This window comes from Aquitalea sp. FG25, from assembly GCF_057809375.1.
In genome coordinates this window covers 115,344-172,052 of record NZ_JBMDJV010000001.1, presented here as the reverse complement: position 1 = coordinate 172,052, position 56,709 = coordinate 115,344, and the positions used below count along the sequence as shown (strand labels likewise).

The 56,709-nt window shown below is 59.2% G+C and carries 59 protein-coding genes (2 of these 59 running past the window's edge); 20 read left to right on the top strand and 39 right to left on the bottom strand.

The window, feature by feature from the left end; all coding sequences use genetic code 11:
* The 8 genes from ACODR9_RS00795 to ACODR9_RS00760 form a co-directional block, all read left to right on the top strand.
* Positions 1–543, top strand: partial view of a response regulator transcription factor gene (locus ACODR9_RS00795; RefSeq protein WP_488807099.1) — the 3' portion only. It extends 63 nt beyond the left edge of the window; the window shows 543 of its 606 coding nt (coding positions 64–606); its start codon lies beyond the left edge, outside the window; its stop codon occupies positions 541–543.
* Positions 543–2,300, top strand: a complete 1,758-nt coding sequence (locus tag ACODR9_RS00790) for an ATP-binding response regulator (RefSeq protein WP_488807098.1) — start codon at positions 543–545, stop codon at positions 2,298–2,300. Before ACODR9_RS00795 ends, ACODR9_RS00790 begins: the two co-directional genes overlap by 1 nt.
* A gap of 157 nt (positions 2,301–2,457) precedes the next feature.
* Complete coding sequence (locus tag ACODR9_RS00785; RefSeq protein ID WP_488807097.1) at positions 2,458–3,564, top strand: ABC transporter ATP-binding protein; 1,107 nt, start codon at positions 2,458–2,460, stop codon at positions 3,562–3,564.
* Between the two features lie 70 nt (positions 3,565–3,634).
* Positions 3,635–4,660, top strand: a complete 1,026-nt coding sequence (locus tag ACODR9_RS00780; protein WP_488807096.1) for an ABC transporter substrate-binding protein — start codon at positions 3,635–3,637, stop codon at positions 4,658–4,660.
* Positions 4,661–4,774: 114 nt separating this feature from the next.
* The gene (locus tag ACODR9_RS00775; RefSeq protein WP_488807095.1) at positions 4,775–6,043 is read left to right on the top strand and encodes an ABC transporter permease; all 1,269 of its coding nucleotides are present in this window, start codon (positions 4,775–4,777) and stop codon (positions 6,041–6,043) included.
* Between the two features lie 26 nt (positions 6,044–6,069).
* The gene (locus tag ACODR9_RS00770) at positions 6,070–6,888 is read left to right on the top strand and encodes an ABC transporter permease (RefSeq protein ID WP_488807094.1); all 819 of its coding nucleotides are present in this window, start codon (positions 6,070–6,072) and stop codon (positions 6,886–6,888) included.
* 192 nt (positions 6,889–7,080) lie between these two features.
* On the top strand, positions 7,081–8,631 hold the full coding sequence (locus ACODR9_RS00765; RefSeq protein ID WP_488807093.1) for a FecR family protein: 1,551 nt from the start codon (positions 7,081–7,083) through the stop codon (positions 8,629–8,631).
* Between the two features lie 4 nt (positions 8,632–8,635).
* On the top strand, positions 8,636–10,276 hold the full coding sequence (locus ACODR9_RS00760) for a CHASE2 domain-containing protein (RefSeq protein WP_488807092.1): 1,641 nt from the start codon (positions 8,636–8,638) through the stop codon (positions 10,274–10,276).
* A gap of 80 nt (positions 10,277–10,356) precedes the next feature.
* On the opposite strand, the gene ACODR9_RS00755 is transcribed toward ACODR9_RS00760, so the two are convergent.
* From ACODR9_RS00755 to ACODR9_RS00635, 25 genes are all read right to left on the bottom strand, one after another.
* On the bottom strand, positions 10,357–10,701 hold the full coding sequence (locus ACODR9_RS00755) for a 2Fe-2S iron-sulfur cluster-binding protein (RefSeq protein ID WP_488807091.1): 345 nt from the start codon (positions 10,699–10,701) through the stop codon (positions 10,357–10,359).
* A 2-nt stretch (positions 10,702–10,703) separates the two neighbouring features.
* On the bottom strand, positions 10,704–11,897 hold the full coding sequence (locus ACODR9_RS00750) for a molybdopterin molybdotransferase MoeA (RefSeq protein WP_488807090.1): 1,194 nt from the start codon (positions 11,895–11,897) through the stop codon (positions 10,704–10,706).
* Positions 11,884–12,429 carry a molybdopterin-guanine dinucleotide biosynthesis protein B gene (gene mobB, locus ACODR9_RS00745; RefSeq protein ID WP_488807089.1) on the bottom strand — a complete coding sequence of 182 codons (546 nt, stop codon included), beginning with the start codon at positions 12,427–12,429 and terminating at the stop codon, positions 11,884–11,886. The genes ACODR9_RS00750 and mobB overlap by 14 nt, the downstream gene beginning before the upstream one ends.
* Positions 12,430–12,511: 82 nt before the next feature.
* A complete protein-coding gene (locus ACODR9_RS00740; protein WP_488807088.1) occupies positions 12,512–12,730 on the bottom strand; it encodes a hypothetical protein in 219 nt (72 codons plus the stop codon).
* Positions 12,731–12,893: 163 nt separating this feature from the next.
* The gene (locus ACODR9_RS00735) at positions 12,894–14,021 is read right to left on the bottom strand and encodes a succinylglutamate desuccinylase/aspartoacylase family protein (RefSeq protein ID WP_488807087.1); all 1,128 of its coding nucleotides are present in this window, start codon (positions 14,019–14,021) and stop codon (positions 12,894–12,896) included.
* 34 nt (positions 14,022–14,055) lie between these two features.
* Positions 14,056–14,823 (bottom strand): ABC transporter ATP-binding protein, encoded by a 768-nt coding sequence (locus ACODR9_RS00730; protein ID WP_488807086.1) that lies wholly within the window; start codon positions 14,821–14,823, stop codon positions 14,056–14,058.
* Positions 14,824–14,845: 22 nt separating this feature from the next.
* Complete coding sequence (locus ACODR9_RS00725; RefSeq protein WP_488807085.1) at positions 14,846–15,559, bottom strand: ABC transporter permease; 714 nt, start codon at positions 15,557–15,559, stop codon at positions 14,846–14,848.
* The gene (locus tag ACODR9_RS00720; RefSeq protein ID WP_488807084.1) at positions 15,556–16,245 is read right to left on the bottom strand and encodes an ABC transporter permease; all 690 of its coding nucleotides are present in this window, start codon (positions 16,243–16,245) and stop codon (positions 15,556–15,558) included. Before ACODR9_RS00720 ends, ACODR9_RS00725 begins: the two co-directional genes overlap by 4 nt.
* Before the next feature lie 512 nt (positions 16,246–16,757).
* On the bottom strand, positions 16,758–17,258 hold the full coding sequence (locus ACODR9_RS00715) for a DNA-deoxyinosine glycosylase (protein ID WP_488807083.1): 501 nt from the start codon (positions 17,256–17,258) through the stop codon (positions 16,758–16,760).
* 10 nt (positions 17,259–17,268) lie between these two features.
* The gene (gene rnhB / locus ACODR9_RS00710) at positions 17,269–17,862 is read right to left on the bottom strand and encodes a ribonuclease HII (protein ID WP_488807082.1); all 594 of its coding nucleotides are present in this window, start codon (positions 17,860–17,862) and stop codon (positions 17,269–17,271) included.
* Positions 17,859–19,043 (bottom strand): lipid-A-disaccharide synthase, encoded by a 1,185-nt coding sequence (gene lpxB, locus ACODR9_RS00705; protein ID WP_488807081.1) that lies wholly within the window; start codon positions 19,041–19,043, stop codon positions 17,859–17,861. Before lpxB ends, rnhB begins: the two co-directional genes overlap by 4 nt.
* Positions 19,044–19,045: 2 nt before the next feature.
* On the bottom strand, positions 19,046–19,822 hold the full coding sequence (lpxA, locus tag ACODR9_RS00700; protein ID WP_488807080.1) for an acyl-ACP--UDP-N-acetylglucosamine O-acyltransferase: 777 nt from the start codon (positions 19,820–19,822) through the stop codon (positions 19,046–19,048).
* A gap of 2 nt (positions 19,823–19,824) precedes the next feature.
* Complete coding sequence (fabZ, locus tag ACODR9_RS00695) at positions 19,825–20,277, bottom strand: 3-hydroxyacyl-ACP dehydratase FabZ (protein WP_488807079.1); 453 nt, start codon at positions 20,275–20,277, stop codon at positions 19,825–19,827.
* Positions 20,270–21,319, bottom strand: a complete 1,050-nt coding sequence (lpxD, locus tag ACODR9_RS00690) for a UDP-3-O-(3-hydroxymyristoyl)glucosamine N-acyltransferase (RefSeq protein WP_488807078.1) — start codon at positions 21,317–21,319, stop codon at positions 20,270–20,272. Before lpxD ends, fabZ begins: the two co-directional genes overlap by 8 nt.
* 53 nt (positions 21,320–21,372) lie before the next feature.
* The gene (locus tag ACODR9_RS00685; RefSeq protein WP_159877139.1) at positions 21,373–21,861 is read right to left on the bottom strand and encodes an OmpH/Skp family outer membrane protein; all 489 of its coding nucleotides are present in this window, start codon (positions 21,859–21,861) and stop codon (positions 21,373–21,375) included.
* 18 nt (positions 21,862–21,879) lie between these two features.
* Entirely contained in the window at positions 21,880–24,180 is a 2,301-nt protein-coding gene (bamA, locus tag ACODR9_RS00680; RefSeq protein ID WP_488807077.1) for an outer membrane protein assembly factor BamA, read from the bottom strand.
* A gap of 9 nt (positions 24,181–24,189) precedes the next feature.
* Complete coding sequence (rseP, locus tag ACODR9_RS00675) at positions 24,190–25,536, bottom strand: RIP metalloprotease RseP (RefSeq protein ID WP_488807076.1); 1,347 nt, start codon at positions 25,534–25,536, stop codon at positions 24,190–24,192.
* Positions 25,530–26,711, bottom strand: coding sequence for a 1-deoxy-D-xylulose-5-phosphate reductoisomerase (ispC, locus tag ACODR9_RS00670; protein WP_488807075.1), 1,182 nt, complete (start codon positions 26,709–26,711; stop codon positions 25,530–25,532). The genes rseP and ispC overlap by 7 nt, the downstream gene beginning before the upstream one ends.
* A 9-nt stretch (positions 26,712–26,720) precedes the next feature.
* Positions 26,721–27,527 carry a phosphatidate cytidylyltransferase gene (locus ACODR9_RS00665; protein WP_488807074.1) on the bottom strand — a complete coding sequence of 269 codons (807 nt, stop codon included), beginning with the start codon at positions 27,525–27,527 and terminating at the stop codon, positions 26,721–26,723.
* Between the two features lie 6 nt (positions 27,528–27,533).
* Positions 27,534–28,283, bottom strand: a complete 750-nt coding sequence (uppS, locus tag ACODR9_RS00660) for an undecaprenyl pyrophosphate synthase (RefSeq protein ID WP_488807073.1) — start codon at positions 28,281–28,283, stop codon at positions 27,534–27,536.
* A gap of 11 nt (positions 28,284–28,294) precedes the next feature.
* Positions 28,295–28,852 carry a ribosome recycling factor gene (gene frr / locus ACODR9_RS00655; RefSeq protein WP_488807072.1) on the bottom strand — a complete coding sequence of 186 codons (558 nt, stop codon included), beginning with the start codon at positions 28,850–28,852 and terminating at the stop codon, positions 28,295–28,297.
* An 81-nt stretch (positions 28,853–28,933) separates the two neighbouring features.
* Positions 28,934–29,653, bottom strand: a complete 720-nt coding sequence (gene pyrH / locus ACODR9_RS00650) for a UMP kinase (protein ID WP_488807071.1) — start codon at positions 29,651–29,653, stop codon at positions 28,934–28,936.
* Between the two features lie 91 nt (positions 29,654–29,744).
* The gene (gene tsf, locus ACODR9_RS00645; protein WP_488807070.1) at positions 29,745–30,611 is read right to left on the bottom strand and encodes a translation elongation factor Ts; all 867 of its coding nucleotides are present in this window, start codon (positions 30,609–30,611) and stop codon (positions 29,745–29,747) included.
* Between the two features lie 75 nt (positions 30,612–30,686).
* Positions 30,687–31,415, bottom strand: a complete 729-nt coding sequence (rpsB, locus tag ACODR9_RS00640) for a 30S ribosomal protein S2 (protein ID WP_488807069.1) — start codon at positions 31,413–31,415, stop codon at positions 30,687–30,689.
* Positions 31,416–31,561: 146 nt separating this feature from the next.
* The gene (locus ACODR9_RS00635) at positions 31,562–31,843 is read right to left on the bottom strand and encodes a hypothetical protein (protein ID WP_488807068.1); all 282 of its coding nucleotides are present in this window, start codon (positions 31,841–31,843) and stop codon (positions 31,562–31,564) included.
* On the opposite strand from ACODR9_RS00635, the gene ACODR9_RS00630 reads away from it, so the two are divergent.
* The 5 genes from ACODR9_RS00630 to nudC all read left to right on the top strand — a co-directional run bounded on the left by ACODR9_RS00630 (position 31,842) and on the right by nudC (position 37,876).
* Entirely contained in the window at positions 31,842–32,876 is a 1,035-nt protein-coding gene (locus tag ACODR9_RS00630; protein WP_488807067.1) for an NAD(P)H-dependent flavin oxidoreductase, read from the top strand. The two genes, ACODR9_RS00635 and ACODR9_RS00630, sit on opposite strands and share 2 nt — an antisense overlap.
* Before the next feature lie 204 nt (positions 32,877–33,080).
* Positions 33,081–34,382 (top strand): MFS transporter, encoded by a 1,302-nt coding sequence (locus tag ACODR9_RS00625; RefSeq protein ID WP_488807066.1) that lies wholly within the window; start codon positions 33,081–33,083, stop codon positions 34,380–34,382.
* Positions 34,383–34,622: 240 nt separating this feature from the next.
* The gene (locus tag ACODR9_RS00620) at positions 34,623–35,819 is read left to right on the top strand and encodes a cation:proton antiporter (protein WP_488807065.1); all 1,197 of its coding nucleotides are present in this window, start codon (positions 34,623–34,625) and stop codon (positions 35,817–35,819) included.
* Position 35,820: 1 nt separating this feature from the next.
* Positions 35,821–36,942 carry a YbdK family carboxylate-amine ligase gene (locus ACODR9_RS00615; RefSeq protein ID WP_488807064.1) on the top strand — a complete coding sequence of 374 codons (1,122 nt, stop codon included), beginning with the start codon at positions 35,821–35,823 and terminating at the stop codon, positions 36,940–36,942.
* Positions 36,943–37,087: 145 nt separating this feature from the next.
* Positions 37,088–37,876 (top strand): NAD(+) diphosphatase, encoded by a 789-nt coding sequence (nudC, locus tag ACODR9_RS00610; protein WP_488807063.1) that lies wholly within the window; start codon positions 37,088–37,090, stop codon positions 37,874–37,876.
* Positions 37,877–37,936: 60 nt separating this feature from the next.
* Here the strand turns inward: nudC and ACODR9_RS00605 are convergent, their stop codons facing one another.
* From ACODR9_RS00605 to orn, 3 genes are all read right to left on the bottom strand, one after another.
* On the bottom strand, positions 37,937–38,440 hold the full coding sequence (locus ACODR9_RS00605) for a CinA family protein (protein WP_488807062.1): 504 nt from the start codon (positions 38,438–38,440) through the stop codon (positions 37,937–37,939).
* Positions 38,433–40,085 carry a glucose-6-phosphate isomerase gene (gene pgi / locus ACODR9_RS00600; RefSeq protein ID WP_488807061.1) on the bottom strand — a complete coding sequence of 551 codons (1,653 nt, stop codon included), beginning with the start codon at positions 40,083–40,085 and terminating at the stop codon, positions 38,433–38,435. The genes ACODR9_RS00605 and pgi overlap by 8 nt, the downstream gene beginning before the upstream one ends.
* Positions 40,086–40,227: 142 nt before the next feature.
* Complete coding sequence (orn, locus tag ACODR9_RS00595) at positions 40,228–40,773, bottom strand: oligoribonuclease (RefSeq protein WP_488807060.1); 546 nt, start codon at positions 40,771–40,773, stop codon at positions 40,228–40,230.
* A gap of 72 nt (positions 40,774–40,845) precedes the next feature.
* Between orn and ACODR9_RS00590 the strand changes: the two genes are divergently transcribed.
* The 5 genes from ACODR9_RS00590 to ACODR9_RS00570 all read left to right on the top strand — a co-directional run bounded on the left by ACODR9_RS00590 (position 40,846) and on the right by ACODR9_RS00570 (position 44,758).
* On the top strand, positions 40,846–42,093 hold the full coding sequence (locus ACODR9_RS00590; RefSeq protein ID WP_488807059.1) for a M48 family metallopeptidase: 1,248 nt from the start codon (positions 40,846–40,848) through the stop codon (positions 42,091–42,093).
* Entirely contained in the window at positions 42,090–42,416 is a 327-nt protein-coding gene (locus tag ACODR9_RS00585) for a 4a-hydroxytetrahydrobiopterin dehydratase (protein WP_488807058.1), read from the top strand. Before ACODR9_RS00590 ends, ACODR9_RS00585 begins: the two co-directional genes overlap by 4 nt.
* Positions 42,413–43,297 (top strand): ribosome small subunit-dependent GTPase A, encoded by an 885-nt coding sequence (rsgA, locus tag ACODR9_RS00580; protein ID WP_488807057.1) that lies wholly within the window; start codon positions 42,413–42,415, stop codon positions 43,295–43,297. The genes ACODR9_RS00585 and rsgA overlap by 4 nt, the downstream gene beginning before the upstream one ends.
* Positions 43,298–43,417: 120 nt before the next feature.
* On the top strand, positions 43,418–44,158 hold the full coding sequence (gene phbB, locus ACODR9_RS00575; protein WP_488807056.1) for an acetoacetyl-CoA reductase: 741 nt from the start codon (positions 43,418–43,420) through the stop codon (positions 44,156–44,158).
* 117 nt (positions 44,159–44,275) lie between these two features.
* On the top strand, positions 44,276–44,758 hold the full coding sequence (locus ACODR9_RS00570) for a GAF domain-containing protein (RefSeq protein WP_488807055.1): 483 nt from the start codon (positions 44,276–44,278) through the stop codon (positions 44,756–44,758).
* 62 nt (positions 44,759–44,820) lie between these two features.
* On the opposite strand, the gene ACODR9_RS00565 is transcribed toward ACODR9_RS00570, so the two are convergent.
* From ACODR9_RS00565 to ACODR9_RS00555, 3 genes are all read right to left on the bottom strand, one after another.
* Complete coding sequence (locus tag ACODR9_RS00565) at positions 44,821–45,885, bottom strand: DNA-binding protein (protein ID WP_488807054.1); 1,065 nt, start codon at positions 45,883–45,885, stop codon at positions 44,821–44,823.
* A gap of 288 nt (positions 45,886–46,173) precedes the next feature.
* Positions 46,174–47,310, bottom strand: a complete 1,137-nt coding sequence (locus ACODR9_RS00560) for a response regulator (protein ID WP_488807053.1) — start codon at positions 47,308–47,310, stop codon at positions 46,174–46,176.
* 96 nt (positions 47,311–47,406) lie between these two features.
* Positions 47,407–48,363, bottom strand: coding sequence for a 2-hydroxyacid dehydrogenase (locus ACODR9_RS00555; protein ID WP_488807052.1), 957 nt, complete (start codon positions 48,361–48,363; stop codon positions 47,407–47,409).
* Between the two features lie 113 nt (positions 48,364–48,476).
* Between ACODR9_RS00555 and ACODR9_RS00550 the strand changes: the two genes are divergently transcribed.
* Entirely contained in the window at positions 48,477–49,637 is a 1,161-nt protein-coding gene (locus ACODR9_RS00550) for a tyrosine-type recombinase/integrase (RefSeq protein WP_488807051.1), read from the top strand.
* A gap of 61 nt (positions 49,638–49,698) precedes the next feature.
* Positions 49,699–50,964: an Hsp70 family protein gene (locus tag ACODR9_RS00545; protein WP_488807050.1), complete on the top strand. Its 1,266-nt coding sequence runs from the start codon at positions 49,699–49,701 to the stop codon at positions 50,962–50,964.
* A gap of 59 nt (positions 50,965–51,023) precedes the next feature.
* Here ACODR9_RS00545 and ACODR9_RS00540 read toward each other — a convergent pair whose 3' ends face one another.
* The 8 genes from ACODR9_RS00540 to ACODR9_RS00505 all read right to left on the bottom strand — a co-directional run.
* Positions 51,024–51,371 carry a hypothetical protein gene (locus ACODR9_RS00540; protein ID WP_159877190.1) on the bottom strand — a complete coding sequence of 116 codons (348 nt, stop codon included), beginning with the start codon at positions 51,369–51,371 and terminating at the stop codon, positions 51,024–51,026.
* Between the two features lie 119 nt (positions 51,372–51,490).
* Positions 51,491–52,378 (bottom strand): KPN_02809 family neutral zinc metallopeptidase, encoded by an 888-nt coding sequence (gene ypfJ, locus ACODR9_RS00535; RefSeq protein ID WP_488807049.1) that lies wholly within the window; start codon positions 52,376–52,378, stop codon positions 51,491–51,493.
* Positions 52,379–52,414: 36 nt separating this feature from the next.
* Positions 52,415–52,930 (bottom strand): phosphatidylglycerophosphatase A family protein, encoded by a 516-nt coding sequence (locus ACODR9_RS00530; protein ID WP_488807048.1) that lies wholly within the window; start codon positions 52,928–52,930, stop codon positions 52,415–52,417.
* A complete protein-coding gene (gene thiL / locus ACODR9_RS00525) occupies positions 52,914–53,870 on the bottom strand; it encodes a thiamine-phosphate kinase (protein WP_488807047.1) in 957 nt (318 codons plus the stop codon). Before thiL ends, ACODR9_RS00530 begins: the two co-directional genes overlap by 17 nt.
* Before the next feature lie 262 nt (positions 53,871–54,132).
* On the bottom strand, positions 54,133–54,579 hold the full coding sequence (gene nusB / locus ACODR9_RS00520) for a transcription antitermination factor NusB (protein ID WP_488807046.1): 447 nt from the start codon (positions 54,577–54,579) through the stop codon (positions 54,133–54,135).
* 47 nt (positions 54,580–54,626) lie between these two features.
* On the bottom strand, positions 54,627–55,094 hold the full coding sequence (ribH, locus tag ACODR9_RS00515; RefSeq protein ID WP_045844974.1) for a 6,7-dimethyl-8-ribityllumazine synthase: 468 nt from the start codon (positions 55,092–55,094) through the stop codon (positions 54,627–54,629).
* An 89-nt stretch (positions 55,095–55,183) separates the two neighbouring features.
* Entirely contained in the window at positions 55,184–56,290 is a 1,107-nt protein-coding gene (ribBA, locus tag ACODR9_RS00510; protein WP_488807045.1) for a bifunctional 3,4-dihydroxy-2-butanone-4-phosphate synthase/GTP cyclohydrolase II, read from the bottom strand.
* Positions 56,291–56,461: 171 nt separating this feature from the next.
* Positions 56,462–56,709, bottom strand: partial view of a riboflavin synthase subunit alpha gene (locus ACODR9_RS00505; protein WP_488807044.1) — the 3' portion only. The gene runs 373 nt beyond the window's last position; only the last 248 of its 621 coding nucleotides appear in the window; the start codon falls outside the window, past its right edge — the gene reads right to left on this strand; it ends in the stop codon at positions 56,462–56,464.

Genomic DNA, 56,709 nt, shown 5'->3' with positions numbered 1-56,709 from the left:
GTGCTGGAAAACAACGTCAAGGTTGGCGACATTCTTGAAGCCGGTACCGTGATGGATGCCATCCACCAGTTCGGCAGTACGCCGGTTGACATCATCCTGCTGGATATCCAGCTACCCGGACTGAACGGGCTGGATGGCGTCAATGTACTACAACGCTATTTCCAGTCGGCCCGCATCATCATCCTGTCGGCTAGCCCGGAGCAGGCCGCCACCACACCGGGCATTGCCGGCGTGCTGACCAAATCGGCCAGTGTCGAACAGATCGACCAGGCGCTGGAGCGCTGCCTGCGCGGTGAAGCACTGGCCGACGCCGCCCCGGCCAAGGCCGCTGGCCGTGGCTCGCAACTAACCCCGCGCCAGCTGGAAGTACTGAGCGAGCTGTGCCTGGGCCGCTCCAACAAGGCCATTGCCAACAGCCTGGGCCTGTCGGAAAACACCGTGCGCGTACATGTGGCGGCCATCCTGGAACAGTTTGGCGTGTACAGCCGCACCGAGGCAGTACTGGAAGCACAACGCCGTGGCCTGGTACAGGTAATGCGCTGATGCGCTGGCTGCCCTGCTTCGACCCGCCACACCTGCTGGCCGCGCAGATGGAGCTGATCGACCACAGCTTCGGCATTGCCATGCTGGGTTGTTTTCTGGCGTCCTTGCTGATGGCATTGGGGGTGTACGTTAGCACCGGCAATATCGACACCATGGGCTGGTCTGCCCTGATGGGGGTCGGCTGCGCTGCCGGTCATTTTGGCCGTTTCCGTATCCGCAACCGCTTATCCGAGGCCCGTGCCCCCTACTACGCACGCTGCATGACGCTGCTGCTGATCTTTCTTGGCAGCATGTGGGGCATTGCCGGCAGCCTGTATATGGACCTCAGCTTTCCCCCCACGGCCATCAGCCTGCTGTCGATGATTGCCGGCATGAGCGCGGCAGCACTGGCTATTTTCTCGCCCTGCCTGCCGATGGCAGTCGGCTTTTTCATCCCCGCCATCCTGCCGGTATGGGGGGTGTTTCTGGCCACCGGCAATATTGCTTATCTGCCCATGTTTCTCGGCGTGCCGCTGTTTTTGGTGGTGCTGCTGGTGTTTGCACTCAATTACGCCCGCGTGGCCAGGCGTTCGATTGCGTTGCGCTTTGAAAATAGCGAGCTGGTAAACCAGCTACGCGAACAGACCGGCCGTGCGGCCCAGGCGCTGCACGAGGCGGAAGAAGCCAACCGCGCCAAACTGGTGTTTCTGGCCTCGGCCAGTCACGATTTGCGCCAGCCCATGCATGCGCTGGGCTTGTTTCTGGCCACACTGAAAACCACGTCGCTGGATCAGCGCCAGCAAGCGCTGCTGGAACATATCGAGGCATCGGCCTCTGCCGCCTGCGAAATGCTGGACACCCTGCTGGACTTCTCCAAGCTGGAGGCCGGTGTGATTGAGGCCAGGCCGCGTCAGGTGGCACTGCAAAGCATTCTGTACAAGCTGGAATGTGAATTCGCCCCGCTGGCCAATGGCAAAAATCTGGTGTTCCGGGTTAGGGAAAGCGCCGTGCATGTGCATACCGACCCCAGCCTGCTGGAGCTGATCCTGCGCAACCTCATCAGCAACGCCATCACCTACACCAGCAGCGGCGGCATCCTGATTGGCTGTCGTCAGCGTGGTGAGCATTTGCTGATCGAGGTATGGGATAGCGGCATCGGCATTCCCCAGTCGCAACAGCAGGAAGTGTTCCGCGAATTTCACCAACTGGGCAATCCGGAGCGCGACCGGCGCAAAGGCCTGGGGCTGGGCCTGGCTATCGTGCGCGGCCTGGCCCACACCTTGGGCCTGAAGGTGGAGCTACAATCCCGCCCTGGCCGTGGTTCGGTATTCCGCCTGCACATGCCCTTGGCCAGCGGCAGTGCAGCCATGGCAGAAACCCTCAGCAGCCCGGCCCGTCAGCTCCCCTTGCAAGCCTTGCCAATACTGGTGATCGACGACGACTATGCCGTGCGTTCGGCCATGGAGGCGCTGCTGGGCTGCTGGGGCTGCCATATCCATGCTGTGGAAAGCGGCCAGCAGGCACTGGATTGCCTGGACAGCTTCCAGCCGCAGGTGGTGATTGCCGATTACCGCCTGCGTGGCAACCAAACCGGCCAGCAGGTGCTCAAGCAAATCTACCAACAGCTGGGCCGCCGCATCCCGTCCATCATCATGACCGGCGACACCGCCCCCAACCGTCTGCGCGAGGCGCAGTCCAGCGGAGCGGTATTACTGCACAAGCCGGTAGACGCTGCCGCACTCTACGGCAGCATCCAACAGCTACTGGCCGCTGGCTGATACTGCAATGCAGCAGTCCTCATGCTGACGTCTTGTAGGAATCGCCCTACACGACATCAGCAAATTTCCTGACAGCAAAATCCGCCGCTGGCCGATATCCCTGCTGTCATCGGGTTTTTACAATTCAGTCATCACCATTTAAACAACAGGAGTGGTCATGGCTGAAACGAGTGCAAGCGACATCCTGGTCCGCTTCAAGAACGTACAAAAGAGCTACGACGGCGAGACCCTGATCGTCAAGGACCTCAATCTGGATATCCGCAAGGGTGAATTCCTCACCCTGCTGGGACCGTCCGGCTCCGGCAAGACCACCAGCCTGATGATGCTGGCCGGCTTCGAGACCCCCACTGCCGGTGAAATCATGCTGGGTGAGCGCTCGCTCAACCGCGTGCCGCCGCACAAGCGCGACATTGGCATGGTGTTCCAGAACTACGCACTGTTCCCGCACATGACCGTGTCCGAAAACCTGGCCTTCCCGCTGAAAGTACGCGGCATGGACAAGACCGACGTCACCGAACGGGTGAAGCGCGCGCTGTCCATGGTGCAGCTGGACAAGTTTGCCAACCGCTATCCGGGCCAGATGTCCGGTGGCCAGCAACAGCGTGTTGCCCTGGCGCGAGCCCTGGTGTTTGAGCCGCAACTGGTGCTGATGGACGAACCGCTGGGCGCACTGGACAAGCAACTGCGCGAACACATGCAGATGGAAATCAAGCATCTGCACGAACGCCTGGGCGTGACCGTGGTGTACGTCACCCACGACCAGAGCGAAGCGCTGACCATGTCCGACCGCGTAGCTGTATTCCATCAGGGTGAAATCCAGCAGATCGACAGCCCGCAAAACCTGTACGAACACCCGCGCAACACCTTTGTGGCCAACTTCATCGGCGAAAACAACCGCCTGCACGGCAAGCTGATCAGCCGCGACGGCGAACGCTGTACCGTGGGCCTGGAAAACGGCGAGCGCGTGGAAGCCATGGCCATTCACGATGCAGCCCCCGGCGCACCGGTTTCGCTGTCCATCCGCCCGGAACGCATCAATCTGAACGTGCAGCAGGAGCAAAACCGCTTCTCTGGCCGCGTACGCGAATTCATCTATCTGGGAGACCACGTGCGCATCCGTCTGGAAGCGTGTGGCAACTCCAGTTTTATCGTCAAACAGCCTATTGCCACCCTGGACCCCAAGCTGTCCGTGGGCGACGTGATTTCCCTGGGCTGGAATGTAGAACACGTAAGAGCGCTCGATCCTGTCGCAATGGCCGAGTGAGTGCGTGCGAGTGAGTAGCGTGTAGCTGTAGTCCCAAAACAATATGGAGAACTATCAAATGAAGAAATGCATGAAAGCTCTTTCGCTGGCTGTGGTAGCCGCATGTTGCGCTCAGGCTGCCCAAGCCGCTGACCTGACCGTGATTTCCTTTGGTGGCGCCAACAAGGCCGCCCAGGAAAAGGCCTACTACGCACCGTTCACCAAGGCCACCGGCATCAAGGTGGTAGGCGGCGAATACAACGGCGAAATGGCCAAGGTTAAAGCCATGGTCGACACCAAGAGCGTGTCCTGGGATGTCCTGGAAGTGGAATCCCCGGAACTGGCGCGCGGTTGCGATGAAGGCATGTTCGAAAAGCTGGATTACAGCAAGATCGGCAACAAGGCTGATTTCGTACAAGGTGCAGCCCAGTCTTGCGGCGTAGGCATCTTCGTATGGTCTACCGTACTGGCCTACAACGCCGACAAGCTGAAGGTTGGCCCGAGCGGCTGGAAAGATTTCTGGGACGTGAAGAAGTTCCCGGGCAAGCGCGGCATGCGCAAGGGTGCCAAGTACACCCTGGAAGTGGCCCTGATGGCTGACGGCGTGGCCCCGAAAGACGTGTACAAGGTACTGGCCACCCCGGCTGGTGTTGATCGCGCCTTCAAGAAGCTGGACCAGCTGAAGCCGAACATCCAGTGGTGGGAAGCCGGCGCACAACCGCCGCAATACCTGGTATCCGGCGACGTGGTGATGAGCTCGGCCTACAACGGTCGTATCGCCAACACCCAGAAGGAAGGCAAAAACCTGAAGATCGTCTGGGCCGGTGGCATGTATGACTTCGACTCCTGGGCTATCCCGAAGGGCTCGCCGAACAAGGATGCTGCGCTGAAGTTCATCGCTTTCGCCAGCAAGCCGGAAAACCAGAAAGTGTACTCGCAGAATATCGCCTACGGCCCGACCAACAAGAAAGCCGTACCGCTGCTGGACAAGAAACTGGTTGCCGACCTGCCGACCGCTCCGCAAAACATCAAGAGCGGCGTAGCCGTGGATGTGGCCTTCTGGGCTGACTTCGGCGAATCGCTGGAACAACGCTTCAACGCCTGGGCTGCCAAATAAGCAGCTGTAATTAAGCATGACTGCTGCCGGTGATGTCTGCTGGCAGCAGGCCCGCCCCCTCGGGGGTTCATCCCCAGGGGGTTTTGTCCCCTTACCTGATCCGGAGCCGGAAGAATGACCGCTTCCTCTGCACCCACCACCGCTGTAGCAGCCCCCCAGCCGGAGGCAGGCCGTTCTCTGAAGCAGAAACTGGCCCGCGCCGAGCGCATGAACAAGCTGAAATCGCAATTGCTGATTCTGCCGCTGGTGCTGTTTATCCTGCTGGTATTTGTTTTGCCCATTACCAGCCTGCTGTTCAAAAGCGTCAACAACCCGGAAGTGGTTGACGCCATGCCGCACACGGTCAAGGCCATCTCCAGCTGGAGCGGCCGTGCCCTGCCGCCAGAAACGGTGTATGCCGCTGCGGCACAAGACATCCAGCAAGCTCACGACGACCAGAAACTGGGCGATCTGGGCAAGCGCCTGAACATGGAAGTAGCCGGCTATCGCAGCCTGCTCAACAAAACCGCCCGCGCCCTGCCGATGGACCCGGCCCCCAAATCCTACAAGGACGCGCTGACCAATCTGGACGAGCGCTGGGGTGACCCGGCTTACTGGCAGGCCATCCGCCGCAACACCAGCAGCCAGACGCCGTTCTACCTGCTGGCCGCCATGGACCACCGCGTGGATGACCTGGGCGAAATCAGCCGCTCCTCGCCGGACCAGGCCATTTACCTGGACATCTTCACCCGCACCTTCTGGATGAGCCTGGTGGTAACCGCCATTGCGCTGGCCCTGGCCTACCCGCTGGCCTACCTGCTGGTGAACCTGCCCACCCGCAGCAGCAACCTGCTGATGATTCTGGTGCTGCTGCCGTTCTGGACCTCCGTCCTGGTGCGCGTGGCAGCCTGGATCGTACTGCTGCAATCGGGCGGCCTGATCAACTCCACCATGCAATGGCTGGGCCTGATTGATCAACCGCTGCAACTGGTGTTCAACCGCACCGGCGTGTACATCTCCATGGTGCACATCCTGCTGCCTTTCATGATCCTGCCCATCTACAGCGTGATGAAAGGCATTTCGCCAAGCTATATGAAGGCTGCCATCTCGCTGGGCTGCCACCCGTTTGCCAGCTTCTGGCGCGTGTACTTCCCGCAGACCGTGGCCGGTATCAGTGCCGGTGCGCTGCTGGTGTTCATCCTGTCCATCGGCTACTACATCACCCCGGCCCTGCTGGGTAGCCCGAACGACCAGATGGTGAGCTACTTTGTGGCCTTCTACACCAACACCTCGATCAACTGGGGCATGGCAACCGCACTGGGCGGCCTGCTGCTGGCAGCCACCATGGTCCTGTACATCGTTTACAACTGGCTGGTAGGCGCCAAGAGCCTGCGCCTGGGCTAACCCTCACCCTTCACGGAGACATAACCATGCTGAACCCGACCATGTCGCCCATCGAAAAGGTGTGGCACTACGTTCTGCGCATTACCAGCGGCCTGACCCTGCTGTTCCTGATCCTGCCGGTGCTGGTGATCATTCCGCTGTCCTTCAACGAGGGCTCTTTCCTGGTGTACCCGCTGACCGGCTTCTCCTTCCGCTGGTATCAGGATCTGTTCAGCGCACCGGAGTGGATCCGCTCCTTGCAAAACAGCATGATCGTGGCCCCGGCAGCCACCGTGCTGGCCATGGTACTCGGCACCCTGGCCTCCATCGGCCTCACCCGTGGCGAGTTCCGTGGCAAGGGCATCATCATGTTCCTGCTGATTTCGCCGATGGTGGTGCCGGTGGTGATTGTCGGTGTGGCCAGCTACTTGTTCTTTGCCCCGCTGGGCATGGATAACAGCTACACCACGCTGATTCTGGAACATGCTGCGCTGGGCGTACCGTTTGTCATCATCACGGTTACCGCCACCCTGCAAGGCTATAACCACAATCTGACCCGCGCGGCAGCCAATCTGGGTGCCTCGCCCATCACCGCCTTCTTCCGCATCACCCTGCCGCTGATTGCGCCGGGCGTGATTTCGGGTGCGCTGTTTGCCTTTGCCACCTCGTTTGACGAGGTGGTGGTGACCCTGTTCCTGGCCGGCCCGGAACAAGCCACCCTGCCGCGCCAGATGTTCAGTGGTATTCGTGAAAACCTGAGCCCCACCATTGCGGCGGCGGCCACCCTGCTGATCGGCTTCTCCATCCTGCTGCTGTTGACGCTGGAATGGTTGCGCGGTCGCAGCGAGCGCATGCGCACCAGCTGACAACCAGGCATTTCTTCATCTGCTCCGTCCTTTGCAGACATTGGCAGGCCAACCCTTACCGGTTGGCCTGATTTTTCTTGCAGGCACAAAATAATGCCGTCTGACTAACCGCGCACTGTTGCATTCTCATGGCAGGGGCTTACCATGCAGATAATCTGCGTTAGTTGCGACCATTTTTTTGCAAGACTGTCTATGAGAATTATCCCAATTGCAGGTGTAATTTTACTTTGTAGCCATGCCCATGCTGCTTCCGGCATTGACAGTGCCAGCTGGGAATACCTGGTCAAACCAGGTGATTCACTGTGGACCTTTGCCGACCAGCATCTGACATCCCCTGCCTATGTGCCGCGCCTGCAAAGGCTAAACCATATCGCCGACCCCTACCGCCTGCCGCCCGGCAGCCGCATCAAAGTGCCCTACCTTTGGGTCAAGCAGCAGCCTTCTGCAGCCAAGATCGAGGAATTTTCCGGCGAAGTCAGCGCGCATGATGGCAGTGGCAAGCCCCTGCCCATCAGCAAGGACATGCGCTACCCCAAGGGGGTGCAATTCCAGACCGGCAACGATGCCATGCTCAAGCTGCGCTTTGCCGACGGCTCCACCCTGCTACTGAATGCCAACACCAGGGCACAGCTGCAAAACGAGATTTACTACCCCAGCACCGGCTCGGCCAGAACCGAAATCAGGCTGGACAAGGGCAATGCCGGCAGCGCGGTGATTCCCAATATCCTGATGCCGGGCCGCTACCAGATCCGCACGCCATCGGCAGTCACTACCGTGCGCGGCACCGAATTCCGCGTCAGCGCGGAAACCGCAGACAGCACCACGACCGAGGTATTGCGCGGCAAGGTCCAGGTCAATGGCAACAAACAAGGGCAGGTTGATGTGCCAGCCGGCTTTGGCAGCCTGACTTCCAGCAGCGCCAAGCCCACCCCGCCAGAGGCACTACCTGCCGCCCCCGACCTGAGCACCCTGCCCTCGGCCAGCCGCTTTAATCCGCCGCTGCTGCAATGGCAGGCCGACCAGCAGGCCGTGGCCTACCGGGTAACACTGCGCGGCCCGGGCGCGCATGGACAACAGCGCGTCGAACGCACGGTAGCCGGCCCGCAGCTGTATGCTGCTCTGCCAGGAAACGGCGAATACCAGCTATCGGCGCGCGCCCGCAATGCCCATGGCCTGGAAGGCTATGACAGCAGCCGCGCCTTTACCCTGCAAGCCTTCCCGCCGCCGCCGCTACTGCAGGCCAGTGATGGCGTGCAGGACATCCGCAGCAACACCTTCTCCCTGACTCTGGACGCCAGCCCGGCCCGGCCAGTGCAATGGCAGCTGGCACGTAGCGCTGACTTTGCCAGCATCATCCAGCAACGCACGCTGACTGAAACCGACAGCACAATCACGCTGCCGGACAAGGGCCTGTGGTACTGGCGCGTGGCACGCCTGGACGCCAACGGACAAGCCGGCCCCTTCAGCGAGACCCAAGCCATCAACGTACTCGGACTGTTTGCCACACTCCGGCATGCGGAACCAGCGCTGTTGGCACGACGCTATCCGGTCAACGCCGCCAGCTATACGCTGACCTTATCCGATCAGGCCGATATGAAAACCGTCCGTTACCGCAACAGCAGACCCCAACCGGCATGGCCGCTGGCGCAACTGCCACATGGCAAGTATTTTGCCCGGCTGGAAGTCAGCGGTGACCATGGCTACCAGGCGGTGGAAACCGTCGAAGAAATCCATCTCCGGTAAAGCCATGCCTGTAGACACATCCAGATCCGCATCAGGCAAATCCAGGCTACTGCAGCTGCTGCCGCTGCTTGCCGGCCTCATCGGCGTACTGCTGGTACTGGCTGCGCCCCTGCAACGGCTGGATTACTGGTTTTACGATGCAGCACTCAGCTGGCATACGCTGGGCAAGTCGGCCGACGACCCCATTCTCATCGAGGTGGACAATCGCAGCCTGGTGGAAATGGGCAGCTGGCCCTGGCCACGTGAACTCCATGCCCGACTGCTGAATCAGCTGCAATCCGCCCGAGCTGTCGGGCTGGATATTGCCCTGGCCGAAAGCACGCTGGCCAGCGACAAGCCAGATCAGGCACTGGCAGCGGCCATGCGGCGTAACGGCAAAGTCGTCAGCCCGGTGTTTCCGGAAAGCAATGCCAAGGGGCTGACGGAAACCCGGCCACTGCCATTATTCGAAGCGGCATCCAACCGGCTGGGGCATACCGATTTCGAACGCGATACCGATGGAATCATCCGCCGCACCTATCTGCAGGCAGGGCTGGGCAGCCCTGACCATCCGGGCTTTGCACGTGCGGTACTGGATGTGGCACAGGGCAAACCGGCCCCGCCAGCAACACCTGCCTTTCATGGCCGCGATGAGCCCTGGGTTCGCGCCGACGAAGTCATGGTGCCATTTGCTGGCGGCAGCCTGCCCTTTGAGCGCATGTCTTACATCGACGCCCTATCCGGCATTAGCAAGGATTACTTCCGCAACCGCATCGTGCTGATCGGCGTGACGGCTTCCGGCCTTGGCGACATGCACGGCACGCCGGTATCAGACAATGCAGCCGGCATGCCCGGTGTCGTCATCAATGCCTATCTGCTGCGCGGCCTGCAAGATGGCACGCTGATTCATCCACTCAGCCTGCCAGCCGAGGCCTTGCTCACCCTGCTGCTGATCGTGCTGCTGGACTACAGCCTTGCCCCACGCGGCCAGCAGCGTAATGCACTGCTGATCTATGCCGCAGCAGCCTTGCTTGTCGGGATAGGCAGCCTGTTACTGCTTGGCCTCGGCCATTTCTGGTTTGCACCCGTCAGCAGCATGCTGCTGGTGCTGCTATGCGGTTGCGTCCGCTTCATCTCGCGCCAGGCCAGCCTGCAAACACTGGCAACCACAGATGGGTTAACCCAGCTGGCCAACCGTCGGCATTTTGACGAGGTTTTCATTCCAGCGATCGAGCGCCAGCGCAATAGCCGGCAGCCGCTGGCTTTCGTGCTGCTGGATATTGATCACTTCAAGCTTTACAACGATCAGTACGGCCACTATGCCGGCGATGTCATCCTCAAACGGGTGGCCCATGTACTGCAAGACACTTTCAAGCGTAAAGGCGTACTGCCAGCCCGTGTGGGTGGGGAGGAGTTTGGCGTGCTGATGCCTGGCACCAGCATGCAGGACGCAGTGGATGCGGCAGAAACCTTCCGCCAGCGGCTGGAAGACCTGGACTTGCCACACGACGGCAGCCCGCTGCACAAGGTCACCTGCAGCATCGGCGTGGCCGCCCGTATTCCACAGCCGGATGACACCGCCCAGCGCATTTACGAAGAAGCCGATGGTGCGCTATATATTGCCAAGCGCTCCGGACGCAATGTGGTCAGCCCGGCCTCCAACTGACCGGCTCTGCCGCCAGCAAAAAGCCACAACCTAAAGTTGTGGCTTTTACATTGCCGCCGTTGATCATTGGCAGAGGCAGCTCAGTCCTGCGGACACACCACCAGCCAATCCTGCTCGCCCACCGGCACATGGCAGGCCAGCCGCCAGCAGGTGGAAATATCCGGCCAGCTTTCCGCCCCCGCCAGGCTGGCGTCAATCAAACCGGCACGCATCAGCACATTGCGCTCCTTGCGACCGAGCATCACCACCTGGGCGGGGCCAGCATGACGGATACGCACCTTGCAGGTGCCGCAAGTTCCCTGCCCGCAACGCCAATGCAAGGGGACATCTGCCAGTCTGGCCACATCCAGCAGCACGTCACCGGCGCTGGCCTCCACCTCGGCCAGCACTTGCTCATTGCCATCGACAAAACGCAGTAGCGGCATGCTTATACGGCGATGGGCAACAAAGCCAGCATGTCGCCTGGCTGTACCTGCTGACCAGGCGCCAGCCGCACCAGTCCATCCGCCCAGGCGCAGGAGGTAAGCACACCGGAGCCCTGATTGGGATAGCGCTGCAACTGCCACTGACCATCCTGTAGCACCAGCTTCACCCGCAGAAACTCTTCGCGGCGCGCGTCCGGGCGCTCCCAGGCAAACCCGGCAGGGTATTGCGCCATCGGCTGCGTTTCATCTTGCTGCAAACCAGCGCAGCGCTGCAGATAAGGTTTGACCAGTACCTGATAAGTGACAAAGCCGGAAACCGGGTTGCCCGGCAAACCGATGAAACCAGCCTGCCCCACCTTGCCGCTGGCGAGCGGCTTGCCCGGCTTGATGGCGATTTTCCACAAATCCAGGCTGCCTTCAGCCTCCACCGCCGCCTTGACATGGTCTTCTTCACCTACCGATACCCCGCCGCAGGTCATGATGACATCAGCCAGCGCGGCGGCATCTTGCAGGATTTCACGGGTGCGGCTGAGCGAGTCTGGCACGATGCCCAGATCAGTCACGTCGCAACCCAGGCGCATCAGTTCCGGTACCAGCCAGTAGCGGTTGGAGTTGTAGATATGGCCTGGCACCAGCGGCTGGCCGGGCTCGGTCAGTTCGTCACCGGTAAAGAACACGGCCACGCGCAAGGGTCGGTAAACCGTCAGCGCTGGCACGCCGATAGAGGCCGCCAAACCCAGATCAGCGGCAGTCAGCATTTTTCCGGCAGCCAGCACGGTAGCGCCCTGGCAGATATCCTCGCCAGCCCGGCGGATGTTCTGCCCCACTTTTACCGGCTGGGTAAACACCACCTGGCCATCCGCCTGTACCTCGGCCATCTCCTGCATTACTACAGCATCGGCACCGGCAGGAATGGGCGCGCCGGTAAAGATGCGCGCCACGCTACCACCTTGCAGCGGCTGCGGCTGACAGCCCGCCGGAATGCGCTGCGATACCGGCAAGGGGCCATTCCCATCCGCGCTATGCAGTGCATAGCCGTCCATGGCGCTATTGTCCTGCGGCGGCACATCGACGCTAGCCAACACCGGCTCGGCCAGAATGCGCCCCAGCGCTTGCAACAGGGGAAGGCTTTCAGTGGTGCGGACGGTCTGGGCGCGCTGCAATAGCCAGTCGCGTGCTTGATCAACGGTGAGCATCTTGTTGGGTTTCCAGTAGGGCAATAATGAAACGGGCGACACCGGCGGCATCATCGCGCCGGAAGCGGGGCAAGTCGGTAGCGATATCGGCATCGGTCACCACGGCCAGTACCAACGGATCATGCTGACACAAGGGCGCATGGCCCAAGGCCGGATCATAAACCTCCAGCCGGGAAACGGGCTCATGCTTGAAGCCTTCTGCCAGCACCAGGTCACAGGGCCGCAAGGCCGCCACATGGTTTGCCAAGGGCGCATCATTGCCTTGCGGCATGGTTTCCACCAACAGGCGGCGGCGCGCCCCGGCCAGCAGCACCTGACGCGCACCGGCCTCGCGGTGCCGCCAGCTGTCCTTGCCAGGCTGATCCCAATCGACATCGTGATGGGTATGCTTGATGACGGCCACATCGACACCCGCCGCACACAATAAGGGAATGACCTTTTCCAGCAAGGTAGTCTTGCCACTGCCGGAATAGCCTGCAACGCCCAGGACATACATGATGACAACATCCAATAAAAAGGGGTTGGCCGGCATGATAACATGCAGGCCAACCCCGTTCTTCCATCTGACGAACTAGTCCTGCCAAGCGTATCGCACGCTGCTGCTGCCTGGCGGTTCAAGCAACTGCCTGGGCCATTGGCACGGGCTGATCTTCCACCTGTTCAAATCGTTTCCAGTCCACAATCATCACCTGACTCAGGCCGCAATCCATCGCCAGCTGGGCTTCAATTTCTTCCAGCACCTGATGACAATGAATGCTGCCATTGATGGCAACCTCGGCACGGCGCATGACAGTGTCGTCAGGCGTAACAAACCAAATGCAATACCGACTCATGCTCTCCCTCCTTTCCAGCGGGACGCTCAACACTAACAATATCAGTGCAAGCCACATGAAACTGCAAGTTTTCAGGCCTGCCAACCCAGCTCTGCCATGCCTTGGGACGGAAAACGCGACAGATCAGGCTCCCGTGCTTGCCATCTTTCCGCTGGAAGTCTAATCAGGCCCCCAGCAGGTTTTTCTTGCCCAGGGCTGCCGTACCGGCAATCTTGGCGACGGTGCTGCCACGCGTCACATAGGGATGGCGGGCAAACACATAGAACACGCCAGCGGTTCCGGCCCGCAAGGTGGTAACCGTACCCGCAATCGGATCAATCACATCGGCGATGGCATCTCCAGCCTGAACCACGCTGCCCAGCTCGGCCAGCATCACGATAACGCCGGCATGCGGTGCAATCAGTGTCTGCGAGCCTTGCAGCGGGGTTGCCGGATGCGGCAGCGGCGGCACGGCCACCGGCGGCGCGCAAATCACGCCACATGCAGTCAGATAATTGAGGATGGCCTGGCTGTCCTGTCCGGCCAGCGTGTAATTGACATCGCCCTCGCCCCGCAGCTCCACGGTAACCGCCACACTATCGAATGGCACCGGAAATTGCGGCAAAGCGGCACGGATCTTGGCCCAGGGCAGGAAAATGGCCTCGTCGAACGGCATCACCCCATATTCATCTGCCAGTAGCGAGACTCCACATTGCAGATGCGCTGCCAGCGGCTCAACCAGCGGCCAGTGTTCGCTATGTGCGTAAAGATGAAGCGGACCGGCAAAATCACAATGCAGATCCAGTACCAGGTCTGCATCGATAGCCAGCAAATGCAAGGTCTGGCGCAGGCTTTGCAGTTCGCTGTTGACGGCCTGGCCGGCAATGGCGCTGCGCAAGGCCTGTCGGATGATGCTGCGATTGGCATCCACATCCGCCGTCAGTTGCTGCGCCAGTTGTGGAATGATTTGCGCCGAAGGCTCGCTGTAGAGCCGGTTGAAGTTTTCACCGGTTTCCAGATCAAACCGGCCTTGCGGCTGATAGTGTAGCTGCTGGGCCAGGCCAATGGGGTTGGCCACCGGCACCAGCACGATTTCCGCCCGCAGCAGGCCACGGGCTTCCAGATCGGCAAACTGCTGGCGCAGCAGGTGGGCCACCAGCATGCCGGGAATTTCGCCCGCATGCAGGCTGGCCTGGATATACACTTTGCGCGGCCACCCACCGCCAGCCGCCGCCGGGCCAAAATGAAAACTGGTGATGCTGCGCTGGGTGCCCAGGCTGGGCGACAATAGCGGGTGGATTTCCGTACGCATGAATGACTCCTGATGATGTGAGGTGCGGGCAGTCTTACTTCAGGCTGCCAGACAAAAACTGCTGCAGGCGCTCGCTTTTGGGTTGGCTAAGCACGATGGCCGGGTCGCCCTCTTCCTCGATACGGCCCTGATGCAGAAAGATGACGTGGTTGGACACATTGCGGGCAAAGCCCATTTCGTGCGTCACCACCACCATGGTACGGCCCTCTTCGGCCAGTGCCTGCATCACCCGCAGCACCTCGCCCACCAGCTCTGGGTCCAGTGCCGAGGTGGGTTCGTCAAACAGCATTACTTCCGGTTCCATCGCCAGCGCCCGGGCAATGGCCACCCGCTGCTGCTGGCCACCGGACAGATGCGCCGGGTATTTGTTTTCCTGCTGTTCGGTCAGGCCTACCTTGGTCAGGTATTTGCGCGCCCGTTGCAAAGCCTCCTCGCGGGACAGCCCCAGCACATGCATGGGTGCTTCCATGATGTTTTCCAGCACCGTCATGTGCGACCACAGATTGAAATGCTGAAACACCATAGATAGTTCGGTGCGCATTTTCTGCAATTGTTTCGGATCACGCGGACGCTGGCTACCTTTTTTGTCCAGTTCGGTTTGCAGTACTGCGCCATTCAGGCTGATTTCCCCGGCGCAGGGCTGTTCCAGAAAGTTGATGCAGCGCAGGAAGGTGCTTTTGCCCGAGCCGGACGAGCCGATGATGCTGATTACATCACCCGCCTTGGCCTTGAGCGACACGCCCTTCAGCACTTCGTGCTGGCCATATTTTTTGTGCAGATCATTCACAGTCAGTTTGTACATGACACTCTCCAGATTCCGGAAATCAGTGGCCCATCGGGCGTAAAAAGGCCAACCAGCGGTTTTCACACTGACGGAACAGCCATACCAGTCCAAAGGCAATGCAGGCATACAGCACGGCTGCAATCCCGAAGGCCTCGAACGATGCGTAAGTGGCCGCATTCACATCGCGCGCCACCTTGAGGATGTCCGGCACGGTGGCGGTAAAGGCCACCGTGGTGGCGTGCAGCATCAGGATGACTTCATTGCTGTAATACGGCAGTGCCCGGCGCAACATGGCGGGAATGATGATGCGGGTGTACTTGACCCAGGGCGACATGCCCAGTGCGCTGGCTGCCTCGATCTCGCCATAGGGTATGGCCCGGATGGCGCCGGCAAAGATTTCCGTCGTGTAGGCACAGGTATTGAGGGCAAATGCCAGGATGGTGCAGTTAATACCTTCGCGGAAGAAGTGCTCCAGCAACTCCACCGAGCGCACCACATGCAGGCTGTAGATGCCGGAATAAAAGATCAGCAGCTGGATATACAAGGGCGTGCCACGGAATACATAGGTATAGAACCAGACCGGCCCTCGAATCCAGCGTCGCGACGATACCCGTGCCACCGCCAGCGGAATCGACAGGCAGAAGCCGCACAGCACCGAGGCAATCAGCAGCCACAAGGTCATGGCCACGCCGGATAGATGGTAGCCGTCATTCCATAGCCAGGCCTGCCAGTAATTCTGGATGATATCGATCATAGAACCGCCTTGCGCACGCCGGCCGAGTAATGGTTTTCCAGCCAGAGCAGCACCAGATTGGACACCGTGGTGATCAGCAGATACATCAGCGCGCCCACCACCGCAAACAAAAACATCTGCATGGTGGCCTTGCCGGCATCCTGGGTGGCCTTGACGATATCCGCCAGCCCGATGATGGATACCAGTGCCGTGGCCTTGACCAGCACCTGCCAGTTATTGGCAATACCGGGCAGGGCAAAGCGCATCATTTGTGGAAACAGCACGCGGCGAAAGCTCTGCCACGGCGTCATGCCATAGGCGATGGCGGCTTCAATCTGCCCGGCCGGAACCGACAGAAAGGCACCACGGAAGGTTTCGGTAAAGTAGGCACCGTAAATGAAAGCCAGGGTCACCACGCCGGCCAGAAAGGGGTCAATGTCGATCTGCTCCATGCCCAGCGCCTCGGTACATTGATTCAGGCCCAGCTGCAGGCTGTAGAACAGCAGCAGCATCAACACCAGGTCGGGAACACTGCGGATCAGCGTGGTATAGGCCGTGGCCCAGCCGCGCAGCAATCTGGCCTTGGACAGCCGGCTGCTGGCACCGGCCAGACCAATCAGCATGGACAACAGCAAAGATAGCAGTGACAACTTTAAGGTCACCCAACTGCCCGCCAGGATAAGCGGGCCAAATCCGGATAGGAACATGGCTACCCCCTGCTGAGCGGATGAACGGCGCGCAATAGGCAGACACCAGCCACACGGGAAGACGGTGGCCAGCAGCAAGGGCGATGGTACGCCCGAGGAAAGGAATACAGCTTCATGACAGTTCTCCTTGGTAGGGCAAACCGGCATGGCGGCGGCCGAGTGAGGCCGCTACCCACCATATCGGCAGCAGAGATGGCCACCTGTACCGGCGACTCATCTGTCACGATGCTAATCAAGCCTTATTGTATATACAATAAGTTTTCATGTGCGGGTGCAGCACACCAAACTGACAGCCTGGCTTCACCACCGCAAAACAATAGCCAGCCATCTCAAAAACAGAAAAATATTAACTTGTTGTATTTATTTGGATAAATTACAAAAAAGAACGCTGCAATCAATAAAGAGGAATAGGAATGACAAAACTCACCCCTAAAAAACCACCATGATTTGTATATACATTTAAGCAAACAGCACCCAAAACAAGGCAGCAAAAATCCCACAAAGTGACACCATCAGCGCAACAGCTCTGCCAGCTGCATCCACTGCGCCAGCTTGCTGGCATACGCCATGGTGTAGGCAGGACTGGAGGATGGCAGGTCAAGCAACTGCAGTCGCCCAGCCAGACCAAGCAGTTGACGGCGACCGATGACAGCAGCCGTAGCACCATTGAAGGCGATAACCTGCAGGCCGGGAAAACCGGCGCACAAGGCGCTCAGGTCATTGGCGCTAGCCGCACGGATGGCGGTATCCAGGCTGCCTTTGCGACGTGCCTCCGCCACAACATCCCACAGGCCAACGCCTTGTGATTGCATGGCAGACAAGCGCTGCGCATAGGGCAAGGCGGCGAGATCCTGTCCGGTCACCGCGCCCAGCAAACGCCAGAACTGATTGCGAGGATGGGCGTAATACTGCGCCGCCTGCAAGGAAGCATCACCGGGCAAGGAGCCCAGAATCAGCAGGCGGGTGTGTGCATCAACAACCGGGGGAAAGCAGGATTTGGCACTATCAGGCATGGTGGGCTGCCTAAAACAGCTGCCCTTGCTGGCGAGCAATCCAGGCCTTGACCGGCCCGAAGGATTTGCGGTGCTCGGCCAAGGCACCATGCTGCTCCAGCGCGGCCAGATGCTCGGCGGTGGGATAGCCCTTGTGGCGGGCAAAGCCATACTGTGGATGCAGTGCATCCAGCGCAATCAGCTCGGCATCACGTGCGGTTTTGGCCAGAATCGACGCAGCGGAAATGGCCTGCACCTTGGCATCCCCCTTGACGATGGCCTCCGCCGGCAGGCTGATTTGCTTGGGCACCCGATTACCATCAATCAGCACCCTGCCCGGCTGCACGGCAAGTCCGGCCACCGCCCGGCTCATGGCCAGCATGGTGGCCTGCAGGATATTGAGCGTGTCGATTTCCTCGACGCTGGCACTGGCAATACACCAGGCCAGTGCATCACGCTTGATCAGCACGGCCAATGCGTCACGCCGCGCTTCGCTCAGCACTTTGGAATCAGCCAGACCGGCAATGCGGCGTGCCGGGTCCAGAATCACCGCAGCGGCAAACACCGCCCCGGCCAACGGTCCGCGCCCGGCTTCATCCACACCGGCAATCAGGATGTCACTCATGCCAGCTGCGGCGAACACCCCGCCTCCTGCAACACAGCGGTGGCGGCCAGCTCTGCCGTATCAGCCAGCAAGGACTGATGTAGCTCGGTAAAAGCCTGCATCATTTCGACTCGAGCGTCCTTGTCTTCGTACAGGCGCTTGACCTCGGCGGCCAGCTTAATGGCCGTTGCGTCCTTTTGCAGCAGCTCCGGCACCACAAAGCGGCCACACAGGATATTGGGCAAGCCCACATAAGGAAGCTTGATCTTGCGTTTCACCAGCTGATAGGTGAGCCAGGACAGCTTGTAGCTGATCACCATTGGCCGCTTGGTCAACGCCACTTCCAGCGTGGCAGTACCACTGGTAACCAGCACCACATCGCTGGCAATCATTGCCATCTGCGCATGGCCAAACAGCTTGCGCAGCGGCAAATCCCAGGCTTTGTTCTGGGTCAGCATGCGGTCGAACAAATCCATGGTGGCGCGCGTGGCCAGCGGGACCAGAAAGGTGGCGTCCGGATAGTCGCGCAGCAAAATGCGCGCGGCCTCGATGTAGAGCGGCGCCATGAATTCCAGTTCGCTTTTGCGGCTGCCTGGCATCAGGGTGAAGATTGGCCCCTGGCGCGGCAGGCCCAGTTGCTCCCGCATGGCCAGCTGGTCCGGCACCATCGGAATTTCATTGGCCAGTGGATGGCCGACAAAGTCCGCCTTGACCTTGGCCTGCTGATACAGCGCCGGCTCCATCGGAAACAGGCACAGCACGCGGTTGGCTGCTTTGCCTATCTTGTAGATGCGCTCCAGCCGCCAGGCCCACACCGACGGGCTGACGTAATGGATGGTGGCAATACCCTGCTTTTTCAGCGCGGTTTCCAGCGCCAGGTTGAAGTCTGGCGCATCCACGCCGATAAAGACATCCGGCTTTTCCGCTTGCAGCTGTTCGCGCAGATGACGGCGGATACGCAGCAGCTCCGGCAGACAGCGCAGCACCTCGGCATAGCCGCGCACCGCCAGTTTTTCCTGCGGCACCATGGAGGCAAAGCCGCGTGCCTCCATGCGCGGCCCACCGATACCGGCAAATTCGATATCGGCATGGCGTGCCTGCAAGGCTTCCATCAGGTGAGCAGCCAAGAGGTCGCCGGAGGCTTCTCCGGCCACCATGGCCACCTTGAGCGCGCCCTGGCGCTTGAACAAGGGTTCAGACATGATCAGCGGATAATGCCTCGCTCGGACTGGGCAAAGAAGCGGGTAAACGGTTCCAGCTCGACATGGCCTTCGCGGGCCTCCACCAGAATGGCTTCCTTGGCGGCATCATATTGCAGGCCCTGACGGTACAGCACCTTGTAGGCATTGCGCACGCGGCGGATCTGCTCCGGGGTGAAGCCGCGACGCTTCAGGCCCTCGGCATTGATGCCAGCCGGCACCGCACGGTTACCATGCGCCATCACGTATGGCGGCACATCCTGCGCTACGGCACTGGCAAAGGCGGTCATGGCGTGATCACCGATGATGGCAAACTGATGCACGCTGGTGAAACCGCCCAGAATCACCCAGTCACCAATATGCACGTGGCCACCCAGCGTGGCGTTATTGGCAAAAATGGTGTTGTTGCCGATCTGGCAGTCATGGCCCAAATGTACATAAGCCATGATCCAGTTGTTGTTGCCCAACCGGGTAACGCCCACATCCTGCGCGGTACCAATATTGAAAGTGCAGAATTCGCGGATGGTGTTGTTGTCACCAATCTCCAGCCGGGTGGGTTCACCGGCGTACTTCTTGTCCTGCGGCACGGCACCCAGCGAACTGAACTGGAAGATGCGGTTGTTCTTGCCGATGCTGGTATGGCCTTCAATCACTACGTGCGGCCCCACCCAGGTACCGCTGTCTATGCTGACATCGGGCCCGATGATGGAATAGGCACCGATTTCAACGTCATCGGCAATGTTAGCCTTGGGATCGACAATCGCAGTCGGATGAATGGCCATGATCAGACCTCGCGCTTGGCACACATGATTTCGGCTTCGCAAGCCACCTGACCATCTACCAGCGCGCGGGCATTATATTTGCCGATGCCGCGCTTGACGGTAATCTGCTCCACTTCAAAAATCAGCTGATCGCCCGGTACCACCTGGCGCTTGAAGCGGGCCTTGTCGATGCCGACAAAGAAATACAGCTCGTTTTCACCGCGCTCGCCCTGGCTCTTGATGGCCAGGATGCCAGCAGCCTGCGCCAGCGCCTCGATGATCAGCACACCGGGCATCACCGGATATTGCTCAAAGTGGCCGCAAAAGAAAGGCTCATTGATGGTGACGTTTTTCAGTGCCTTGATGCGGGTGTTCGGCACCATTTCGGTAACGCGATCCACCAGCAAAAAGGGATAGCGGTGCGGCAGGCATTTCATGATTTCACGTACATCGATGCTTACGGCGTGCTCAGTCATTGGTGTTGTCCTTGTTTTCTTTCAGATTGCCGATCTCGCGTTCGAGTTGTTTTATCCGCTTGGCGAGATCGTCCAGATGTCTTACGTGAACGGCGTTACCCAGCCATTCCTTCATGGTTTGCAGCGGATAGGACGAGGCATAGGTATCCGGCTGGCGAATGGATTTGGACACCAGGGTGCCGCCGCCGATATGTGTCTTGTCCGCTACGTCGATATGGCCGACAAACATGGCCGCACCACCCACCGTGCAATAGGCACCGATACGGGTGCTGCCAGCAATGCCAACGCAACCGGCAATGGCGGTATGCTCGCCAATCTGCACGTTGTGGGCAATCTGCACCAGGTTGTCGATCTTGGCACCGCGCCGGATGATGGTGTCCGCCAGCGCGCCCCGATCGATGGTGGTGTTGGCACCCACTTCGACATCATCCTCCAGGATGGCGCGGCCGGTTTGCGGAATCTTGAACCACTGATCCTTGGCCCAGGCCAGGCCAAAGCCATCGGCACCAATCACGCTGCCAGAGTGCACGGCAACCCGGTTACCCAGCACGCAACCGTGGTAAACCGTGACATTGGGATAGAGCACCACATCATCACCCAGCACGGTGCCATCACCAATCACCACGCCCGGATGCAGGATGCAGCGCTCACCGATGACCGCAGCCGCACCAATGCTGACGTGCTCACGCACTTCGCTGCTGGCGGCAATCACTGCGCCCTCGCCTACCGTGGCCGTGGCATGAATACCAGGCCGCGCCTTGGCCGGCGGGTGGAACAGCGTGGCCACCTTGGCAAAATACAGATAGGGGTCATCCACCAGAATCCAGGAGCGCGCCGGGTCCAGCTCTGCTTCCAGCTTGGGGGAAACAATCACGGCACCGGCAGCACAATCATCCAGCTGCTTGCGGTACTTGGGATTGGACAGAAAGGTAATATCGTTGGCAGCGGCCACATCCAGCGGTGCCAGGCGCTCGACCATGCGGTCGGCTCCCTTGAGCACGCCGCCCAGGCTGGCCACGATATGAGAAAGCGTATACGCCATCAAAAAATTAAAGCCGACCACGGGTCGGCTTCTCCCGTAACAGTTATGCAGGACTACTTCTCAAGTTCCTTCAGGACTTTGCCGGTCAGGTCGTACTTGGGATTGACGTAAACCACATCCTGCAGGATCAGGTCATATTGTTCGCGATCAGCGATCTGCCGCAGCACACGGTTGGCCCGCTCCTGTACAGAAGCAAACTCCTCGTTGCGCCGCTGGTTGAAGTCTTCCGACAACTCACGGCCCTTGGCCTGATAGTCGCGATCCAGCCCGGCATATTCGCGTTCATAGCGCTTGCGGTCATCAATGGACAGCGTGCTCTTGGCCATCAAGCCTTCCAGCTCCTTGGCACGCTTTTCCATTTTCTTCAGCTCGGCGCGGCGGTCGGCAAACTCCTTATCCAGTTTTTTCTGGATGGCGATGGCCGGTGCCGCCTCACGATATACCCGCTCGATATTGACAAAACCCAGCTTGAAATCAGCGGCCGAGGCCTGCAGGCTGACCAGCGCCAGCCCCGCAATCAACCATTTGAAAGAAGATTTCATGTTCAGGCCTCTTTCGATTTAGAAGACGGTACCCAGTTGGAACTGGAAGCTTTGATACTTGTCGCCTTCTTTCTTGCGCAAGGCTTTGGCGAGACTGAACTTCATCGGCCCCAACGGGGACAGCCAGGTGACGGCGGCACCAGTGGAGTAACGCAGTTCGCTGCTTGGGGTGCTACCGCTGACGGTGCTGTCCCATACTGTACCGGAGTCAAAGAAAACGCTGGCACGTACCGATTTGTTATCCTTCATGCCCGGGAAGGGGAACAGGATTTCCGCATTGGCAACCGCCTTGCGGGTACCACCCAGGTAGTCACCGGTGGCGGCATCCTTCGGACCCAGACTGTTGGAGTCGTAACCGCGTACCGAGCCCAGACCACCCAGATAGAAGTTCTGGAAGAACGGCAAGGTAGACGTCTTGCCATAGCCGTTGGCATAACCCACTTCACCGTTCAGCATCAGGGTGAAGGTTTTGGAGAGTGGGAAGAACCACTGTTGCGAGTGGGTCAGGCGATACCATTCGAGATCCCCACCCGGCAGCGCCGCATCCGCCTGTACCTTGATGTTGGCACCACGTGTCGGCCACAGCGAGCTGTCACGGGTATCGCGTCCCCAGCCAGCAGTACCGATCAGCGACAGGTTGTTGCTGCCATACTTGTTGACGAAGTCCAGATAGCGCGTCGGGCTGTCGCTCCAGGTGCCAACCTTGGTCTGCTCCAGCCCCAGGCTGAAGTTGATGCGGTCGGTTTCCGTTACCGGCACACCAAAGCGCACGGCGGCACCATCGGTGGAGGTCTTGTAGTGCGTGGTACTGGACGACGAGCTGTTATAGGGCTTGTACACGCGATGGTACAGGTCGTAACCCAGGCTCACGCCGTCGGCAGTGAAGTACGGATCGGTAAACGACAGCGTGGCTGTCTTGTTGACCGAGCCATTGGAAATACCAAACGACATGTATTTGCCGGAGCCGAAAATATTGCTCTGGGAAATGCTGGCTGACAGCTGGATGCCCTCACCCTGCACAAAGCCCACACCGGCGGAAATACTACCGGTGGAACGCTCCTTGAGCGTGATGTTCATGTCTACCTGGTCAGGCGCATCTGCCACCGCCGGGGTTTCCACGTTAACGTCTTCAAAGTAGCCCAGCAGCTCGACACGGTCCTTGCTGCGCTTGACGTTGGCTGCGTTATACACGGAGCCTTCCAGCTGGCGCAGTTCGCGGCGCACCACTTCGTCACGCGTCTTGGTGTTGCCGGCAATGTTGACACGGCGCACATAGGTTTTGCGACCCGGATCCACAAAGAAGGTGAAGCCAACCTGCTGCTTGTCGCGATTGATATCCGGCAGCGCATTGACGTTGGCAAAGGCATAACCGTCATTGCCCAGACGATCACTCAGCGCCTTCACGCTTTCAGTCACCTTCTCGTTATTGAACACCTCGCCGGACTTCACGGTGATCAGCTTGCGCAGATCGGCCTCCGGCACCTTCAGGTCACCGGCCAGCTTGATGTCGGCAACGGTAAACTTGCTGCCTTCATTGATGTTCAGTGTCAGGAACATGTGTTCCTTGTCGGCACTGATGGAAACCTGGGTAGATTCGATATTGAATTCCAGATAGCCCTGGTTCTGGTAGAAGGCCTTCAGCTTTTCCAGATCGCCGGTCAGCTTCTGCTTGGAATACTGGTTGTCCTTGGTTAGCCAGGACAGCCAGCCACCCGATGTCAGCGACATTTCATCCAGCAGCTTGTCCTGGCTGAAGGCCTTGTTGCCGACAAAATGAATGTCTTTGATCTGGGCGGTGATGCCCTCGGTAATGTCCAGCGTCACGGCAACACGGTTGCGTTCCAGCTTGGTGACTTGCGGCGTGATTTCCACCGCATATTTGCCACGGCTGTAATACTGGCGTTTCAGTTCCTGTACCGCGCCGTCCAGCAGGGCCTGATCAAAAATGCGGGATTCGGCAAAGCCGTTGTCCTTCAAGGCCTTTTTGAGCTGATCCTTGCTGAATTCCTTGGCACCGTTGATGTTCAGCTGGGTAATGACCGGGCGCTCGGCCACGGCAACAATCACCACACCATCACGCGACTCTACGCGCACATCATCAAAAAAGCCGGTAGCAAACAGGCTTTTGATGGATTCACGTGCCTTTTCATCGCTGAAGGTGTCACCCACCTTGACCGGCAGGTAGTTGAAGACGGTACCGGCTTCGGTACGTTGCAGGCCTTCAACGCGGATATCCTTGATCACGAACGGATCCGCAGCCCAAACAGCTGTTGCCGTGGTCATGCCCAGCACAGCGGCCGCGAGTAATTTCAATTTCATAGGTTTGTTTTAACCCCCAAAAAGGCGGCTGATATCGTTCAGCACGGCAAACAGCATCAGTGACGCCAGCAGGATGAATCCGATCTTCTGTCCAAACAGTTGCGCGCGCTCGCTTAGCGGGCGGCCTTTAACCAGCTCCGCGACATAATACATTAAGTGCCCGCCATCCAGCACAGGTATTGGCAACAGATTAAGCACCCCGATACTGACGCTGATCAGCGCCAGGAATTCCAGGTAGGGACTCCAGCCTTCGCGGGCGGTCTGACCGGCGATGCTGGCGATGGTCAGCGGACCGGACAGATTGTCCAGCGACGCCTGGCCAATCACCATACGTCCAAGGAACTTCAAGCTCATCCAGGCGGTATCGCTCATCTTGCGCAGCGCCTCAACGCCCGCCTCAGCCACGGCAGGCTGGTGCACGAAGGCCAGCTGCTTCATCCAGGCTGCATCTGGCAGCGGAGCGGCGCCAATGCGGCCTATCATCACGTCACCATCGGCCACCGTAGCTGGACGCAGCTTTACATCCTGCGCCTTGCCGTCGCGCTCGATGCGGATCAGCAACTCCTTGCCCGGGCTTTCGTGAATCAGCTTCACCCAGGCATCCCAGCTGTCCAAGGGCTTGCCATTGGCAGAAATCAGCTTATCGCCTGACTTAAGGCCGGCGTGGGCTGCCACGCCACCCTCCTCGACACCGCCAATCGCCGCCAGATAGCGCATGGGCATGAAGCCGGGATTACCCTGCTCCAGCGCCTTGAGGCTGTCTTCATCAGCCTGGGCCGGATCAATGCTGCGCAACACGGTTGCAGACTGCGCCGTACGCACTTGCAAGCGCAGCGGTACATCACCACTGCTGGCTGCATCAACCAAGGCCAGCCGCAAAGCCTGCCAGTCATTCACCTTCTGACCGTTAACGCTCAGCACCCGGTCTCCCGGCTGAAAACCGGCGCTGGCGGCCAGGCTGGGCGTAATCACCGTGCCGATTTGCGGCAACAGTTGGGTGACACCACCGGCAATCACCACCCAGTAAAACAGCACGGCCAGCACCAGATTGGCCAGCGGACCCGCCGCCACAATGGCCATGCGCTTGTATACCGACTGGGTATTGAAAGCCAGATGACGCTCTTCCGGTGCGACATCCATCTCGCGCTCGTCCAGCATGCGCACATAGCCACCCAGCGGAATCGGGCTGATGGCCCACTCAGTATCGCCACGACGGAAGGTATACAGCGGTGCGCCAAAACCTACCGAAAAGCGCAGCACCTTTACGCCGCACAGGCGGGCCACCCAGTAATGACCCAGCTCGTGAAACGTGACCAGCACACCAATGGCCACCAGGAATGCCAGGAATGTCAGCATGAACCCACCTTGTTCATGGCAAAGCGACGTGCTTCACCATCCTTATCCAGCAAATCAGTCAGCGACCGGCTGGCCGACAGGCTGACACCCGCCAGCGTGGCTTCCACCACACTGGCAATATCGACAAAGCGTAAGCGCCCTTCCAAGAAGGCCGCTACCGCCACTTCATTGGCTGCATTGAGCACCGCCGGTGCATCGCCACCGCTGCGCAGCGAGGAAAATGCCAGCCCCAGACAGGGAAAACGTTGCAGATCTGGCTGTTCGAAACTCAGATTGCCCATGCTGAAAAAGTCCAGCGAACTCACCCCAGCTTCGATGCGCTCCGGCCAGGCCAGGGCGCAAGCGATGGGCGTTCGCATGTCGGGAGAACCCAACTGCGCCATCACCGAGCCATCGCGGTATTGCACCATGGAATGGATGACACTTTGCGGATGCACCACCACATCAATACGCTCGGGAGGGGCAGAGAACAGCCAGTGCGCCTCGATCACTTCCAGCCCCTTGTTCATCAGGCTGGCAGAATCAACAGAAATCTTGCGCCCCATCACCCAATTAGGATGACGGCAGGCATCTTCGGGCGTGACCTGCAACAAGGCTTCAGCACTGTGCTGGCGGAACGGGCCACCCGAAGCGGTAAGAATGATCTTGCGGATGCCGGATGCGTCGAGATTGCCCGCATAGTCATGCGGCAAGGACTGAAAAATGGCGTTGTGCTCGCTATCCACCGGCAACAGGGTGGCACCATGCTCACGCACCGTCTCCATGAACAGGCGGCCAGCCACCACCAGTGACTCCTTGTTGGCCAACAGTATTTTCTTGCCCGCACGTGCCGCCGCCATGGCGGATGGCAAGCCGGCTGCTCCAACAATGGCGGCCATCACCACATCCACCTCGGGCAAAGCAGCCACGCGCTCCAGCGCTGCCGCTCCGTGCAGCACCTCGGTAGCCAGGCCCTGCTCGCGCAGTCGGCCCTGCAGGGCATTGGCAGCGGCTGCATCAGCCACCACAACATAAAGCGGAAGAAAACGACACGCCTGCTCGAACAGGCGATCCACCTGACGATGACCGCTAAGAGCCACCACACGGTAACGATCAGGATGACGGGCAACCACATCCAGCGTGTTAACGCCGATACTGCCGGTTGCCCCAAGAACGGTAATGCCTTGAGGTTTCATGAGATGAGCTTACAGCCCGCCCAGCACGCGCAGCGCATTGCTGACTGCCAGAACGGCAATGAGACTATCAATTCGATCGTAAACGCCGCCATGACCGGGCAACAGCTTGCTGCTGTCCTTGATGCCGGAGGCGCGCTTGAACCAGGATTCCAGCAAATCCCCACATACACTGACGGCAGTCAATGGCAGCGCCAGCAACACCAGCGCCCATACCGGCAGGCCAACGGAAATCCAGCCCAACCGGCTGACGATGACGACATAGATCGCCACGCCCACCAACGCACCGTACACGCCTTCCCAGCTTTTCCCTGGGCTGATGGACGGTGCCAGCTTGCGCTTGCCAAAGGCCTTGCCGGAGAAATAGGCGGCAACATCCGCCACCCACACCAAACCCATCACAGCCAGCAAAGTAAGCGCATGACTGGCATCAGCCTGCGCGCGCCATTCCAGAAAACCATACCAAGCCGGCAACATCAGCACCCACCCCAAGGGGGCGGCCAGCACGGGGGACTTCACCGTCCAGCGCTTGGCCAGCCACAAGGGCATCACCAGCAGCCAGAACACCAATGACAACCAATGCGCGGCCGACGGCATCTGCCAGCCCTGCTGCCAGGAAAGGGCCGCAAAGGCGCTACTTGCCGCGAGATACCCCCAACGGACCGCGCCCTGCAGGCCGGTCATGCGGGCGTATTCCCACAAGGCCAGCAGGATGATCAGCCAGGAAAAACCGGCCCAAGCCGTTGCCGGAAACAGAAACAGCGCAGCCAGCATCAGTGGCAGCAATACCAGGGCAGTCAGAATGCGGGTTTTGAGCATGAGAGGTCAGTTTCTGCGCTGCTGCACAGGCAGTTGTTCGCTGGTGCGCCCAAAACGGCGCTCACGTTCGCGGTAAGACTGCAGGGCAGCTTCAAGCGCGCTGCGGTCGAAGTCCGGCCACAACAGGTCGGTAAAGTACAGTTCGGAGTAAGCCAGCTGCCACAGCAGGAAATTGCTGATGCGCTGCTCGCCACCCGTGCGAATGAATAGGTCCGGCTCCGGCGCCCAGTGCGTGGACAAACGCGCGGCCAGGTTTTCCTCGGTAATCTGGCTGACACCGTCAGCAATCAGACTATTGACTGCATTGAGCACATCCCAGCGGCCACCATAATCCGCCGCAATATTAAGCACCAAGCCATCATTGCCTGCCGTTTTGTCTTCCGCTGCCTGAATCCGCTCGGCCAGCGCCGGACTGAAGCGCTCGCGCGTACCCAACACCCGCAGGCGGATATTGTTGGCATGCAGCTTGCTGACTTCACCTTCCAGCGCGCGGAGAAACAGATCCATCAGGAAAGTCACCTCATCCGGCGGACGCCGCCAGTTTTCGGTGGAGAAGGCAAACAGCGTCAGGTGCTCCACCCCCATTTCCTTGCAGGCGGTGACGATCTCACGGACGGTATCCAGGCCTTTTTTGTGACCCGCTACCCGTGGCAGGAAACGCTTTTTGGCCCAGCGGCCATTGCCATCCATGATGATGGCGATGTGCCGGGGTACACAGCGCACCTCCGGCACGTCCTTGGTGGAGCTTCCAAACAAGGCTATTTCCTTTATACCGCCATCAGGTCTGCTTCTTTGCCCGCCAGTGCCTTGTCGATTTCGGCAATGAACTTGTCGGTCATTTTCTGGATGTCGTCCTGACTGCGACGCTCTTCGTCCTCGGTAATGGACTTGTCCTTGAGCAGGTTCTTGAAGTCATTGTTGGCATCGCGGCGGATATTGCGCACAGCCACGCGAGCACCTTCAGCCTCGCTCTTCACCACCTTGATCAGGTCACGACGGCGTTCTTCGGTCAGCATCGGCATCGGCACACGGATGATCTCACCCATGGACGCCGGATTCAGGCCCAGATCAGAATCGCGGATCGCTTTTTCGATCTTGGCAGCCATGTTCTTTTCCCAAGCCTGCACGCCGATGGTGCGGGAATCAATCAGGCTGACATTAGCCACCTGATTAACCGGCACATCGCTACCGTAGTAGTCGACCATGACATGATCAAGAATGCCGGTATGGGCGCGACCCGTACGCACTTTAGTCAGGTCGGTCTTGAACGCCTCCAGAGTCTTGGTCATCTTCTGCTCGGCGGATTTCTTGACTTCATTAATCATGCTTGCTCCAAAAATCTGTACTTTGAAAAACAAGGCGGAAAGCGGCTTCCAGCCGTTTCCGCCCCTTGGTATTCGTCAAGCTCAGCAGTGTACCAGCGTGCCTTCGTCTTCGCCAAGCACTACGCGCTTTAGCGCGCCCTGCTTGAAGATGCTGAACACCTTGATATTCAGGTGCTGGTCACGGCACAGTGCAAAGGCGGTGGCATCCATCACCTTCAGATTGCGGCCAATAGCCTCATCAAAAGTCAAGGTCTGGTAGCGCACAGCATCGGGATTTTTTTTCGGGTCGTCGGTGTACACGCCATCCACCTTGGTGGCTTTCAGCATGATGTCGACATTCATTTCCATGCCACGCAGCGCAGCAGCGGTATCAGTGGTAAAGAAGGGGTTGCCGGTACCGGCACCAAAAATCACCACCTTGCCCTCTTCCAGGTATTGCATGGCCTTGCCGCGTACATAGGGCTCGGCAATTTGCTGCATGGTAAGTGCGGACTGCACGCGCGCCACCAGGCCAACCTTGCCCATGGCATCCTTCAGCGCCAGTGCATTCATCACCGTAGCCATCATGCCCATGTAATCGGCAGTAGCGCGATCCATGCCGCTGGCCGCACTGGAAACGCCACGGAAGATGTTGCCACCACCAATCACGATACCCACCTGCACGCCCAGCTCTACCACTTCCTTGATCTGACCAACGATCTGCTCGATGGTCGAGCGGTTGATGCCGTAGTTATCGTCGCCCATCAGGGCCTCACCGGACAGCTTGAGCAGAATGCGTTTGTAGGAAGGAGCTTGGCTCATGGTAACCTCGAGTTGGGTGTTTTGGGGCATTCAGTTTGCAAAACGGCACCCTGCAGGCAGGGTGCCGTTCGATCATACAGTCTTGTCAGACTTACAGCTTGGCAGCAGCAGCCACTTCAGCAGCATAGTCTACAACCTTCTTCTCGATGCCTTCGCCAACAACAAACATGGCGAATGCATTAACGGAAGCAGATTTTTCAGCCAGCAGTTTTTCTACAGTCACGTCCGGGTTCTTGACGAAAGGCTGACCCACCAGGGTCACTTCGGCCAGGAACTTGTTGACGCGGCCTTCTACCATCTTGGCAACGATATCAGCCGGCTTGCCGGATTCGGCAGCTTGTGCAGTGTAGATCTTGCGCTCTTGCTCCAGGGTTTCGGCCGGAACCTGATCCTTGGAAACACAGATCGGCTTGGATGCAGCGATATGCATGGCGATATCGCGACCCAGCGCTTCGTCACCCTTCAGATCAACGATGACGCCGATCTTGGCACCGTGCAGATAGGTGGCGATGGTGCCGTCGGTTTCGTAACGCACGAAACGACGGATGGTCATGTTCTCACCCAGCTTGGCGATAGCAGCCTTGCGGATTTCTTCTACGGACACGCCATCTACTTCAACAGCGGACAGGGCTTCAATATCAGCCGGGTTCGCAGTTGCAGCAGCCTGGGCAGCAGCAGCAGCCAGTGCCAGGAAGGTCGGGTCTTTGGCAACAAAGTCGGTTTCACAGTTCACTTCAACCAGGGCGCCAACGCCACCAGCCACGTAGGAACCGATGATACCTTCGGCAGCCAGACGGCCAGCCATCTTGGAAGCCTTGTTACCGGACTTGATGCGCAGAATTTCTTCGGCTTTGGCAGCGTCGCCCTCAGCTTCAACCAGGGCTTTTTTGCACTCCATCATGCCCAGGCCGGTAGCAGCGCGCAGATCCGAAACCATTTTTGCGGTAATTTCCGCCATGCTTGTAACTCCTGTATTCGATACGTAAGGTAATCAGGTCTAAAAAAAGGGGCTTGCGCCCCCTTTCGAGTCTGCTTACTCAGCCTGGGCCGTTTCAGCAGCGGCTACGACTTCTTGCAGCGACTGAGCGCGGCCTTCCAGTACGGCGTCGGCGATGCCGCGAGCGTACAGGCGGATAGCGCGACTGGAGTCATCGTTACCCGGAACTACGTAGTCGATGCCGTCCGGGGAGTTGTTGGTATCAACAACGCCGATAACCGGGATGCCCAGTTTCTTGGCTTCAACAATGGTACCTTTCTGGTAGCCAGTGTCGATAACGAAGATGGCGTCCGGCAGGCCCTTCATATCTTTGATACCGCCCAGCGAGCGTTCCAGTTTGTCAACTTCGCGTTGCAGGTCCAACAGTTCTTTCTTGTTGTAACCCATGTCAGCGCCTTCCAGGATGGCACGCTTCTCTTCAAGACGCTTGATGGACTGCTTCACGGTCTTGTAGTTGGTCAGCATACCGCCGAGCCAGCGGTGATCAACAAACGGCATGCCAGCGCGAGCGGCTTCTTCACGGACGATCTCACGTGCCTGACGCTTGGTACCAACAAACATTACGGTACCCTTGTTGGCGGCCAGACGACGCACATATTCCTGGGCGCCGATAAACAGCGGCAGCGTCTTTTCCAGGTTGATGATGTGGATCTTGTTGCGGCTGCCAAAGATGTACTGAGCCATCTTCGGGTTCCAGAAACGGGTTTGGTGGCCGAAGTGAACACCGGCCTCAAGCATTTGACGCATGGTAACGTTGGTGGACATGCAAAAACTCCTTAAAGGGTTAAGCCTCCATCCGCGCAGACAACCGTCAGTATCAAAATATTGACGGCACCCTTTGGCACGGATGTGCGTAGTTTATTCCCCTACCCAATGTAGAGGACGCAAGATTCTAGCACCACAGCACAGGCTCACTCAAGCGACTTGCCTGCATTTGCTTGCTCACGGGCCAATTCCTGCCGTTTTCGCAGTTTGCGCCGTGTCATTCTTGCAATAAACAGTGTGGGCAGAAAACCCAAGAAAAACAGAATGGAAAACGTTGCCCACAAGCTGTTCTGTGCAACGGCCAGCATCATTATCACGTAGAGCCAGCCAATCAATACCATATACATAATCAAACAACCGTTTGAAATTTTCGGAAAAAGCCTGAACAATAGCTCCACATTGTAAACCACCCGCCCGGTTACCATCATGCAAACCCGCTTTACCGAAACCTTTGGCGTACGCTTGCCACTCGCCTGCCCTGGCATGAGCTATATCGCCACTCCCGAGCTGGTAGCGGCTACCGCCAATGCAGGGGGACTGGGCATTCTGGCCACCGGCCCGCTCACGCCAGAACAGACCCGCGCCGCCATCCGCCGCATCCGTGAACTGACCGACAAGCCTTTCGGCATCGGCTGCACGCTGATGATGCCGGGGGCGCGCGAAAACTGCGAAGTTGCCTTGCAAGAGCAGGTGGCTGTGATTAACTTCTCGCTAGGCAAGGGTGACTGGATCGTTAAGGCCGCACATGCTTACGGCGGCAAGGTGATTGCTACCGTCGTCACCGAGAAACATGCTATTTCTGCAGAGAAAGCTGGCGTGGACGGCTTGCTGGTCACCGGCCACGAAGCCGCCGCACATGGCGGCGAAGTCACTTCGCTGGTGCTGATCCCGGCCATCCGCAAGGTAAGCTCACTGCCCATCATAGCGGCCGGTGGTTTTGGCAGCGGTGCCGGGCTGATGGCGGCCCTGGCGCTGGGAGCGGATGCCGTGGCCATGGGCAGCCGCCTGGCGATGACGCAGGAAAGCCCGGTACATGCCACCAGCAAGGAGATGATCCGCCAGCGCAGCGTGGCCGATACTTTGTACTCGCGCAATTTCGACGGCCTGTGGTGCCGCATGATGGACACCCCCACCGCCCGCGCCGCCACCCGCAAGCCGATGAATCTGCTGGCAGCCGCCTGGAAAGCCAGTGCCATCGCCCGCAAGATGGGCATGCCAGTCTTGAAAGTTGCGCTGGGCGGCATGCTGCAAAAACCGCAGGAGTTGCGCCAGCTGGCGCTGTTTGGCGCTGCCACCGAATCCATCCGCCTGGCCATTGAAGAGGGCAATCACCAGCAAGGGGTGCAACTGATCGGCCAGGTGCAGGGGCTGATTGACGATATCCCCAGCGTGCAGCAACTGTTCGAGCGCATCATGCACGAAGCCGCCGACACACTGACTAGGCTGCAATCACACGGCTAGCATAAAAACACAGCAAACTTGAAGTTTTTCTTATTCTGGAAAAACTTTATTCATTTAAAATTTTAAATTACGCAATTAGATGCCGCCACGCGGCATCTTTTCTCATTGCCTTGCCCATCTTCCGTCCCGTATTCTCCATTTGCACCTGCAAGCAGCATGCCGACGCAGATCGGCCACTGCACTCATCCACCATAGAGAACACGCATGATTCCGTACTACAAACAGGCCGGACAGGCAGCCCCGCGCCCACTCACCCGCCAGGATTACCGCACGCTGGCCCTCGCCGCACTAGGCGGCGCACTGGAGTTTTACGACTTCATCATCTTTGTGTTTTTTGCCCTGGTCATCGGCCAGCAGTTCTTCCCGCCCGACATGCCGGACTGGCTGCGTCAGTTTCAAACCTTCGGCATCTTTGCTGCCGGTTATCTGGCCCGCCCGCTGGGCGGCATTGTCATGGCCCACTTTGGTGACAAGCTGGGACGCAAGCGCATGTTTACCCTGTCCATCGTCTTGATGGCCGTCCCCACCCTGCTGATGGGTATGCTGCCCACCTATGCCAGCATCGGCATTGCCGCCCCGCTGGCACTACTGGCCTTGCGCATCTTGCAGGGTGCGGCCATTGGCGGCGAGGTGCCGGGCGCCTGGGTTTTTGTGGCAGAACACGTCCCTGCCCGCCACACCGGCTATGCCTGCGGCACACTGACCGCCGGCCTGACTGCTGGCATCCTGCTGGGCTCCCTGCTGGCCACACTCATCAACAGCAGCTTCACCCCAACCCAGATTGCCACTTGGGCATGGCGACTCCCCTTTCTGATTGGTGGCATTTTCGGCCTGATCGCCATGTACCTGCGCCAATGGCTGGAGGAAACTCCGGTGTTTGCCGAAATGCAGGCCAAGAAAGCACTGGCCGATGAACTACCGCTAAAGACTGTGCTGCAGCAACACCGGCATGCCGTCGTTGTATCCATGCTGCTCACCTGGCTGCTGTCTGCAGCCATTGTGGTAGTCATTCTGATGACACCGGCCTATCTGCAAAAGCAGTTCGGCATTGCCGCCGCCACCAGCCTAAAAGCAAACAGCCTGGCCACGCTGGCCCTGATCGTCGGCTGCATTCTGGCTGGCCGCATCATCGATCGCCTGGGCAGCGGTCTTACCTTCATTCTGGGCAGCCTGCTACTGGGAGCAAGCAGTCATCATTTCTATACAACCATCGCCATCGACAGCAGTCAGCTGTATGCCCTCTACACACTGACCGGATTGAGCGTGGGCATTGTCGGTGCCGTGCCCTACGTCATGGTGCGCGCCTTCCCGCCTGCGGTTCGCTTCACCGGCCTGTCCTTTTCCTACAATCTGTCCTATGCCATCTTCGGCGGTCTGACACCGATGGCGGTAACGCTATGGATGAAAAGCAATCCGCTGGCACCTGCGCACTATGTACTGGCGCTATGCGGCATGGGGGTATTGCTGGGTTGCCACCTGCTTTGGTTCAGCCGTGACAGGCACTAAACAGCCCCTCACTGTCCATCCAACGGCCCGCTCTCGGGCCGTTTTTCATGATTGCAGCGTGATTGCACTGCCTGCTTAGCCGGTAGAAATCAGCAGCAATGCGGAACCCTGCTGCTAAATCAGCAGTCTCTGATTGAGCAAATCCTGTTTTTACGCGTTCCAACCGGCTTTATCGTCCAGCGCCACTCCCGGCCTTGCCCCTGCCCACGCAGACCCGACCCACAGACCACGGAGACGCCTATGCCTCATTTTCCATGGCAGCACATTGTGCTGAACCCGCTTGCCGCCTTTGGCATCCTGCTGACGCTGGGTGTAATAGGCGGCCAAATCGCCAACCGCATTGCCCGCCTGCCCGCCATGACCGGCTACGTACTGATCGGGCTGATTATCGGCCCAGCCAGTCTGCATGTACTGGACGTAGACCTGCTGCGCGCTGCCGACCTGTTTGTCAACCTGGCCCTGGGCCTGGCGCTGTTTGAAAGCGGACGCCGGGTTGATCTGCGCTGGCTGCGCAGCGAGCGCACCTTGCTGCTCAGTACGCTGAGCTACTGCCTGATTGTGTTTGCCGCTTTGAGTGCCTTGCTGTCCCAAGCCGGGCTCGACTGGCAGAGCAGCGCCAGCATGGCCGCCATTGGCATGGCCACCTCGCCCATCGTCATTCTGGAGATGCTGCACGAAGGCCGGGCCGAAGGTCAGGTCAGCGACCGGCTGGCTACGGCCACCGCCCTGTCCAGCCTGCTGTCCTTGCTGGCCTTTGCCATTACGCTGGGCTCGGCACACTTGATTGACAATCACCCACTGGAAGACAGTCTGCTCACCCCAGCCTGGCTGATTTTGGGTTCCAGCCTGCTGGGCCTGCTGGCCGGCTTGCTGGCCATCGCCCTCAACCATTGGCTGGGTCATCAGCGCCAGCACCAAACTGCAATGCTATTTGGGCTGATCGCCCTGTTGGTGGGCCTGGCCGTCATGCTCGGCACCCTGCCCTCGCTGGCCTTGCTGGTTTTCGGCCTGGCCACCCGCAATCTGCGCGGCGGCGAAGCCGTCAGCGAACCCGGCCTGCTAACCGGCAGCCACTTTTTCTTTGTCGCCTTTTTCGTGGCAGCGGGTGCCTGGCTGCAGCCGCAGGCATTGGCCAGCCAATGGCCGCTGGCATTGGGCTATCTGTTGTTACGCAGCAGCATTGCCATGCTGTTCTGGTTTTTGATGGCACCGGCAAACTGCCTCACCCGTCGTCGTGGCTTGTGGCTGGGACTGGCACTCAACCCGCTATCCGGCGGCAGCGCCATGCTGTTTAGCATGGGTACGCTGGCGCTTGGCACCCAGGCCGGCAATGCTGCGGCCAGCATGATGGCGGTACTGCTGATCAGCGAACTGGCCGGACCCTGGCTGTGCCGCCTCGCCCTGCAACAGACCGGCGACATCTGCAAGGAGCAATAACATGCTGGAATTCAATAACAGCACCCCGCTGACCCTGGGCGTGGAACTGGAACTGATGATCGTCAACCGCCGCGACTACAATCTGACCCGTGGCTCGGATGACTTGCTGCTGCTGGTAAACCGCCAAGCCCACGGCTATGACATCAAGCCGGAAATCACCCAGGGCATGATTGAAATCGGCACCGCCATCCACCAGGGCAGCGCCAGCATGCTGCAGGAGCTGCAAGCCATCCGCCAGTTGTTGGTAAGCAGCGCCGAGAAGCTGAACCTTGGCCTGGCGGGCGGCGGTTCCCACCCTTTCCAGCACTGGAGCGAGCAGCAGATCTACCCCAAGGCCCGCTATCAGCTGGTTTCCGAGCTGTATGGCTATCTGGCCAAGCAGTTCACCGTTTATGGCCAACACATTCACATCGGCTGCCCGGACGGTGACAGCGCCATCCGCCTGAGCCATTATCTGGCGCGCTATATTCCCCACTTCATTGCCCTGTCGGCGTCATCTCCCTTTTATCAGGGTATGGACACGCTATTCCAGACTTCCCGCCTGACCAGCGTCAATGCCTTCCCGCTATCCGGCTGCATGCCCGGCGTGGAAAACTGGGATCAGTTCAACGATTATTTTCAGGACATGGCACGACTGGGCATCGTCGCCAGCATGAAGGATTTTTACTGGGATATCCGCCCCAAACCCGAATATGGCACGGTGGAAATCCGCATCTGCGATACGCCGCTGGACATCGTTACGCCCACCCTGCTGGCCGCTTACGCCCAAATGCTGGCACGCCGCTGCCTGGAGGATGATTGGCATGACATCCGGCCAGAGCGCTACCTAACCTATAGCTACAACCGCTTTCAGGCCTGTCGCTTCGGCTTTGATGGTGTGCTAGTGAATGACAGCGCCGGGCAGCAGTCCAGCCTGCAGGACGATTTGCTGGCCACGCTCGGCAGCCTGCAGGCAGATGCCAGCGCGCTGGGCTGCGAAGCCGAACTGGCGACACTGCGCGAGCGCACGCTCAAACGCCAGTCCGACAGTCAGTGGCTGCGCGATGTCTATCGCGACAGTGGCTCGCTGTCCGAAGTGGTACGTCGTCAAAGCGCCTACTGGATGCATGACCAGCGCGATTGAAACCCGGCACCGGGCTTGATCTGCATCAGCAAGCCCGGCCTGCTCACTTATTTGCCGCAAATATTTAGCCCAGCCCCAGGCCTGGCAGCAGACAATGTCACGGCACAGCGGCTACACTGGCGGCTTAGCTCTCCAAAGCCCGATCATGCCGCTCGAACTGCCAGAACACTTCAATCCCGATCTTCCGACCCGCTGGTGCATTTTTGACGGACCACGCCTGCTGCTGCAAAACCAGGCCCTGCCCACCGATGCCGCCCGCCACTGGCCACTGGCCAATCGCCTGTTCATCGACCAGCAGCAGGGCTGCAATCTGTACGCAGCCGACCTGATCGGCCCTGCACCGGCAGATTGCGAATGGCTACCCTTGCGCGCAGCCCTGATGGCCCTGCCGCCAGAGCAGACTGCCGGCATCGCCCGCGCTGCCCAGCTACGCCAGTTTCAGCACACGCACCGTTTTTGCGGCCATTGCGCCAGCCCCTTGCTGCAGCACAGCCACGACCAGGGCAAAAGCTGCCCTGCTTGCGGTCAGCTTTACTACCCGCGCCTGTCACCAGCCATGATGGTGGCGGTTTATCGTGGCAAGGAATTACTCCTGGCGCGCAGTCCACACTTCCTGCCCGGCATTTACAGTGCCCTGGCCGGTTTTGTCGAACCCGGAGAAACCGTGGAGCAATGCGTACATCGTGAAACCCAGGAAGAAGTGGGCGTACGCGTGAAAAATCTGCGCTATGTCTGCTCGCAATCCTGGCCCTTCCCGCACTCGCTGATGCTGGCGTTTACCGCCGAGTACGATGGCGGCGACATCCGCCCGCAGCCAGGCGAGATTGAAGATGCCGGCTGGTATCACATCGACACCTTGCCCGCCATACCAGCCCAGTTGTCAGTTGCCTATCAGCTGATACGTCACACCAGCGACTGGTTGCGCCAGCAGTAGCCCTGTCGCGCTCATCAAAAAGGGAGCCAATGGCTCCCTTTTGCATTTTGCCAGCGGCACTCAGGCACGCAGGGGCTGGGCATCCATGGCATCCAGCACGGCGGTTAATGCCGCCTGCGCAGTCTGCAAGCGCACTGCGGCACGGTCGCCCGGAAAATGACAGACAAATGCCCTGCCCGCATCATCAGGCCCGGCAATGGCCAGCCATACCGTACCCACAGGCTTGTCCGCAGAACCACCACCCGGCCCGGCAATACCGGACACGGCCACGGCCCAGTCTGCTGCAGCACGTTCACGCGCACCGACCGCCATTTCCCGCACCACGGCCTCGCTGACCGCACCATATGCCTCCAGCGTAACGGCGCTGACACCCAGCAAATCCTGCTTGGCCTGATTGCTGTAGCTGACCATGCCATAGCCAAACCAGGCCGAGCTACCCGCAATATCGGTCAGTGCGGTGGCAATCATGCCGCCGGTGCAGGATTCTGCCGTGGCAATAGTTTCGCCCCGCCGCAGTAGCTGCTCCCCCAGCCGGGAGGCCAGCACAGTCAATTGTTCATTCATGCGTTTTCCTGAAATGACGGATCAACCCCAGCGTGGAGCTGTCATGCGCTGCCGAGGCCTCCGCTGTCGCATCCAGCTCCGGCAAGATGCGCCGCGCCAGTTGCTTGCCATATTCCACGCCCCATTGATCAAAAGAATTGATTCCCCAGATCACGCCTTGCACAAACACCTTGTGCTCATACAGCGCCATCAGCATGCCCAGGGTGTAAGGTGTCACCTTATCCAGCGCAATGGTATTGGAAGGCTGATTGCCGGGAAACAACTTCTGCGGCAGCAGCATGTCCAGCTCTTCGCCGGACAGCATCGGCAGCTCGGCCATGACTTCCGCCTCGCTCTTGCCGCGCATCAGCGCCTCGGCCTGGGCAAAACAATTAGCCACCAGCACACGGTGTTGTTGCTCCAATCCGTAATGGCCGTTCATCGGGACGATAAAGTCACAAGGCACCAGCCGGGTACCCTGATGCAACAGCTGGAAAAAGGCGTGCTGGCTATTGGCACCTTCCTCGCCCCAGATTACCGGGCCGGTGTCGAAATCCAGCAGCTCGCCAAAGCGCCCCACCCGCTTGCCATTGGACTCCATGTCCAGTTGCTGGATATGGGCTGGCAGGCGGCGCAGGCCGTGGTCGTAGGGCATGATGGCGTGGGTATGCGCCTGGTAGAAGGTGTTGTACCAGATGCCGATCAGCGCCAACAGCACCGGCATGTTTTGCTGCAGCGGTGCACTGAAGAAATGCTCGTCCATTGCATGTCCGCCATCCAGAAACTGGCGAAAATTGTCATAACCCACCGCCAGCATCACCGGCAGACCGATGGCAGACCATACCGAATAACGCCCACCCACCCAGTCCCAGAAGCCGAACATGTGTTCGGTATCGATGCCAAAGGCCGCAACAGCGGGCGCATTAGTCGACACCGCAACAAAATGGCGCGCGACATCCGCCTGACTGCCAGCCTGCAGAAACCAGGCCTTGGCCGCAGCGGCATTAAGCAGGGTTTCCGGGGTGGTAAACGATTTGGATGCAATCACGAACAGCGTGGTGGCCGGATCAAGCCGCTCCAGCGTGCGGGCAATATGCTGACCATCAACATTGGAAACAAAATGAACGGCCAGATCCGGATGGGCATAGGCCGACATGGCTTCTTGCACCACCAGCGGCCCCAGGTCGGAACCACCTATCCCCAGGTTCACCACATTGCGAATGGGCTTGCCGGTATAGCCCAGCCACTGTCCGCTGCGCACCTGATCGGTAAATGCTTGCATGCGCCGCAGCACATCATGGACTGCCGGCACCACGTCTTGGCCATCCAGCAGCAATGTCGCCGTTGCCGGCAGGCGCAGTGCCGTGTGCAGCACCGCCCGTTTTTCACTGACATTGATACGCTCGCCGCTGCGCATGCGCTGCATCCAGACCGGCAGATCCGCCTCATGCGCCAGGTCGATCAGCAGCTCCAGCGTGCGCTCGGTGATGCGGTTTTTCGAATAATCCAGCAGCAGGCCATCCAGTTGCAGGGAAAAGCGCTCGAAGCGCTGCGGATCAGCCTGAAACAGTTCGCGCATCTGCATGAAGCGGGTGGCACGCTGATGCTGGTGGAGTCGGGCCCATACCGGGCTGTGGTTGATACCGGCTTTGCTGTCGTCAAACATGATGATGAAATGGCTGCAATCAAAAATGGGGATTCAATTCGGCAAGTCTGCACACGCCAGCACGGGCGCGCATGCACCAAGGAAAAGGGGACTCGCGTCCCCTGGCAACCTGCATACTACCATTTGTAGCGACAGCACTACATCACAACTTGATGAAGTGCTCGCGGTAATATTTCAACTCTTCGATAGACTCTTCGATATCCGCCAGCGCCTCGTGCTTGCCACGTTTCACCACGCCGCGCGCCACTTCGGGCTTCCAGCGCTTGCACAATTCCTTGAGGGTGGAAACATCCAGATTGCGGTAGTGGAAATACTCTTCCAGCTGCGGCATCCAGCGCACCATAAAACGACGATCCTGATGAATGGTGTTGCCACACATCGGCGTAGTACGTGCCGGTACATGCTCGGCCATGAAGGCCAGCAGTGTGGCTTCTGCCTCGGCTTCGCTCAAGGTGGATGCCTTCACCTTGTCAATCAGGCCGCTCTTACCATGGGTATTCTTGTTCCAGTCATCCATCGCATCCAGCACACTGTCCGGCTGGTGAATCACCAATACCGGCGACTGGCCCAGGATATTGAGCTGGCTGTCAGTGGCAATCATCGCCACTTCGATGATGCGGTCGGTTTCAGGGTTCAGCCCGGTCATTTCCATGTCGAGCCAGATGAGGTTGTTCTGATCTTGTGCCATACTGTCCAATCTTTACGAATCCGCCTATTTTCCTTCATTGCTGCGCTTGCGGCAAACCCACCTGCGTAAATCATGACTGAGGCATTCCGCATCCTGTTTCTGGCCGCACTGGCTACCACCCTTGTGCTCAAGCTGTGGCTGGGCTTGCGCCACATTCGCCACATTGCCGCACACCGCCGCCATGTACCCGTTGAATTTGCTGATGCCATCACCCTGCAGCAGCACCAGCATGCTGCCGACTACAGCATGGCCAAGACCCGCCTGGGCCTGTTGTCGGCGGTCATCGATACCGGCCTGATCCTCTGCCTGACACTGGGCGGCGGACTGGACTGGATCAGTAGGCAGATCCAGCAACTGCATGCCAGCCCCATGCTCGACGGCATGCTGCTGGTGATTGCGGTTACCATCATCAGCTCCGCCATCAGCCTGCCCATTTCGCTGTATAGCACGTTCCGCATTGAAGCCCGCTACGGCTTCAACAAAATGACCTTGCGCATGTTCGTGCTCGACCTGATCAAGGGCAGCCTGATTGGCGCCATCATCGGCCTGCCCTTGCTGGCGCTGGTGCTGTGGCTGATGGCACAGGCCGGGCCACAGTGGTGGCTGTGGGTATGGCTGGTATGGTCGGCCTTTCAGCTGTTGATGGTGGCGCTCTACCCCACCCTGATTGCGCCGCTGTTCAACCGCTTCAGCCCGTTGGAAGACCTGGCACTCAAGCAGCGCATCGAGGCCTTGCTTGCGCGCACCGGCTTTACCAGCCAGGGCGTGTTCGTGATGGATGGCTCGCGCCGCTCCAGCCACGGCAATGCCTACTTCACCGGTTTTGGCAGCGCCAAGCGCATCGTGTTTTTCGATACCCTGCTCAAGCAACTGGGCGCGGAAGAAATTGAAGCTGTACTGGCTCACGAACTGGGCCACTTCAAGCGCAAACATATCGTCAAACGCATCAGCTTTGCCTTTGCGCTGTCGCTGGGTTTCCTGTTTATCCTGGGCCAGCTACTGCATGCCGACTGGTTTTATGCCGCACTCGGCGTCCACGCCTCCAGCACCGCCATGGCCTTGATTCTGTTCTTCATGGCCGTACCGGCCTTCACCTTCCCGCTGACACCCTTGTCCAGCCTGATGTCGCGCCGTCATGAATACGAAGCGGACAGCTTTGCCGCCAGCCAGGCCGATGCCCAGCATCTGATTGACGCCCTGGTAAAACTTTACCGTGACAATGCATCCACGCTGACCCCGGACCCATTGCACTCCGCTTTTTACGACTCCCACCCTCCGGCGAGCCTGCGCATCGCCCACCTGAAAGGAGCCCGCACATGAATCTGCTTCAATTGCATTGCGAAGCCCAGCACGGCAAAAGCCCGCTGGATGCCAGCACCATCAACCAGTTTCTTGCCACCCTGCCCGACTGGGAAATCAAGGGCATCGAACTGTGCAAGACTTTCCGTTTTGCTGACTACTACCAAACCATGGCCTTTGTGAATGCCCTGGCCTGGATTGCCCATCAGGAAGACCACCACCCGGACCTGTCGGTACATTACAACCGGGCCGTGGTGCACTTCAGCACCCATGATGCCAGCGGCCTTACCCTTAACGACTTCATCTGTGCCGCCAAAACCGAAGCACTGCAAGGACGCGCATGAGAGCAGCCATCGGACAAATCATCCGCAGTCATGGCCGCCGTTTTATCGTTGAGGCCGAAGGCCAGACCTACGGCTGCTCCACCCGTGGCAAGCGCGTGGACTTTGCCTGTGGCGACCGGGTGGAAATCCTGATCCAGAATAAGGAACAGGCTGTCATCGAGGAAAGCCTGCCGCGCAGCAGCCTGCTGTACCGCCAGGATGAGTGGAAAACCAAGGTCATTGCGGCAAACGTCAGCCGCATCCTGTTTGTGATTGCCGCTGTCCCCAGCCCCAGTGAAGAATTGCTCAACCGCTGCCTGATTGCCGCCGAAGCCGCTGATATCGATCCGGTTATCCTGATCAACAAAGCCGATCTGCCAGAAACCACCGCACTCATCAGTAAGCTGCAGCCTTATGCCGCACTGGGCTACAAGATGATCACCCTGTCTGCCAAACAGGACATGAGCCCGCTGCTACCACTGCTGGATGGCGAAACCTGCGTGTTTGTCGGTCAATCCGGCATGGGCAAATCCACCCTCACCAATGCCCTGCTGCCCGAAGCCAATGCCCGCATCGGCGATATTTCCGAAGCGCTGGATTCCGGTCGGCACACCACCACGCACGCCACGCTGTACCACCTGACAGAACTATCAGACGGCAGCGACCTGATCGACTCCCCCGGCCTGCAGGAATTCGGCCTCAAGCATTTGCAGGCCAGCGACTTGCTGCATTACTTCCCGGAAATGCGGCCACTGATCGGCCAATGCCGCTTTCACAACTGCACACACCGCAAGGAACCGGACTGCGCCATCAAGCAGGCCGCTGCCGATGGCAAAATATCACCACAAAGGCTGGATTTACTCCAACGTTTGTGCAATGAGTTATTAAATCAATCGGCATAAAACGTTTTGTCATCCAAGCTGTTTACAATTCCTTGTCGGACTCATATTCTGGTAAGAAAAAAGACATACCAGACCAAGACCAGCGACTTTCGCACTAACTAAAGACAAGGAGCCAGCATCATGACAAAACGTATCGCACTCGTAACCGGAGGCATGGGCGGCATTGGAACCGCCATTTGTAAGGCTCTGGCCGAATCGGGCCACACCGTCATCACCACTTACAGCAAGCCGGGCAAGGAGCAAGCCTGGCTGGCCGACATGAAGGGCATGGGTTTTTCCGACATCCACGCCTACCAATGCGACGTTACCGACACCGCAGCATGCGCTGCCATGCTGGCCAAGGCACAGGCAGAAGTGGGCGCAGTGGACGTACTGGTAAACAATGCCGGCATTACCCGTGATGGCACTTTCAAGAAACAAACCAAGGATGACTGGGACGCCGTCATCAAGACCAATCTGGATTCGCTGTTCAATATGGTGAAACCGGTACTGGATGGCATGGTAGAACGCGGTTTTGGCCGCATCATCAATATTTCTTCCATTAATGGCCAGAAAGGCCAGTTCGGTCAGACCAACTACTCCGCCGCCAAGGCCGGCATGCACGGCTTTACCATGGCTCTGGCCCAAGAGGTTGCACGCAAGGGTGTTACCGTCAACACCATCTCTCCGGGCTATATCGCTACCGACATGGTGATGGCCGTACCGGAAGAAGTACGCAACAAGATTATCGCCAACATCCCGGTGGGTCGCCTTGGCAAGCCGGAAGAAATCGCCGGCCTGATCAACTATCTGGCCTCTGATGTAGCTGGTTTCATGACCGGTGCCAACCTGGCCATCAATGGTGGTCAGCATATGATGTAAAGCCGGATCTGCCGATCCGCACAAAAAACCCGGCTTCCAGCCGGGTTTTTTATTGCCACTTTTTATGGCCAGCATTCTGATATGCTGACGGCCTTGAATTACACATCAGAGCAAGACATGGCTGAACATTTGACCATTCAGGGCGAAAGCAAAGAAGAAAAATACCAGACCCTGCTGCCGCAGGCCCTGGCATTGGTACAACACGAAGACGATCAGATCGCCGCCCTGGCCAACCTGAGCGCTGCACTGCACAGCACCTTTGACTGGCTGTGGACCGGGTTTTACTTGGTGAAAAATGCAGAGCTGGTACTTGGACCATTTCAGGGGCCCATTGCCTGTACTCGCATCCCGCATGGCAAGGGCGTATGCGGCAGCGCCTGGGCACAAAACCAAACCCTGGTGGTACCGGATGTAGATGCTTTTCCCGGCCATATCGCCTGCTCATCCAGTGCCCGCTCGGAAATTGTCGTACCCATTCACAATGCCAGTGGTGAAGTTGTCGCTGTGCTCGATGTTGACTCCAGCCGGCTTGATCAGTTTGATGCCATCGATGCCAGCTACCTAGAGCAAATCTGCAGCGCCTTATCGCACCTGTTCTGAGCCATGGCAGCCCAACCGTAAAAACGGATGCATCGCATCCGTTTTTTTACGACCAATCCCCCTTAACTCAGCGGCAGCTGCAACTGACGACTAACCCACTCCCGCATGCCAGCCTCATCCAGCGCCAGCAAATCCTGCCTGGCGTCGTGCATGGCTGCGGCAAGCCGGATGAGCTGCCGCTCCAAGCCGGCTGACATTTCACTTGCCAGCCGTGCATTTTCCCCCGCCATATCCAGCAGGCGCGCACTAGCCTGCTCACCGAGTACAGCCTGACGCTCAGATGCCTGCTGCAACTCAGCATTACGTTGCTCCAGCATCTCCAGCCTAGCCGCCTGTTTGCCGGACTCCCGGTCGCGCTCGGCCAGTCGCTCACGCCACTGCTGTTCGGTACGGCCAGCCTGCTGACGCACCGCTTGTAACTCATCCTGCAACGACGCTGCAGCCAGCTTCATGGCTTGACGCTCCTCTTCCACCTGCTCATACAGCCGGACACGCAGGCCTTCCAGGCGCTCATAAGCCAGTGTTTCACGTCGCTCAGCCTCCTGACGGGCTGCCTGCAGGCGCTGATCGTGGCGCTGTTCCAACTCAGCCACACGCTCGTCAGCCTCGCGACGCAGCTGCTGCAAGGATTGCCGCCCCTGTTCCAACTGCTCATTCAAACCAAGACAGTTGGCCTCAAGCAATGCCTGGCGCTGCTCGGCCGCCTGCAGCTTGCTTTCCAGCTCCTGCTGGTGCCGCGCACGTAGTTCGAGTTCACGCAGGGCAGACTGCAAAGCGGACTCCACCCCATCCAGCTGTGCCTGCAAGGCGGTTTTATCCTGCTCAGCAGCGGCCACTTGTGCAGCCGCTTCGCTGCGCATGGTTTCCCACTGTTGCTCTGCCGCCTCGCAGGACTTCTGCCAGATCATGCCAAACGCCTCGGCCAAACCAGCCGGCCACTCCGGATGGCGCGAGGAGCTGGCCATGCGTGACAAAAATTCCTGCCGCCACTCTTTCAAGGTGTTGTTGATGGTGGTGTTGGACCCCGTCCCCAGGCGAGAACGCACCTCCACCACCGTGGGCCACACGCCTTCACTGACCAGCTCAAACGCCACCTGCCTGATGCGCGAGTAAATATCAGCCGCCATCCCAACCTCACTCCAAATTGAACTGAGTGAGTGTATCACACTTGTAAAATATTATTTATTACGTATTACATAATTTTATTACAGTTAATCATCTATTTTTTCCGATTACTGTACTTATCGGAATTATCAATCTCGAATTTCACGCAATAAATACTGGAAAATCACCCTCACATTTGCCCTAGGCATGAAAAAAGCCCGGCAACTTATGCCGGGCTTGTCCCAATCACACCTTACTCAACATCCGGCAGCCCACCCTGCCAGATACCGCCAATTCACAAATCCACGCCCTCAGTGCACCACACCCGATGCCTGGCGCAACTCCACCACCATGCGCGACAGCAAGTCCTGCAAGTCCGAGATATCCGACTGCGAGCTCAACAACTCATCAATCCCCTCATCCAGCGCCCTGCTTAGCTGGCTTTCCTGCGAATTAGTCAGCAACATGGAAACGCACGCCTCATCTATCCGCTTCCGAATCCCCTCCAGCGCAATACGCCCTGCCACCAGATTATCCCGCTGAGCCCGGTCCACATCCCCCAGCGTCTGCATCATGCGCAGGGCAAGCTGCACAATCAGGTCATCACGGCGGCGCGCCTCAACCACCATCGCCAGCGACTCGACATGCACATTGGCAGCCTCCGCCAGCATAGACAGGTGATCACGCAAGCGACCACAACGCTCCTCATCATCCTGCGGCATATCACGCACCAAGAGCGACACCGCAGGAAAGTTGATCACCATCCGGTTTTTGAACTGTGCCAGCCGCCCCATCGTTACCAGATGATCCAATACCGAGACTTCCAGCGGGCTGGCCTCGCCATCACTACTGCGCGTCAACACCCCTGCGACGCTTCGCACCTGCACTCCACCTTGCAGACCATACAAGCCCAGCCCCGCCACCATAGCATCCGCCAACTCCCGCAAACTGGCAGCCGCACCCAGTTGCTTGATCACCTCCAGCAAGGCCCCCATTTCACTCATGCTGATCATTGCCGTCATCGCTGCGCTGCTGGCAGCGTGCGCCAGACCATTCAAGCGCTGGCGCTCCGCCGCCGCGTCAATCAGCCTCTGCAGCTTGGCCTCCAGCTCCAGCGCAGAAAATGGCTTGACGATATAATCCTCACCGCCAGCTTCATAGCCACTCAGCCTGTCCTCTACCGCCTCACGCGCCGATACAAACACAATCGGAATATAGGTAAAGCGGCTGTCTTCCCGAATGCGCCGACACGTTTCAAAACCATCAATGCCCGGCTGCATCTCCACATCCAGCACAATAGCCGCCGGCTGCAATGCCGCCAGCACTGACAGGGCCTCCTCTCCACTTTCCGCATCATGCACATCAAAGCAATGCGCCAAGCCCGCCTTCATCATTCGGCGAGTAAGCAGGACATCATCCACCACCAGTATTTTTGATTTTTCATGCATCTGCTCTCACCCTGCTTCCCTTGAAAATACGGCAAACACTTTCTCTTCTATAGCTGGGCAAGGCAGCAGAATTCAAGCCAGCCTATCTGATATGCATCAAGCCAAGGACAAAGGGGTTAACAATGGCCGCCCGGCAAAGTGTGCCTGCAGATTATCCAGCATCAACCGCGCCATGGCCGCACGCGTCTCCACGGTTGCACTGGCCATGTGCGGAGCAAGCACCACATTCTCCAGCCCAAACAGGGCCGATGGCACATTCGGTTCATCTTCAAATACATCCAGCCCGGCACCACCCAGCCGACCATCGCACAGCCGCTCCACCAGCGCGGCCTGATCCACCACCGCGCCGCGCGCAATATTGATCAGCACACCATTCGGCCCCAAGGCATCCAGCACCTTGCCATCCACTACGTGGCGCCTGGCAGCACCACCAGGCAACGCCAACATCAACACATCCACCTCAGCCGCCATCGCAGCCAGATCCGGATAGTAGTGGTAGGCCACATCCGCCTTGACTCTGGGGCCGTGATAACTGAGCACCATGCCAAATGCCTCGGCCCGACGCGCAATGGCGCGCCCGATATTACCCAAGCCGACAATGCCGCAGCGCTTGCCAGCCAGGCTGTGCGTCAGCGGAAACCCGCCATGCGGCCAATGACCTGCGCGGACAAAGCGATCGGCCTGCACCACCCGACGAAAAACCGCCAGCAACAAGGCCAATGCCGTATCAGCCACGCAGTTATCCAGCACACCCGGCGTAGTGGTGACGGCAATACCATGTTCGCGCGCATAGTCCAGGTCGATGGCATCAAAACCCACACCCACACACGCCACCAATTCGACCGCCGGCAAAGCCTGCAATAACTGACGCGGTGCCCCGGCCCCACCCGTCGTTACCACCGCACGCACTGCCGGCCAAGCCGCGCCGGCCACCAGCTCGGCCTGCAATTCCCAGCCATACAGGCATTCAAACTCTGCGCACAACTGCGCCATCAAAGCGGGCGCCAAAGGCACGGTAATGAAAATGGTTGGCCGACTTGCAATCTGCTTCATCTCGCTCACTCCATGACAGGAAGCTCATGCTACCACCCAGCAGACCCATCAAACCGTGCAGGCAATGTAAAAGCCTTGTCGCTACCACAGCCTGCTTCTAGAATCAGCGCACCATGTCCGATGACCTTCCAGCTCTGCCGCCAGGCCCGCAACTGATTGCCGCCCAGTCCGACCAACAAGCCGTATTGCTGTGGTTGAGCGAGTTTATCGACCGACCCGCCACGCTACGCAGCTACCGCAAGGAAACCGAGCGCTTTTTGCTGTGGCTGGCTGACCGCCACAAACAACTGCAGCAAGTACAGCGCGAGGATGTACTGGATTACCAGCGCTTCTTGCAAGCACCATGGCCTACCGAGCGCTGGATCGGCCCGGCACGCCCACGCCAGCACGCGCACTGGAAGCCCTTCACCGGCCCCTTGCAGCCCAGCAGCATTCGTCAGGCCCTGACCATCCTGTCTGCGCTGTTCAGTTATCTGAGCGAAGCCGGTTATCGCCGTGGCAACCCCTTCAAGCTACTACGCCAGCGCCAAACCATGGATACACACCCCATCGAGCGCTTTCTCGACAACCAAGCCTGGCAAGCCATCCTCGACACGCTGGCAAAACTGCCCATGCAAACCCGGCGTGAACAACAACAAGCCGCCCGTGCCCGCTGGCTATTGACCTTGCTCTACCTTACCGGCGCACGCCGACAGGAAGTTGCCGCCGCCAAGATGGGTGACTTCAGCCAACGCCGCCAACAATGGTGGTGGCGCGTAAGGGGCAAGGGTGGCAGCCTTGCCGACATCCCGGTTTCTGAAGAATTACTGAGCGCACTGACGCACTACCGCCAATCACTGGGCCTACCACCATTGCCAGCGCATGCCGAAGCCACGCCCTTGCTATGCCGCATTCCCGGCCAGCACAACACGCAAGCCCGAGGCATCAGCGACAAGGCAATCTACCTGATCTGCCAGGAGATATTCCGCCGCGCCGCCAGCAGCTGCACAAACGAGGAAACCCGCGAGCGCTTGCTGCAGGCCAGTACGCACTGGCTGCGCCACACCGCTGCCAGCCATCAGCTGGACGCTGGCATTCCGCTACTAATGGTCAGTCAGAACCTGCGCCACGCCAGCATCCAGACCACCCGTCGCTACCTGCACAGCGAGGAAGACGCCCGCCACCAGGCAACCGGCATGCATCGCATGCACGCGACACAGACTGACAATGCCGCACCGGTTTTCACCGCCGACAACAGTACAAACAGCGGTCGGGAAGACGACACTCCAACATAAGACCCCTTCCCAAAACGCACGGTTACGCGTACCATCCCGCCTCGCTTTTCGGGATGGAATCATGAACACAAGCAGCGCTGCGCAGGCATGCGGCATCGACTTCGGCACCTCAAACTCCACGGTAGGCTGGCTACGCCCCGGCGCTGACACGCTGATTCCACTGGAAGACGGCAAAATCACCCTACCCTCGGTCGTGTTCTTCAATTACGAGGAAGACCACTCGGTGTTTGGCCGCAAGGCGCTGCTGGAGTACACCGAAGGCTATGAAGGCCGGTTGATGCGCTCGCTGAAAAGCCTGCTGGGCAGCAGCCTGATCGACAGCCAGACCGAAGTGCAAGGCCGCGCCCTGCCATTTCGCCATCTGCTTACCCTGTTCATTCAAGAGCTAAAGCAGCGCGCTGACCGCGCCGCAGGCCGCCCTTTTGAACAAGTGGTACTGGGCCGCCCGGTGTTCTTTGTTGACGACAGTCCCAAGTCTGATGCACTGGCCGAAGAAACCCTGGCCCAAATTGCCCGCCAGGTCGGTTTCAAAGACATTTCCTTCCAGTTTGAACCGCTGGCAGCCGCCTTCGACTACGAATCCTCCATCGAACGGGAAGAGCTGGTGCTGATTGTCGACATCGGCGGCGGCACCTCGGACTTTTCGCTGGTCCGCCTGTCACCGGAACGTCGCCTGCTGGACGACCGCCGCCAGGACATTCTGGCCACTGGCGGCGTACACATCGGCGGGACGGATTTCGACAAACAACTGAGCCTGCACGGCGTAATGCCACTGTTCGGCTTCAAGAGCCGCCTGCGCAACAATGCCGAGATGCCCTCGGCACAGTACTTCAACCTGGCCACCTGGCACACCATCAACTTTGCCTACACCCGCAAAGCCTGGATGGATCTGCAAGATATTCATCGTGACGTGGAAGATCCGCGCGCCTTCGACCGCCTGTTCAAGCTGATTCAGGAACGCGCCGGCCACTGGCTGGCCATGCAGGTGGAAGAAGCCAAGATTGCCCTGTCCGGCAGTGACCGCCACCGCCTGGGCCTGGAACTGGTAGAAGATGGCCTGTATGCCGAACTACTGCGCGAGCAGTTCAACGACACCATTGCCGGCATGCTGGGGCAGATTGGCAAGACCATAGACCGCCTGCTGCAAGATGCCGGCATCAGCGCCAGCCAGATCGACACCGTATTCTTTACCGGCGGCTCCAGCGGCGTACCGGCGCTGCGCCGCTGCGTGCAGGATCAACTGCCCAATGCCCGCCACGTGGAAGGCAATCTGTTTGGCAGCATTGGCAGCGGCCTGGCCATCGAGGCGAAGAAGCGCTACGGCTAGCATGCAAAAGGGCTGCCGCAGCAGCCCTTGATGACTTGAAACAAGATGACTTGAAACAATCAGCCCTGGCGTTTACGCGGGGCTTTTTTACCGCCTGGCGGCAGCTCCAGGCCAAACAGCATGCCGGTGCGGCCCGTCTGCGACTGACAGGCAATCTGCAAGGCGCGGTTGATGGCTTCTTTCTTGCTCACCCCCCACCACTCGATCATCTTGTCCAGCGACTTTTGCGCGTCGCGGCTCAGCTCCACCGTCACCGACAACTCTTGCAGGCGGTTGCGGCGCTGCTCGCGGCTGCGCCGCTTGCGCTCGGCCACCGTCATGGCGCGCTCACCCAAGGGCTTGCGTCCAGGCTTTTTCTGTACGCCGCCAATCAGGTCAAAAGTGTAGTGATCGCAGGGATCTTTCATCGGATGGGTGACGGGTCACAACAAAGAGGGGCGCAAGAATACCACAAAGCCGCCGCCGATGGGGCGGACAGGCCAGACAGCAACGCAATTAAGCGCATAGCATAGCCATCAGCGCGCGGTCACAAAGGATTTGCGGCAAAAGTATCGCACCGCGCAATATCACCGCTATCAAAGCCACGCTTGAACCAGCTTACCCGCTGCGCACTGCTGCCATGGGTAAAGCTGTCCGGCACCACCGCCCGTCCTGCAGAACGCTGCAAAGTGTCGTCGCCAATTTTGGCCGCTGCATTCAGTGCAGTTTCCAGATCGCCCGTTTCCAGAATATGCCGCGCCTTGTCGGCATGACTGCCCCACACCCCGGCAAAACAATCGGCTTGCAGTTCCAACCGTACCGACAGCGCATTGGATTTGCGCTCGGAAGCGCCACGCCGCGCCGCATCCACCTTGCCGGAGATGCCCAGCAGGTTTTGCACGTGATGACCTACCTCGTGGGCAATCACGTAAGCCTCGGCAAACTCGCCCGGCGCACCCAATTGCTGCTTGAGCGTGCGATAAAAGGCCAGGTCGATATACACCTTGTGATCAGCCGGACAATAGAACGGCCCCATCGCCGACTCACCCTGGCCACAGGCGGTGGGCGTACTATTGCTGAACATCACCAGCTTTGGCCGCTCGTAACTGCCGCCACGCTGCTGGAAAATCTGCCCCCACACGTCTTCGGTATCCGCCAGCACCACCCGCACCAGCTTGGCCTCGCGCTCTGCTTCTGCCGAATGCACCTTGGGTTGATGTGGCTGCGTTTGCACTTGCTGATGACCGCCACCGGTCAGCGCGGAAATCACCTGCAGCGGGTTGGCACCAAACACCAGCCAGGCCACCAGGCCAATGGCAACCGTCCCCAGCCCGATACTGCCGCCGCCCAGACTAAAACCACCGGAAGATCCACCACTGTCTTCATCCCGGCGATCTTCAACGTTGTCACTTTCGCGGTTGCCATCCCAGCGCATGGAAGTTCTCCTTGTATGAATCAGCCCGGATATCAATCAAACCGGCAGAAAGCCAGCCAGCAGCGCCTGCAGCAGCAGGACAAAAGCGGCAGCAATGATGTCATCCAGCATCACGCCAAAGCCACCATGCACCCGCCGGTCAAACCAGCCAATCGGCCAGGGCTTGACGATATCAAACAGCCGGAACAGCACAAAAGCCAGCAGCCAGCCCGCCCAGCTGGCGGGCGCCCAGGCCAGCACCAGCAGCATGGCCACCACCTCGTCCCACACGATGCCGCCATAATCGTGCACGCCCAATGCATCGCCAGTCTTTTGGCAGGCCCACACCCCCAGCACAAACAGCGGCAGGCATAACAGGCTGATTAGCCACGGCCCGGCCCCTGCTGCCAGCAACAGGAAAAACAGCGGAAAAGCCACCAGCGTGCCCCAGGTACCCGGCGCTTTGCGGGCTAGCCCGCTGCCAAAGCCAAAGGCCAGCAGATGCGCCGGATGGCGACAGACAAAAGCCCAATCCGGGCGAAAGGCCGGAGCCTGTTTATGCGAAGTGGTCATAACCTGCCTTGTTCAGTGTAATCGCTGTGCCGGTCTTATCCAGCAAGTTTGCGCCAGCGCCCGCCACAATGCGGCCAATGCGCGTTACGCGACAGCCCGCAGCCTTGGCAGCAGCCTCCACGGCAGCTCGCGCCACCGGCGGTGCAGTAAAGCACAGCTCGTAATCATCACCACCAGCCGCCAGATACGCCAGCCAGCGCGGTCGCTCGGCCTCCAGTTGTGGCAGCGATGGCAGCTGGTCGGCCCAGATGTCCGCAGCCACACCCGATGCCTGCAGGATATGGCCCAGATCAGCCAGCAGGCCGTCCGACACATCGGCAGCTGCATGTGCCACGCCAAGCAGGGCTTGCCCAAGTTCGAGACGTGGCACCGGAAAATCCAGCTTGCACTGGCAAGCTGCCAGCACATCATCGCTCAGCACAGCATCTGCCAGCTGGCCATTGCGCAAGGCCACAGCCATGGCCGCCAGCCCCAGCTCGCCACTGACCCAAACCTCATCACCCACCTTGGCGGCATCGCGTCGCAGCGCCTGCCCCTGCGGCGTTTCGCCCATGATGGTGATGGAGAGGGTGAGCGGGCCACGGGTGGTGTCACCACCCGCCAGCTCCACGCCATACTGCTCGGCCAGGGCAAACAGGCCGCGACTGAAATCGCGCGCCCAAGCCTCGTCCATCTGCGGCAGTGCCAAGGACAAAAAGGCCCAGCGCGGCCGTGCACCCATGGCGGCCATGTCGGACAGATTGACCGCCAGCGTCTTGTGCCCCAGTGCCTGCGGGCTGACATCGGCAAAAAAATGCCGCCCCTCCACCAGCATATCCACCGACACATGCAAATCCTGCCCCGGCGTCGGGCGCAGGATGGCGGCATCATCCCCCACGCCCAGCACGGCAGATGGTGCCGGGCGGGTGAAGTACTGGCGGATCAGGTCGAATTCGTTCATGCGCAGCAACTCCGCGTCTTCATGTAAAAACACCCGCCGTAGCGGGTGTCAGGCTGCTGACTAAGTTAGTTGGTGCGCTTGCGCGGGACCCGGCGAAGCCGGGCCTTTTGACTAACTTGTCAATTCCGCAGCCTTCTCATCTATTCCCACCCCCCGCCCTTACCCTGCAAGGGAGCCTCGCCTTCCTTTCAGAAAGCGAGAGGAGATTTGCCAACAAACTGACACCCGCCGTAGCGGGTGTCAGTTTCATGCCGCAAGCTCATCAGCCCTGACGGCGCGAACGCTGCGAGGCAACCTCGTCGGCACGCACTTCGGCAGCCAGCTTGTCCAGCACGCCATTGACGAATTTGTGGCCGTCGGTACCACCAAAGGTTTTGGTGATTTCAATGGCTTCGTTAATGATGACCGGATACGGGGTTTCCGGGTGCTGGGTCAGTTCCAGCGTGGCCATCAGCAGTACGGCACGCTCCACCGGGCTGACTTCCTCTTCATTGCGCTCGTAGTAAGGGCGAATCTGACCGGACAGCAGCGACACATCCTTCAGCACACCGTACAACACGGCGCGAAACAGGGCTTCATCCGCCTTGGCGAAGTATTCGTTTTCGCGCAGGTGTTTTTCAATCAGCGAAGCCGGACGATCCGGATTCAATTCCCATTCATAAATGCCCTGAACGGCAAATTCGCGGGCACGGCGACGGGCGGTTTTCATATCGGTTTCCTAAAAAGAGCAAGTGAGCGGCATCCCCGCAGGAGGGATCAGCCGCGCAGCGTTTTGTGCAAATTGGCCATTTCCACCGCAACGCGGGCTGCGTCACGGCCTTTTTCCAGCATGCGCACTTCGGCCTGCTCGTCATTCTCGGTAGTAAGGATGGCATTGGCGATGGGGATGTCGAAATCCAGACCGACACGGGTCACACCCGCACCGGATTCATTGGAAACCAGCTCGAAGTGGTAGGTTTCGCCACGGATGATGGCACCCAGCGCCACCAGGGCGTCGAACTTGCCGCTCTTGGCCATGGTTTGCAGTACCAGCGGCACTTCCAGAGCGCCCGGCACGGTGGCCAGGGTCACGTCGGCGGCGGCAACACCCAGCGTTTTCAGTTCGGCCAGGCAGGCATCGCGCAAGCCATGGCAAACTTCTTCGGTAAAGCGGGCCTGAACAATGCCGACCTTGAGACCTTGACCATTGAAATCGGGAGCAATGCGCTGGATAGCTTCAAGCATGTGAGTCCTCACTGCAGAAATCAGAGAAGCCCCCGAGCAGCCGGACTAAGCGGCCCCATCGGGGGAGTCATGACGGAAAACCGGCTATTTTAACCGATTTCGATATGAAAGTGTTCCGGCTGGCAAAAACCGGTGACTTCGAGGTTGAAACCGGCCATGGACGGCACGTTCAGCGGCGGCGACATCAGCTTCATCTTGCCCACGCCCAGGGTTTTGAGCATTTGCGCGCCCACGCCAAAGGTTTTGCCATCCCATGGCGAGCGCTTGACGTTCTGGCCCAGCGCACGTTGCAGCAGGTCTTCCCCGGTTTCATCCCGATACAGCAGGATGACCACGCCCTTGCCGGCTTCGTCGATGGCTTCCAGCGCACCCGGCACTGTCCAGGAGTGCGGGCGCGAAGTCGGGTCCAGTACGTCCATGATGGACAGCGGCTCGTGCACGCGCACCAGGGTTTCCTCGAGCTCGTCCAACTTGCCCTTGACCAGCGCCAGATGGGTTTCGCGGGTGGTGACATCGCGGAATACATGCAAATCGAAAGCGCCAAATGGCGTTTCCACTGGACGCTGACCCACTTCTTCCACCAGCGATTCGGTACGGCTGCGGTAATGGATGAGGTCAGCGATGGTGCCCACTTTCAGGCCGTGCGTCTTGGCAAAATCCAGCAGCTGCGGCATGCGCGCCATGGTGCCGTCATCGTTCATGATTTCGCAGATCACCCCGGCTGGCTCCAGCCCGGCCAGCATGGGCAGGTCGCAGGCGGCTTCGGTATGACCGGCGCGAATCAGCACACCACCGTTTTGCGCCTTGAGCGGGAAGATATGGCCCGGCTGCACCAGATCGCTGGCCTTGGCATTACGGGCCACGGCGGCCTGCACGGTTTTGGCTCGGTCGGCAGCGGAAATGCCGGTGGTAACGCCTTCAGCCGCTTCGATGGAGACGGTGAAGTTGGTGCCAAAAGACGTGCCGTTATTGGCCGCCATCATCGGCAGCTCCAGCAGCTTGCAGCGCTGCTCGGTCAGGGTAAGGCAGATCAGGCCGCGCGCATGCTTGGCCATGAAGTTGATGGCTTCCGGCGTAACAAATTCCGCCGCCATCACCAGATCGCCTTCGTTTTCGCGATCTTCCGCATCAGCCAGCACCACCATTTTGCCAGCCTTGATGTCGGCAATGATGTCCTGCACCGGAGAAATAACCATTTGCTGCATCCTTTTATCGGGTTCGCACCACCCGGCATCCCGGATAGGCGGTGAATTCTGTGGCAACAGGCCGATGTGTCGACCTGCGCAGCGGGCAAGCCCGCGTATTCAATAAAACATGGAGCCAATCGGGCCGGCATCAAGCCGCCGGACCGAAATTTCATGGCAAAACTAGGCCGTCGCCGGATGGCGCTGCGCCAACACCCGCTCAACGGTATCGACAATAGCCTGGGTTTGCGGGTCGATTTCGATATTGATGGCATCACCCGGCTGGCGGAACTGGATGATGGTGCGCTCCAGCGTTTCCGGAATCAGGTGCACACAGAAGCGATTAGCCTCTACCGTGCCGATGGTGAGGCTGCAGCCATCAATACCGATATAGCCCTTGGCAAACACATAGCGGGCAAATTCTGCCGGCA

Coding starts and splice junctions, on each gene's coding strand:
- ACODR9_RS00790 (WP_488807098.1), top strand. CDS start 543: ATGCGCTGGCTGCCCTGCTTCGACCCGCCACACCTGCTGGCCGCGCAG.
- ACODR9_RS00785 (WP_488807097.1), top strand. CDS start 2,458: ATGGCTGAAACGAGTGCAAGCGACATCCTGGTCCGCTTCAAGAACGTA.
- ACODR9_RS00780 (WP_488807096.1), top strand. CDS start 3,635: ATGAAAGCTCTTTCGCTGGCTGTGGTAGCCGCATGTTGCGCTCAGGCT.
- ACODR9_RS00775 (WP_488807095.1), top strand. CDS start 4,775: ATGACCGCTTCCTCTGCACCCACCACCGCTGTAGCAGCCCCCCAGCCG.
- ACODR9_RS00770 (WP_488807094.1), top strand. CDS start 6,070: ATGCTGAACCCGACCATGTCGCCCATCGAAAAGGTGTGGCACTACGTT.
- ACODR9_RS00765 (WP_488807093.1), top strand. CDS start 7,081: ATGAGAATTATCCCAATTGCAGGTGTAATTTTACTTTGTAGCCATGCC.
- ACODR9_RS00760 (WP_488807092.1), top strand. CDS start 8,636: ATGCCTGTAGACACATCCAGATCCGCATCAGGCAAATCCAGGCTACTG.
- ACODR9_RS00755 (WP_488807091.1), bottom strand. CDS start 10,701: ATGCCGCTACTGCGTTTTGTCGATGGCAATGAGCAAGTGCTGGCCGAG.
- ACODR9_RS00750 (WP_488807090.1), bottom strand. CDS start 11,897: ATGCTCACCGTTGATCAAGCACGCGACTGGCTATTGCAGCGCGCCCAG.
- mobB (WP_488807089.1), bottom strand. CDS start 12,429: ATGCCGGCCAACCCCTTTTTATTGGATGTTGTCATCATGTATGTCCTG.
- ACODR9_RS00740 (WP_488807088.1), bottom strand. CDS start 12,730: ATGAGTCGGTATTGCATTTGGTTTGTTACGCCTGACGACACTGTCATG.
- ACODR9_RS00735 (WP_488807087.1), bottom strand. CDS start 14,021: ATGCGTACGGAAATCCACCCGCTATTGTCGCCCAGCCTGGGCACCCAG.
- ACODR9_RS00730 (WP_488807086.1), bottom strand. CDS start 14,823: ATGTACAAACTGACTGTGAATGATCTGCACAAAAAATATGGCCAGCAC.
- ACODR9_RS00725 (WP_488807085.1), bottom strand. CDS start 15,559: ATGATCGATATCATCCAGAATTACTGGCAGGCCTGGCTATGGAATGAC.
- ACODR9_RS00720 (WP_488807084.1), bottom strand. CDS start 16,245: ATGTTCCTATCCGGATTTGGCCCGCTTATCCTGGCGGGCAGTTGGGTG.
- ACODR9_RS00715 (WP_488807083.1), bottom strand. CDS start 17,258: ATGCCTGATAGTGCCAAATCCTGCTTTCCCCCGGTTGTTGATGCACAC.
- rnhB (WP_488807082.1), bottom strand. CDS start 17,862: ATGAGTGACATCCTGATTGCCGGTGTGGATGAAGCCGGGCGCGGACCG.
- lpxB (WP_488807081.1), bottom strand. CDS start 19,043: ATGTCTGAACCCTTGTTCAAGCGCCAGGGCGCGCTCAAGGTGGCCATG.
- lpxA (WP_488807080.1), bottom strand. CDS start 19,822: ATGGCCATTCATCCGACTGCGATTGTCGATCCCAAGGCTAACATTGCC.
- fabZ (WP_488807079.1), bottom strand. CDS start 20,277: ATGACTGAGCACGCCGTAAGCATCGATGTACGTGAAATCATGAAATGC.
- lpxD (WP_488807078.1), bottom strand. CDS start 21,319: ATGGCGTATACGCTTTCTCATATCGTGGCCAGCCTGGGCGGCGTGCTC.
- ACODR9_RS00685 (WP_159877139.1), bottom strand. CDS start 21,861: ATGAAATCTTCTTTCAAATGGTTGATTGCGGGGCTGGCGCTGGTCAGC.
- bamA (WP_488807077.1), bottom strand. CDS start 24,180: ATGAAATTGAAATTACTCGCGGCCGCTGTGCTGGGCATGACCACGGCA.
- rseP (WP_488807076.1), bottom strand. CDS start 25,536: ATGCTGACATTCCTGGCATTCCTGGTGGCCATTGGTGTGCTGGTCACG.
- ispC (WP_488807075.1), bottom strand. CDS start 26,711: ATGAAACCTCAAGGCATTACCGTTCTTGGGGCAACCGGCAGTATCGGC.
- ACODR9_RS00665 (WP_488807074.1), bottom strand. CDS start 27,527: ATGCTCAAAACCCGCATTCTGACTGCCCTGGTATTGCTGCCACTGATG.
- frr (WP_488807072.1), bottom strand. CDS start 28,852: ATGATTAATGAAGTCAAGAAATCCGCCGAGCAGAAGATGACCAAGACT.
- pyrH (WP_488807071.1), bottom strand. CDS start 29,653: ATGAGCCAAGCTCCTTCCTACAAACGCATTCTGCTCAAGCTGTCCGGT.
- tsf (WP_488807070.1), bottom strand. CDS start 30,611: ATGGCGGAAATTACCGCAAAAATGGTTTCGGATCTGCGCGCTGCTACC.
- rpsB (WP_488807069.1), bottom strand. CDS start 31,415: ATGTCCACCAACGTTACCATGCGTCAAATGCTTGAGGCCGGTGTTCAC.
- ACODR9_RS00630 (WP_488807067.1), top strand. CDS start 31,842: ATGCAAACCCGCTTTACCGAAACCTTTGGCGTACGCTTGCCACTCGCC.
- ACODR9_RS00635 (WP_488807068.1), bottom strand. CDS start 31,843: ATGATGGTAACCGGGCGGGTGGTTTACAATGTGGAGCTATTGTTCAGG.
- ACODR9_RS00625 (WP_488807066.1), top strand. CDS start 33,081: ATGATTCCGTACTACAAACAGGCCGGACAGGCAGCCCCGCGCCCACTC.
- ACODR9_RS00620 (WP_488807065.1), top strand. CDS start 34,623: ATGCCTCATTTTCCATGGCAGCACATTGTGCTGAACCCGCTTGCCGCC.
- ACODR9_RS00615 (WP_488807064.1), top strand. CDS start 35,821: ATGCTGGAATTCAATAACAGCACCCCGCTGACCCTGGGCGTGGAACTG.
- nudC (WP_488807063.1), top strand. CDS start 37,088: ATGCCGCTCGAACTGCCAGAACACTTCAATCCCGATCTTCCGACCCGC.
- ACODR9_RS00605 (WP_488807062.1), bottom strand. CDS start 38,440: ATGAATGAACAATTGACTGTGCTGGCCTCCCGGCTGGGGGAGCAGCTA.
- pgi (WP_488807061.1), bottom strand. CDS start 40,085: ATGTTTGACGACAGCAAAGCCGGTATCAACCACAGCCCGGTATGGGCC.
- orn (WP_488807060.1), bottom strand. CDS start 40,773: ATGGCACAAGATCAGAACAACCTCATCTGGCTCGACATGGAAATGACC.
- ACODR9_RS00590 (WP_488807059.1), top strand. CDS start 40,846: ATGACTGAGGCATTCCGCATCCTGTTTCTGGCCGCACTGGCTACCACC.
- ACODR9_RS00585 (WP_488807058.1), top strand. CDS start 42,090: ATGAATCTGCTTCAATTGCATTGCGAAGCCCAGCACGGCAAAAGCCCG.
- rsgA (WP_488807057.1), top strand. CDS start 42,413: ATGAGAGCAGCCATCGGACAAATCATCCGCAGTCATGGCCGCCGTTTT.
- phbB (WP_488807056.1), top strand. CDS start 43,418: ATGACAAAACGTATCGCACTCGTAACCGGAGGCATGGGCGGCATTGGA.
- ACODR9_RS00570 (WP_488807055.1), top strand. CDS start 44,276: ATGGCTGAACATTTGACCATTCAGGGCGAAAGCAAAGAAGAAAAATAC.
- ACODR9_RS00565 (WP_488807054.1), bottom strand. CDS start 45,885: ATGGCGGCTGATATTTACTCGCGCATCAGGCAGGTGGCGTTTGAGCTG.
- ACODR9_RS00560 (WP_488807053.1), bottom strand. CDS start 47,310: ATGCATGAAAAATCAAAAATACTGGTGGTGGATGATGTCCTGCTTACT.
- ACODR9_RS00555 (WP_488807052.1), bottom strand. CDS start 48,363: ATGAAGCAGATTGCAAGTCGGCCAACCATTTTCATTACCGTGCCTTTG.
- ACODR9_RS00550 (WP_488807051.1), top strand. CDS start 48,477: ATGTCCGATGACCTTCCAGCTCTGCCGCCAGGCCCGCAACTGATTGCC.
- ACODR9_RS00545 (WP_488807050.1), top strand. CDS start 49,699: ATGAACACAAGCAGCGCTGCGCAGGCATGCGGCATCGACTTCGGCACC.
- ACODR9_RS00540 (WP_159877190.1), bottom strand. CDS start 51,371: ATGAAAGATCCCTGCGATCACTACACTTTTGACCTGATTGGCGGCGTA.
- ypfJ (WP_488807049.1), bottom strand. CDS start 52,378: ATGCGCTGGGATGGCAACCGCGAAAGTGACAACGTTGAAGATCGCCGG.
- ACODR9_RS00530 (WP_488807048.1), bottom strand. CDS start 52,930: ATGACCACTTCGCATAAACAGGCTCCGGCCTTTCGCCCGGATTGGGCT.
- thiL (WP_488807047.1), bottom strand. CDS start 53,870: ATGAACGAATTCGACCTGATCCGCCAGTACTTCACCCGCCCGGCACCA.
- nusB (WP_488807046.1), bottom strand. CDS start 54,579: ATGAAAACCGCCCGTCGCCGTGCCCGCGAATTTGCCGTTCAGGGCATT.
- ribH (WP_045844974.1), bottom strand. CDS start 55,094: ATGCTTGAAGCTATCCAGCGCATTGCTCCCGATTTCAATGGTCAAGGT.
- ribBA (WP_488807045.1), bottom strand. CDS start 56,290: ATGGTTATTTCTCCGGTGCAGGACATCATTGCCGACATCAAGGCTGGC.